The organism is Streptomyces sp. NBC_01571 (assembly GCF_026339875.1).
In the GTDB taxonomy this organism is placed as follows: Bacteria; Actinomycetota; Actinomycetes; order Streptomycetales; family Streptomycetaceae; genus Streptomyces.
Window position 1 is genome coordinate 1,195,454 of sequence record NZ_JAPEPZ010000001.1, and the last position, 57,671, is coordinate 1,253,124.

A 57,671-nucleotide genomic window follows, 5' to 3' on the forward strand; every position below is an offset into this window, starting at 1 on the left:
CCGAGGGGAAACTGCGCGACCTCTTGGTCGACCTCGTGGCGCGCAAGCGCAGCACGCCCGGCGACGACCTGATGAGCGCGCTCATCGCGGCCCAGGACCAGGACGGCGCTCTGACGGACCATGAGCTGGTCTCAACGGCGTGGGTGCTGTTCTTCGCGGGTCACAAGACCTCCGCGTACCTCATCGGCAACGCCGTGTTCCACCTGCTCTCGAAGCCGGACCAGCACCGCGCGGCCCTCGCGAGCCCCGAGGCCCTGAAGCAGGCCGTCGAAGAACTGCTGCGGTACGAAGGGTCGGTGGAGAGCTCCACCTTCCGCCACGCCACCGAGGACATCCCGATGCGCGGTGTGGTGATCCCCAAGGGCGCACTCGTCCAGATCGCCATCACCTCCGCCAACCGCGACCCGGAGGCGTACGCCGAACCCGAACGGCTCGACGTGTCACGCACGGGAGGTCAGCCCCACCTGGCCTTCGGGCACGGCCCCCACTACTGCGTCGGGGCGCCGCTGGCCCGCCTGGAGATGCACATCGCGCTCACCACGCTGTTCCGCCGGTATCCCGAGATCACGCTGGCCGTGCCCCCGCACGAGGCGCGTTGGCTGACCGTGCCCTTCCCGGCGTTCCGCGGACTCGTCGAACTGCCCGTGGTCCTCGATCCGGAGCGGATCGCCGGCTGAACACATCGCCGAACAGTACGCCCACCTGCCGCGGTCCGGCTCGTGGTCGGGTGCGACCACCGGGCCGACCACGCATCGCACGCAGCGCTGGGCGACGGCGAACAACGCATGCGGCACTCCATTCCGTGCGCGGCCAACGCGCCACTCGATCAACCGGTCGTCGTCCAGGATGCTGTCGGGCTCCTGGACGCCGAGGCGGAACCGCTGCCCGGACACGTTCGGTCCACGAGGAATCCGACGGCACACACGGCGTCTTCAGAGTCAGGATCGGCCCGTGCTCCCGGCCCGACCGTCGTCGGGGAACCGCAACCCCGGGCTCGCGGACCTGGTCGGCGGAGACTAGTGCCGCGGCAGGCAACGTTCGCCCCGTCGCGACGCCCGGCACGCACTCTCGCCGCACCGGCCGAAAGCCCAAGTACGTCCGGTACGAGGACTTCCGGCCGGCACGCCGAGAGCACGCACCGGACGCCGCTCCTCGAAGGGCGAACGTTGCCTGCCGCGGCACTAGGTACGCGTACGCCTGCCGGCTCTACGGGATTGCCGTATCCGCCGGTGGCCGAGCCGGCGTCATGGGAGACGTCGGGCCCGACGCGGCACGCCGGGCCCGGTACTGGGTGCTGAGCCGTCAGCGCTGATAGATGGTGTGCACGCCCTTGGCCATCTTCGTGCAACGGCCTCCGGTGCCGAGACCCTCGCGGACCCAGATCGTCCGTACACTCGACGCGAAGGTGTAGCCGCCCCCGGGACCGATACTTTTCCCGTTCTTGCTGCTCGTGTACACCCACTCGTCGCGCGTACCGCCGTCCGCGTACTTGGCGTGGATCTGGACGCAGGCCGCCTTGTGGTCGTACTTGGTGTCATACAGGGTCCCGTCCACCATGATCCGGCCATTGTCGAGGGGACCCCTGTGGCCGTGCGCCCATGCCCCCGGGATGTCTGACGCGTGGTGCGAGGCGGTCCACGCCTTGAACGGCCCGCTGAACGGAACGGCGTGCGGGTTCATGCCGCCCGTCGAGGCGCTCGCCGAGGGCGCGAGGACCAGGCCCGCGCCGAGCGCGGTGACAGCCGCGGCGAGGACAACCCTCTTTCGTGCGGAGTTCTTTCGTGCGGAGTTCTTTCGTGCGTACATGATGGTGATGACCTCCACGTGTTGAAGCCGTGCCGGGCGTGCGCTGTGCGGGATGTGCGCCCTGCCGCCCTACCGCCTGGCTGGTGTTCTCGCGCCATCGACCCTGCGGGACCGGCCCCCGAGCTCGCAAGAAAGGTCCGGCAGCAGGAAAAAAGCCGGGACGCCTCACGTGCTGACCTGTGAAAAGACGGTGCGGTCTGGCACCGTGCCGGGACAGTGCGGGACGCGCGGTGGGACATTGGTGGGGTACGCGAGACTAGGCCCGGGCGAGGGATGCTGATGAGCCGATGGCAGCCGCTGCCGGATGAACTCCCTCCCCAGGCTTCCCGGTTGATCGAAGAGCTGCGGCTGTACAAGGACCGTGCGGGGCTGAGCCTGGCCTCGCTCGCCGCCAAGACCGCGTACAGCACCACCTCTTGGCACCGCTACCTCAACGGACACAAGCTGCCCCCGTGGCGGGCGGTCAAGCTTCTCGGCCGGCTGGCCGACGCGGACCAGGGGCGATTACGTGTCCTCTGGGAGTCGGCTGCGGTGGCCTGGCAGGACAAGACCACCGAACTCGGCGGCACCACCGACGGGGACGCGGCTCCTCCCGGGGCGTCGAAGAGCGAGCAGGCACCGCCTGACCCGCCTGGATCCACCCCTGCCCCCGGGAGTCCTGGGACAACGGTCGCCGCTGTCGTGGGCCGAAGGGTCATGGCCGCCGGTGCCGTCATCGGAGCCGGCGCCCTGTTCACCGTTCTGGCTCTCCTTCACCCCTGGACCGGCGGCCCCGGCAGACCGCCCGCGCCGCGTGGGGCACCGCCGGGCGCACCGACGTGGCCGTGGCCGCTGCGGTCGTCGGACGCGGGGGCTGCGGGAGTAGGGTGCCGCGGTCACGCCTGCCAGGGACAGGACCCCTACCGGGAGAGGTGTGACCGCTTCAGCACGGTCGTGCACGCGCTGCGCACCTACGGGACCGTCCTCACCCTCCGGTACAGCCCGGCCTGCCATACGGTGTGGGCCGAGGCGGGACCGGCTCGGGGAACGGAGCGACTGCTCGTCGCCGCCCAGGGCTCCGCCACCCAGCATGCGCTCCCCGGCGCCTCGCGCACCGCCATGACGGTCGCGACTCCGCGCGGAGCGCTGGCCTGTCTCGTCATCTCGACTCGAGGAGATCACCCGGACGGCTCGGACAGCGCGGACGGCGGGGCGGATCAGGCGGTCGACCACCAGCTCTGTGTGACGGAGCACGACAGCTGGGCGGACCCGGTCAGCGGCGACAGCTCGCCAGGGTGACCTCGTTCGTCCGCAGCCCGTGGAAACGGCCCGCGTCGTACACCTCGTACACCCCACCGCGACCACGGAGCAACGGCAGGGTGTACCTCTCACCGCGGTACGCCGTCCACGGCGGCACCGAGACAAGCCTTCGGGCCGCGAAGCCGAACGTTACCGCGCCGACGATTCCGTCGACGCCGAGGCCGTGGTTCGTCTGCCACGTCTGGGTCGCCCTGCTCGTGGCGGCGTCGAACGAGCAGGTGATGCCGGAGCCGGGCAGGTAGCCGTCCGCCCACAGGATTGCCTGCCACAGCCCGACCAGATCGCTGCGCGGCACCCGGCCCACCTCCAAGAGCGGTTCCTCGCTCCAGTCGTCGGAAAAGGCGCCGGACCCGATCACATACGTCGCGTGATCGGTGGGTGGCGCGCTCGCGGCACACGTCGCAGCGAAGACGACCGAGCAGACGGCGGCCGACACCGCCGCCCGTCGGCCGACACCGCCGGACAGGTTCATCCACCTGTCATACCGCGCTCGCTGACGCTCCGTCATCACCTTGGCGCGATCCATCCCCAGGGGTTTGCTCGGGACCGCGCTTCCAGCAGGGTGGGAGCCATAAGGGGTGAGAACGACCGAGGGGGAACATGGCCGACTGGAAACCGCTTCCCGACACACTCGAACCCGACGTGCGGGCCCTCGTCGAGCAGTTGCGCCGGCTCAAGGACCGCAGCGGTCTGAGCCTGGCCGCACTGGCAGAGCGCACACTGCACAGCAAGTCGTCATGGGAGCGGTATCTCAACGGCAGGTCACTGCCTCCCCCGCAGGCCGCGGAAGCGTTGGCGCGGATGGTCGGCGCGGACCCGGCGCGGCTTGCCGCGCTGTGGGAGCTGGCGGCACGGGCCTGGAGCCGACAGCGCTCGCCCGAGCGGCGGGAACACTCGGGGCCCGCCACATCTCCCAAGTCCGCGAAGGCCCCCGAGCACGTCGAATCCCCTGAGCCCGTTGAGCCGGGTACGTCCTCTGACATCCCGCCGGAGACCGATGCTGCCCGGTTCTCGGCCGACGCGGCCGCGGGACCAACGTCTCGTGTACTCCCACGGAAGCCGTGGACCAGCCGCACCCGCCGCTGGATCGTGCCGGCCGCCGCCATGGTTCTCATCATCGGCGGAGTCACCGTCGCGCTGCGGGTGACGCACCCTGCCGGGGATCCGACCGAAACCCATCGGTCTTCCGCCACGGGTGGCTCCGGAACGAACGAGCTCGACATCACTTGCTTCGAGCAGAGCTGTACGGGCAAGGACCCGAAAACGGAGGGATGCGGCGACCCCTGGACCTCCGCCCTCACCAAGGTCCAAGGCGTCTACGTCGAGTTGCGCTACAGCGACTCCTGCAAGGCCGCCTGGACACGCATCAGTTGGGGAGACGTCGGCGACATCGCGCGTGTCGTGTCCGCGAAAGGCACGATCCGCCAGAGGCGGGTGCACTACGACACCGACGTCTACAGTCCGATGGTCGCGGCCGACACGCCGTCCGACGCCAGGGCCTGCACCATCCTCACCTCCGGTGCGCACGGCTGCACCGAGCCAGGCGGCACGGTACGGCTCACCCCACCTCCCGATCCGCCGCCGCCCAACTCGCCCTCCGCAACGCGCCATTGAGGACCCATCTCGCTCGAACAGGCGTCGCGGGCCCGTCAGGTCACGTCAGGAACTCCCGGTCCGGACCTTGTGAAGCATCCCGTTGATCACCTCAAGGCATCTTTCGACTGCGTCCCACCTGGACATCTCCCCCGGACCATCAAGATCTATGGTCAGAGTGTCCACTCCAAAGGAACAGCGTCCTGACTGCCGTGGTGCCTGCCGCAGTTCGCTGCGGCAGGCACCACCATGTTCTGGACGTGAACACCGCCGGCAGCCTTGCCGTGATGTCACCGGGCGAGCGTCGCCCGAGGCGTCAACTAGCGCGAGGTGACCTCGTAGCTTCTGTACTGCTTCACCTTCAGGTGGACGTAGCCGGATTCAAGGTGCCCAGCGGTGACTCCCGGCGCCGAGGTGAAGGCCCCGTGGCGCCACACCACCTTGCCGTTGACGGCGACGGTCTGGGCCCGCCCGGAGACCGGGATGGCGATGGTGCCGCTGGTGCCCTTGGGGGCGTCGACGGTCAGGGTGAACCGGCCTTCGCCAGTCCTTGCGGCCCAGCGGACGCCGATGTCTCCGTGCGGAGTAGGAACACTTCCGCGCGCCCAGGTGAGGTCTCCGGGGCTGGGTTGGACCGTCCAACTGGTGTATCCCGCGGTATCCGGACGAACGCCCAGGACGTAGCTGGACAGTGCGGAGGTCGGGGCTGTGGACCATCCGTGGGACAGGCTCGCTCCCGACCCGAGGCCGGGTGTGCCGTCGCGGCCGGAGATGTTCTCCCACATGGTCCCGGTCTGGTTCGGTCCGGGAGCGATCATGTGACCCCACACATCGTGCAGGAGCTCTTGTGCGTTCGCGGTGTCGCCCGCCGCCAGGCGTGCCTGGAGTTCGAACCCGCTGACGAAGGGGCTGACCAAGTCCCTGTTGCCGGCGTCGGAGGAGAAGGGAAGCGGTCCGTAAGGCGTGGTCCACAGGGCGGACTTGAGCCTGGCGAGGATCTCCGCCTGCTTCGAGGACGGCGCGACTCCGTACAGGACTGCCAGGGCGTTGGCGTCCTGGGCGACTCCGGACTGAGTGTCGCTGATTTTGTAGAGGCCACTCTTCGGGTCGTAGAGGCGTTCGTTGATCCGCGTCCGCAACGCCTCGGCGTCGGCCTTGTAGGCAGCGGCTTGTGAGGCGTCTCCTGCCGCGGTGGCCAGTGCCGCACCGTCCAGCAGCGTCTTGTAGTAGAGGATGTTGTAGGCGGAGACCTCGCCACCCTTGTCGCTGTCGTAGAAGTCCCAGTCTGCGCCGTCGACTCCGGCTCTGGTCGAGAACAGGCCGTTCCCGTCCAACCGTGTGGCGTTCCAAGCGAGTTCACGCTTGACGATGGGCCATTCCTTGGCGACGAAATCCTTGTCGCCGGTGTGGAGGTAGTAACTTGCCAGGCCTGCAACGAAGTACATGGAGTACGTGGCCGAGTAGGTGGTCGTGTCGCCCGGGGTGAGCGGTCCGAGGTGCGGCACGCTTGCCGGGTGGAGGGCGCCGGGAACGAATCCGCTGGAAAGCTGCCGGCTGCCCAGCAGGTTCAGGGACTGCTTGATGTACTCCGGATTGTTCACGGAGTAGTAGTCGGTGAGGCCCTCCACCAGGATGTCGCCGCTCCAGATTGCACGGTCACGCCTGGCTCCGTCGAGGACCGACGCGAGCGCGTTGGACCCCGGAGGAGTGAAGTCAGCGAGCGCGGCAGGCGTGGACAGAGGACTGCTGTAGAGCGTCTTGCCTGTACCGCTGACGACAGTGAGGTCCTTGAAGGCCGCCTCCTCGTCGCCGAACTCACGAAACCCTATGGTCCCGGTCGGATAGGCAACGGCGCCGGAGGGCAGAGCCGATATGTCGGCGCGGTCGACCTGCCTGCCGTCCAGCAAGATCGTCATGCTGGTTCCGGACACCGTGGTGGCCACCGTGTGCCAGGTGCCCTCGTTCACGGACGACGGCAGAGTCACAGAGCCGAGGCTCGTGTAGGCCCCGTCATGGACATTGAACTTCTGCAGCGTATTCGGAGCGCCGCCGGTGTCGGTGCTGTCGTCAAGGATGAACAGGTAGCCGTTCTGCGAGTTCTGCGCGCGAACCATCCATCCGGCCTGGTTGTGAACGATCTTGGTCTGGAAGGTCGTCGTGTAGTCGCTCCAGTCGGACCCGCGGTTCAGGACCCCGGCACCGTCATTGATCTTCGACCCGCCGGCATCCATGGCACCGTCCCGGACGGACCAGGTCCCGGGAAGGGAGTTGGTCGGAACGAGATTGGTCTGCAAGGTGTAGGCACCGGCATACCAGATCTTGTTCAACTCGTCCGAACTCGAGAGGAAGTGACCCCCGTACCCGTCGGCTTGGGTGCGGTCGGCGATGTACTTGATTCCGACCTTGCTCAGCGTGAGGCGACCCGGCGTGGAGAGCGTGATCTGCTCGTACCGCTCGCCTCCCTGCGCGGAGCGGTTGGTGATCGTGCCCGGCCCGGACACCTGGTAGGTGTTGAACCGGGAGCCGTCGCCGTCGGCCCAGGGCGGCGACCCGTCACCGGACGGACTCATGTACTGCAGGCCCTCGCTGTACGCCGCTTTCAGGGTCGGAGACCCGGACTTGGCGGAGACGGTGAAGTAGGGCAGACCGCCTACCTCTTGGCCGTAGTCGAGAAGGACGGTAGGTGCTTCTCCGCCGCCGTCGTAGGTCAGCGTCGCTCCGCCGGAACCACCGCACAGAAGGTTTCGGGCGCCTTCGACGGCGCCTGTTGTGCTGACCACGGACACCGGGCACACGTCGGCACGCTTCGGTGTCCGGACGTACTCCCGCCAGTCACTCGTGGCCCGGGGCGACTTGGACCGGGCCGCGTGTTCCGCGGAGACGGGAGCCGACGTCGCCGCTGCGGCGGACATTGCCATCGGCTGGGCGAGCAGGGCGACGACGAGGGCAAGGCCCAGCGAGAACGCCGCACCAGCCAAACCGCGTCTGCGGGGCAGACGCCTTCTACCGGAAATGATCACGCGGACTCCGAGGTTGCGATGCTGCCTTGATGGCCCGGACGCGACGGCGCTTACCGAAGAACGCGCAGGCCAGAGTGGGTTCGTGACGGTCCGAAAGTTTTTGAAACGATTCATTTCGATTCTGCAAGACGCAACGTATGCAGAAGCCGTAAGCGCGTCAACCCATAGCGCAGGACTCGTCGCGTCAACCAGGCCCAGCGGCGGGCCGGGGATCCAGAGGCAGATCGATGAGGCCCGGAGATGACGTCATGACCGTCCAGCGTGCCGTGCGGACGCCGGGGAACCATGCGGGAATGGGATCCTCCCGGGCCCCGGAGCGAGGTCGCCGCACACGGAACCGGGGCCTCCCTGGAACAGATCGCTGGCACCGCTTGTGCCGGATCGGCCATCGCGCGCTGGCACTTCCCCGGCCGTCGCGCACTATCGGAGGCCGTGTTCAGCAAGCGGAGTGCGGGCGTCGCGGTGGTGATCGCTGTCCAGGCGGGCAGGGTGCCATTCGTGTCACTTTCGCGTGGGAGAGCCTTGATCATCGCGTCGGCGGCGTCGCCGGGCAGGCCGCTCGGACCGGGTCCCCAGCTCTCTACGTGAAGCGACCGAACTGGTCGGCATCGCCCTCCAGACGGCCCCCGGCGTGCGGGGGGGGAGGGCGGCCTACAACTCCTCGCCCCAAACCGGTTCGTGTGCCCCCGCGCGTGGAGGCGTGACCCGTGCGGGTCGTCGGTCTGCAAGATGCGAGGAAGCTGTCCCTGCTGGTGTGGGTCGAGTCCACCCCGGCCGTGAACAGTTCATGGCGGATCCGTGGTTCCGCCCCGTGTCAGGGGCGTTGGCGGTCTCCACCTGGTCCGCCCGCTTGCGCGGATACTCGGACGTGGTCTCCGATCCTCACACGAAGTACGCGTCGCCCCCACGCCGGCGGGGGTAGTTCCCCGCCGTCGGCTGCCGCGAGGCCTCGGCACCCTTGCCCAACAGTCACCGCGAGAAGGAGCACGACCCGTGCCCGTATACGCTTCCCCCTCCTCGCCCTCACTACTCGGCGTGTTCGCACACCCCGACGACGAAAGTCTCCTCGCTGGAGGCGTCCTCGCCCAACATGCCGCCAGAGGTGCACGCACCAGGGTCATCACCGCTACCTGGGCTCCCGGCAGCCACAGGGCAGCCGAGCTGGCTGAGGCACTGACCGTCCTCGGGGCCGGCCCACCACGCCTGCTCGGATACCGCGACGCCCACAACGACGCGTCGGCGCCTGAGAGACCCCGATTCTGCGACGCTCCCCTGGACGAGGCCATCGTCCAACTGGTCACACAGCTACGGGAGTTCCGTCCGGACATCGTGGTCACCCATGACGCCGTCGGTCAGCTGACCGGCCACCCAGACCATCGCCACACCCACCGGGTGGCCCTGCTCGCCGTCCAAGCGGCTGGGCTCGCCCACCTCTACCCGGACGCCGGCGAACCCTGGCAGATCCGCGCCCTCTACGCAGCCACCCACCCGCACTCGGGCGTCGACGCCCTGGGGCCGCTACTGACCGACGTGGGCAAGACCGTCCTCTCCGTCCCGGACGAGTACGTGACCACAACCGTCGACGTGACACCCTGGGTTGACCAGAAGTGGCGCGCAATCACCTCACACCGCGGAGAAGTCGCGCGCGAGCGCTCCCTGCCCGGAATCCTCACCCGCCTACCCGAGGACACCCGCCGCGTGATCATCTCCACCGAGCACTTCACGCGCCTCTCGCCCCTGCCTATCCCGGGAAATCCGCATCGGCTGACGGCCTGAGATTCAGAATTACTCATTACTGGCAAGGCCGCCAGGCAGTAGCCGCACAGATTCGATCTGAGAAACTCACCTTCCTACGATCCGCGCGATGACCTGCGACCACCGGTCAGAGACGACCGTGCGCCGGAACGAGGGTCTCGCACTGATCACACAGCACTAGGAGGATCCGTCGGCCCTCGCGCAGTGAGCCATCCGCACCACAACGCTCGCAGATGCCTTCACTGCGGTCAGCGAAGGCATCAGTGACAGCATGGAGGCGTGCGTACTCGGGGTGCGTCCAGTTGCCGCCAGGCTTCCACGGCCGCGGAGACGCCTGGAAGGCCAAAGACCCCAGCTTCTGCTTTATGGCCCCGAGCTCGTACTCCGGGAACTCCGCAACCACCGCCTCATGGCACTCGAGCACCAACTGCCGCCAGCCAGGTCCCACGTCGATTCCATTCGCAGGGTCCCGGAAGTGCTGCCGAACCGGGTCCAGTACGTCGCCTGAAGCCGGAGAAGTCCCCGTCATCCCGCCCCCTCACGCAGCAATCGTCCCGATCTTACGGGTCCCTGATTCGCGCGACGTGGTCCATAAGAGAAGCCCCAGCCGCCGAAGTCGTTTCGCCGCTGTCCGGCGCATGGAGGGCCTCCGGCCTTGAAGTTGGCGGATCCTCTCAACGGCGCCGAGAGCATCCGGTCCGAGCACGGCGCCGCCCGCCTGGAGAGGTGGCGGGACCTGGGCTGCCGCCTCGGCAACCGTGAACGGATGAGCGGCACCGCTGGAAGATCGAACGGTCGATCCCTTGGCTCCTCGGCTACCGCCGCCCCACCGTCCGACACGAACGAAAGGGCCCGCACTCCCTCGCCTTACTCGGCCTGCCCCCCTGGCCTGCTACAGCGGCGTGTTGTGAAAGTACTGGTCACGAGCGGCCTGGCGTACGTGGGCGGCGTCGTTGTCAGTGGTGTCGTACATGATCGGCGCGTCAGTACTTCTAGGTGATGGGCAAGCGCCATGCCGATCACGAACCAACAGGTAGCAGGGCACACGTTTCTGCGGCAGATGTATGCGGACTCGTACTTCCCCGATCATCTCGTCGACCGGGGCAGGGCGATCCTGTTGCGGCTGTGCGAGCGGATTGAGGGTGAGCAGCCGTCGGATCTGGGGGCCCTGTATGCGCTAGCCCAGGCCGCAACGGAGGAATTCAACCGTCTGGAGGCGGAGTTCGACGCAGCCGGGAGTGAGATCGAGACGGTTGCGCGCGAAGTGATCGCTGAGGACTTCTGGTTTGTCGCGTCGGCATACGGGTTCACGGACGCGGATGTAGAGGAGCTGATCGCCACCCGGGAGTGGTGAGCGACGACCGGAAGGCCGTCTGCCGGTCAGAGCCATTCGGTGAGGACTGCGATCAGAACGGTTGCCTCGTAGTGGCTGCGCGGACTTCGGCAGACAGTTCGCGACATTCCGGGCTTTGTGGACCCAACACCTTTGATGCCGTGCGGCCGGGAACACCTCGGCGAGCGCCTTCCACAGACCCATCGCTCCGTCGCCAACGACCAGCTCCCGATCGCGCATGCCTCGTCGGCGGCAGTCGCGCAGCAGGTCGGCCCATGACTCGGTGGACTCTCGCAGCTCCTCGGCCAGGGCGATCAGCTCCTTGGTGCCGTCCGAACGGACACCGAGCAGGACCAGGACACAGGAGTGGGTCTGCCCGAGCCGGACCTTCGGGTGCACTCCGTCCGCCCACACGTACACGAAGTCGCGGTCCGAGAGGTCGCGTTGCTGGAAGGCAGCGTGGTCGTCCCGCCGCTGTTTCGTCAGCCGGGTCACGGTGGCCGGCGACAGGCCGGCCGCGCCGCCAAGGAACTGCTCCAGCGCGGGCACGAAGTCGCCGCTGGACAGGCCGTGCAGGGAGAGCGGCGGCAGCACCTCGGCGATCTTCGGCGACTTGCGGCACCACGGTGCGAGGATCTTCGAGGAGAACCGCTTCCATTCGCCGGTCGCCTCGTCCGTCCGGGAGTCGTTCACCCGTGGTGCCCTGACCTCGACCGGTCCGGCGGCGGTGACCACGGTCCGGGGCTGATGGTGGCCGTTGCGGACCACCAGGTGCCGGCCGTGTTCGTCGGTTTCGGCAGCCAACTCGGCTATGTAATCGTTGACTTCCGGCCTCCAACCCGGCAGTGAGCATACGACGGGCGCCTTCCCGCACGATCTCGTCAATCAGGGAGCCGGACTGGGTCGAGCCGTCGTCGGTGACTACGCTGACCACGGGCGTGCCTTCCCGAGCCGCGCGCCAACGCGGGCCTGCTCGGAGACCATCACAGGATCATTCGGGAAGGTAGGCCTTCCGCGTCCTCCGCCGATCCACAGGTTCTGAGCATTGCTCCGGAGGAGCTTCCAGGTCTTCATTCGCGTGGGGCCATGCTCGACGCGGGCGCGGACCTGCTTGTGTGCGCGGTTGTACTCCTGCTTCCCGGTGGGCAGTTCCTCGCCCGGCCGCCGACGGTGGGGCGGATACGGGGCCTCAACCCGGGCCCGCGGTCGCGGCGCCCGGCCGGCGAGCCGGACGCCGCGACCGCTCAGGTCAGGCCGCCGCGGTGACCGCTCCGCCGAGGTGCCGGGCGAAGAACCGGACCGCGCTGTCGACCTCGAACCGAGGCAGTTCCTTGTGCTTGCCCGAGTTCACGTGCAACGACTTCTCCTTCGAGGCGAAGGCGTCGAACAGCGCGAGACCCTCCTCGCGCGAGATGTGCTCGTCGTCCCACTGCATGTCGTACTCGATCGGGATGGTGATCCGCTTCGCCTTCTCGGCCAGGACATCGGGCCAATGCTGACCGAAGACCGCGGCGGTGACCCTGGGTTCGATCGCCACGAACGGTACGCCGATGGCGGTGCCCATGTTGATGCCCCAGAAGCCGACCGGCCCGTCGGTGCCGACCTCCGGGAGTTTCTGGAGGGCATCCAGGGTCGCCTGGTACTCGGGCACGGCGAGCTCCGCCAAGTGGTCGTTGTAGCGCACGACGATCGGGCCTTCCGGCTCACCCGCCGCCCTCGCCCGGAACAACTCGGTGATTTCCGCCTCGTCGCGCGCCGTGCGCGGCCGGTCGCCGTGACCGGGCGCGTCGATGACGGCGACGTGGAAGCCGCAGCCGGTCACGAGGCGCTGTGCGCGGCCGGACATCGCCGGGTGCTTCTTGTGGTTGCCGCCGCCGTGGGCCATCAGGATCAGGGGCGCACGATCGGCCACGTCGGAGGCCGGCGACCAGAGGACGCCGGGGACGTCGCGCACGGTGAAGTCGCGTTCGAGGATGCCGTTCGACGACGACTCGGTGGTGAACTGCAGAGAGTGCACAGGTGTTGCCTTTCGGGGGGGCCTTGTTGTCGAGGCGCTCCCGGCGACACCTACGTCAGTCACCGGCCGTGACGGCAAGGGGGAGCACCCACACGGATACAGCTCTCATGGGTCTCACCTCCTCAAACGGTGTCACGGTCGGCTGGAAGCTATCAGAACGATCATCATCCCTCCAGCCCTTTTCCCCCGCCATGTGATCACGACCCCAGACAGGCGCTGCCCCGGGAACGCGCCCCGTCAGGGCGTTTCGGGCTTGCGGGCCAGGAGGCAGGCGTGGGGTCTGTTCACGCGTCCGCCGGGCTCCTGTTCCAGTCTCGCGGTGACGACGAGTCCGGCCTGGCCCAGCAGGTCGACCATGCGGTCCAGGGGCAGGAGGTACGACTCGTAGGAGACCGGACGGCCATAGCCGTGGGTCGGCTGCAGCCGCTCATTGCCGACGTAGTCTCCCCAGAGCAGGTAGCCGCCGGGCGCGAGCGTGCGGTGGAATTCGGCGAACACATCCGGCAGCCACTGTGGGGGTGTGTGATGGGTGGAGTACCAGGCCAGGATGCCGCCGAGCTCGTCGTCCCTCATCTCCAGCGCGGTCATCGAGCCCTCGGTGAACCGCAGGTTCGGATAGGCGTGCCGGGCCAGCCCGACCATCTTCGGCGACAGATCGACGCCGAAGACGGGCACCCCCAGCCCGGCCAGGTGCGCCGTCACACGTCCGGGGCCGCACCCCAGGTCCGCGACCGGCCCCAGAGCGGCCGTCCGCACCAGTTCGGCGAAACCCGCCAGCATCGCGCGTGACAGCGGGTCCATCTCGGCCGGAGGCGGGACGCGTTCGACGTAATCGGCGGCGACCGTGTCGTACGACTCACGGACGGCGGTCAGAAAGGAAGGCTCAGCCATGCGGGCGACCCTAGACCAGGCAACTGACAGACCATGGCGCGACCTTCAGCCGACTTTCAGCCGACCTGCGCGACGTCCACCGCTGCCGACACCCAGTCGTCACACCACCCCGGTGATCGTTCGCGGTGACGGCACCAGCCGAGGCGGAGTGAGCACGTGTGGACGGCGCAGCGTCCATCAGCGGACGATGGACACGATCTGGCAGGCGGCTTCGGCGATCTGGCGTTCTCCGCTGATGCGGGCCCGGGCGAGGGCCGTACCAGGATCGATGCCGCGGGTGCAGAGCCGCCAGGCGGTCTCCGCGTCCAGCCGTACTGACGCGGCCGGCCGGCCGCGGGGTGCTTCGGCCAGTGACCGGCGGTCCGCGGTGGCGGTCACGGTCCAGGTGCCGACGGCTGGCTCGACGATGACCATCTGGAGTTGTGTCCCGGCGGGTGCGGGCGTGTGACGCAGTGTGTGGGGCAAGGCCCTCATGAAGGTGTCCAGGACCGTGGAGAGAACGTCGGTCTCCGGGTCGGTGTCCCGGCCGGTGGCGTGGCGGATCTGCTGGCGGTGGGTCCAGTACTCGGTGAACTCCCGGGCGATGTCCAGCCACTTGGGCGCTGGATCAGCCCCGGCCCAGGACACTCCCAGGCCCCTGGCGTCGAGGTCGTCGCCCTCGAATTGACGGGCGACCTCGGTCCCGGCCAGTTCCAGGGCCTCGATGAGCTCGGCGGGACGGTGATCGGCGTGGAGATCGACCCATTCCTGGTTGACCCGGCGGATGAACGCCTCCATCGTCTCTCCGACCGCCTTGGCGCGCTGATGACTCTCTGTGCTCCAGCCGAGGCGGCCGTGGTAGTCGCCGAGAATGTGGGCGGCGAGATCGCGCACGGTCCAGCCCGGCACCGCGGCCCGGCTCCACTCATTGCGCCGCAGACCGCGTAACAGGTCGAGGAGCGACGCCGGCTCCGGCCCGAACAGCGGGCGAGCGTCGATCGGCTTGCCCAGCCAGGAGGGGTTGGGCATGTCGTCGGGCTGGAGACTCTGGTCAAAGCCTGTCAGGCGAGAGGCTCGGTTCTCCATCGAACACCCCTCACCTCACGAGGCGCCAGACGAGAAGGACGTCGAGCTCATCTTCCGCTGAGGCGGCGCGCGGAGAGCATCCCACTCCTGCGACGTCCGCGGACGACGTCGCAGCGGAGGCTTCGGATCGAGCAGGCAACGTCACCCGGGTGAGCTCCGTGCTTCACTTCACGTGCCGTCGACGGACGTTACCGGCGCTTCGGCTCGAGGGCGGGGCGCAGCGCGTCGACGATCAGGTCGAGGAGCTGTTCGGCCCTGTCCTGCGCGTCGATCGCCGCGGTCGAGAGGAACACGCCGAGGAGCATCATCGTGACGTCCTCGGGATCGACGTCCGAGCGCAGCGAACCTGCCTCCGCCCCGCTGCGCAGCATCATGGCGATGACGGCCGTGACGCGTTCCCGCGTCGCGGGCGTGGCGATGCTGCCCGACGCCCAGCCTGCGCGCAGCGTATCGGACATGCCGCGCTTGATCTTGAAGAACGCCGCGTACCGAGTCATCCAGGCACGCAGTGCGACCGCGGGCTCAAACTCGCCGAGGAGCACCGTCGCACTGGACACCACCTCGTCGAGCTCCGCGGCGTACACGGCTTCCACGAGTGCCTCACGAGTGGGGAAGTGCCGGTACAGCGTGCCGATCCCGACGCCGGCCGCACGGGCGATCGCGTCCAGCGGCACGGCCTCCGATGTCGCCGCGAAGGCGTCCCGGGCGGCGGCGAGGAGTCTGTCGCGGTTCCGCCGTGCGTCGGCGCGTGCCGGCCGGTCCGGGGCAGCCGCACTGCGGTCTGTGGGCGTGGTCTCACTCTCAGACAAAACGGAGGACCTCCGGTTAGTGCTACGGTGAACGAAACGGAGTTACTCCGCTTCGTCCATGGTCCCACCGAAGGAGAGCGCACATGGCCGTCCCCGCCCGATTTCCTCAGGTCACCGCGTCCGGCGCGCCGCGCGCTGGTGGCACCGCACGGTTCGCGGGCCGTACCGTGTCGCGGATCGGCTTCGGTGCGATGCAGTTGGAGCGCCTGCGGACCGACCGCGGAGCGGCGATCGCGATGCTGCGCCGTTGCGTCGAGCTGGGAGTGGACCACATCGACACCGCCCAGTTCTACGGCCACGGCTTCGCCAACGAAGCGATCCGCGAAGCCGTACGCCCCGAGGACGACGTCATGGTGGTCAGCAAAGTGGGCGCCGAGCCCGACTCCGAGGGTCCGCTCCCGCTCCGCCTCGCACAGCGCCCCGAACAGTTGCGCGCCAGCGTCGAGGACAACCTGACGACCCTTGGCCTGGACCGGATTCCCCTGGTCAACCTCCGCCGTACGGACACCGGCCCCGGCCTGCGCGCCACAGGGGATCAGCTGGTCGCCCTCGACGACCAGCTCGCCGTGATGACCGCCCTGCGAGACGAGGGCAAGATCGGTGCGATCGGCCTCAGCAGTGTCTCCCTCGACGTTCTGCGCAGCGCCCTGCCCGCGGGCATCGCGTGTGTGCAGAACGCGTACAACCTCCTGGCCCGCGACGACGAGGACATGCTCCGACTGTGCCTGGACGAGGGCATCGCCTGGGTTCCCTACTTCCCCCTCGGCAGCGCCTTCGACGGGATGCCGAAGGTGACCGACGAGCCGGCCGTCATCGCCGCCGCGCGTGAGTTGGACGTCACGCCCGCGCAGATCGGACTGGCCTGGCTGCTGCACCACGCCCCGAACGTGTTGCTGATCCCCGGCACGGCCGACCCCGAACACCTGGAGGCGAACGTGAGGGCCGGCGCGGTCACGCTCGACGAGGCGACGCTCTCCGCCCTGGACGCGGTCCGGGGCCGATCCGGAGACATCGCGCTGAACCAGTGACCGACCGTTCCGGATCGAGGCTCCCGCCGGTCGGGTCGTCGGTCTGCATGCGCCGGACGAGTTGCGCGGAGTACGCCCGCGTCGCACTGGAGGCCGTCTTCCGCGGCACCGGCTACTCCTCGCCACAGGCCTGACCCGCACCGTCCGCTACGCCGACCACACCGGTACGCGCCGCGGCCGCACTCTCCCGAAGGCACCCAGCACACCGCGCTCCCGGCCCGCTCCGCGTACGCGGTCGGGGGGCGTTTCTTTCGGATCGGTGATGAGAGTGGGGCCGCGTGGCGAGCCGACGCCCGGGTGTTCTGGAGTGAGCATGGCTGGTGGCCCCACATGTTCGAGGGAACCGTACGATGCCTGCCGTGGACACCTCACGGGACGACTTGCGATGCGGGCTCTGTGGGCAGGTCATGGATGCCCGGCACGAGCAGCACCACGAAGAATCGGTGGTCGGCGCGGGGAGGCGTGTCGAGTACGTGGTGATCGGACTGCGCGGCGCCCTTGCCCTCTGTCAAGCCGTCGATGACCCCTCTCGGACCCGCAGGACCGGTGCCGCCGATCTGGCGGGGCAATTGGGGATTGACCTGGCCGATCTTCCTGGCAGTCATTACACGTGTTGGGAGAGGCCCGGGGAGTACGGCGGCGTCTTCCGGAGCGGCTTCGAGCGGGCCTGACATGCTGCGGCGCAGGGGCGGCACCAGGGTCATCTGATCGTTGGTCGATGTGCGTCGCTGACTGACGCGCAGCGAGCGTGGAGCGGGCCGTTCCGTCCTGGTTCCTGGCCCTCGGCGGTATACGCAGCAGGATGCTCGAGCTCAACCAGCAGATCACCTGGGCGCCGGAGCGCGTCCGCGACGGGCAGTTCGGCAAGTGGCTGGAGAACGTCCACGACCGGAACATCTCCCGGAACCGGTACTGGGGCGCCCCCATACCGATCTGGGTCTCGGACGACCCCGCGTATCCGAGGACCGATGTCTACGGTTCGCTGGACGACCTCCGGCGGGACTTCGGTGTGCACCTGACCGACCAAGGTCGTGTTCGCCACCGACATCACCCCCTACGGAAAGTTCCAGCTCTCGGTGAACCCACGGGCGTGCGGCCGCCGTCTCGGCAGCCGGACCCAGGAGGTCATCGACGCCGTCGCGGCCGGCGCCTGGACCAGGGAACAGGATGGCGGCATCACCATCGCCGGGATCCCCATGCGGCCCGAAGAGACCGAGCAGCACCTGGTCGCCGACGCTCCGGGGGCCGCGGTCCTGCCCGGCGACGCCGGCCTCGTCGTGCTCGACACCCGGGTCACCGAGGAACTGGCCGCCGAGGGGATGGCCCGCGATCTGGTGAGGGTCGCGCGACAGGCCCGCGGGGCGGCGGGACTCCAACTGCTCGACCGGATCAAGCTGACGTTCGAGGTGCCGGACGACGTGGCCACCGCCGTCAGGCCCTATCAGGCGTTCATCGCACGGGAGACGGTGGCTGACACCGTTCACTACGGTCCCGCGGGCCGAGAGGTCTTCACGGGATCCCTCGGAGACGGCGCGCAGGCCAGGGCATCGGTGAGCACCGTACTCTCCGGAAGGAGCACCCCGTGACAGAGGTCGGGCAGCGCCTCGAACGACTGGTGTCCGCCCGGGCCGAACACCGCCCCGGGGACTGCGCGGTGGTGGACGATGCCGAGCGACTGAGCTTCAGCGATCTCGAGCACCGCAGCAATCGTGTGACCAACGCCCTCATCGCCGGCGGTCTGCGGCCGGGTGACCGGGTCTGCCCGCTGGTTCCGAAATCGGCCATGGCCATCGCCGGCATCAGCTCGGCAACGAGGCCTTCCTGGCGAAGGCGCCGGACCACGTGGTCGACAAGATCCGTGGGCGGCTGGCCAAGGCCGAGGCGGATGTCGCCCGCCTCACCGCGCAGTTGGACGCGCTCACGGGGTCGTAGGGGGCCTGAGCCCGAGGGGGTCCCCCACCGGCAGTTCCTCTTCAGTCCGGCGACTGCCGAAGGTGAAGCTCGGTTCCGCGTTCTCGTAGGCCGGACAGCTTCAACACGGCCCCTGGATGGAGCCGCGCCGGGTCATCGTTTCCGGCGCCTGGCGCGGCGCAGGGCTGGTCACTGTCCGAAAATGCACTGCCCGCATGCGGGCACCGACACCAAGCCCGGCGGTGCGCCGCCACGCCCGCTGACCGACAGCCCTCGAAGCGTCGGATCCTGGCACGCCTCCACGCTCCCCCGGAGAGCACCTCCATCGGCCCTCGCCGCTTCCTCCACGCGGGGTCGGCCCCATCCACCGTGTCGGACATCATGCTGTAAACAACGACAAAAGCTGTCACTCTCGAGGCCATGCAGGATTCCATTGTCTTGCCGGGGTACTCCCTGGCCAAGGAAGCGAGGTCGGCACGTCACCTCACCGACCGGTTGCGCGGCAAGCGGAGCAGCCAGGCGGTGTACGGCGTCAAGACCCTGGCGGCGACCATGCTCACCTGGGGTGCGGTAGCCCCGTGGTCCCCCGGGGGGCACCCCTACCTGGCCGTCACGACCGCCCTGCTCGCGGTGAACGCCTCCACGGTGTACCGATCCGTGACGCAGGCGGCGCAGAACATGGTCGCGAGGGTGGCCGGACTCGTCCTCGCCCTGGTGACCGCCCGGCTGCTGGGACCGACCGCGGGCGGCGTCGTGGCCATCGTGGTGGTCGCGGTCCTGGCGGGCCCTCGCCGCTCCACGGACGACCGCGTGCAGATCGCCTCCACCGCGCTCATCGCACTGGCCGCCAGTGCCGCCGACCCCGTGGGCAGCCTGGTGTCCCCTGTACTCCAAACCCTTGTCGGCGCGGCTGTGGGCGTCGCCGTGAACGCCCTCGTCCTGCCTCCGCTCTACCTGGACGAATCCGACGCCGCCGTGCGCGGCTTGGCCCATGACATGGGAACCCTGCTGCGTGACATGGGCGCCGGTCTGGCCCAGCGACACCTCACCGTCAAGGCCCATACCTGGCTGCACCAGGCGCGCCACCTGGAAGAACGCTTCACCAGCGCGCAGGAGGACGTGCAACGGGCCGACGAGAGTCTGCGCTGGAACACTCGATGCGCCGCGCATCCCCGCTGCGAGGACCTGACGTACGCCGAGGCGTTCGGCGCCCTGCGCGGAGTGTCGCTCCAGGTCCGGGGGATCGCGCGGACCCTGTCGGACAACGCCCACAACGATCACGCCGACCACCACCTGGGGCAGCAGTTCCTCGACCGGTACGCCGAGACCCTGCGGCTGGCCGGAGACGCCGTCCAGGGATTCGCCGGACCACGTGCGGCCGCCGGCCCGTCGGGCCCGGCTCCCCGCGGGCAGCTTCGCGAAGCGATCGACGAGGCCCAGGCCTGGCACGACGCCATGACCGACCTGATCGGCGGGGGCACCCTCGTCAAGCCGGGCGCGTGGTATGTCTACGGCTCGCTCATGACCGACGTGGAACGGCTGCTCGCCGACCTGGACCACGTCGGCGCGCACTGAACCCCGGACTCCCGCGCGAGGGCTCCCCGTGGAGCGGCGCCCGACATCGACGAGGGCGTCGAACGCGGTGAGCCATGCCGGAGACCGCAGACCGTAGTCGTCCGACCATCGAAGAAAGACACGCATCCGTCAAGGACGCACCGTCCTTCCGTACCGCTTCCGGGGAAGCGGGGGACGGGGTTCCCCGGCCGAGTCGGCAGGGTTGTCCGTGCCGGGGAGTCGGGTCGAGTGGCGCGGGCTGTCGAATCGGCCGAGAAATGCTTGGACCGGGCGGGCGTCCGCGCGGGACACTGCCGTCCGTGGCGGAACGTGCGAACGCGATCACCTGCAGTCATCGAGTGCGGTCCGCCGCCCGTCACGGGCGCACGGCACGCCAGGGGGCGTCGTCCCCCCGCGCACCGAAGCTCCGTACGACCGTCCGACGACGCGACAGTGCCCCGCCGCCGCGGCCCCGGCGGTCAGAGGGGATGTCGTACGACACCACGGGGGTGGCATGGGATCGCCGGCATCACCACGCAAGTCCCCGCCGGGCAAGGGCCCGGTGGTTCTCGCACTGCGCTACTACACCCGCGAACTGACCCGGCGGCGCCGGCTGACGGCGCCCGCGCTGCTGCTCCCCGCCGTCGGCAACATCGGTATCAGCTACGTCGCTCCCCTCATCGTCGCCAAACTCGTCGGCCGGATCGCCGACCACCCCGCGACCACCGTCGGCTCCACGCTTCCGTACGTCCTCGCCTTCGCCGGCGTCCTGCTGTTCTCGGAGGCGCTCTGGCGCATCGGGCTGCACTGTCTCAACCGGCTCGACGCCCGCGGCATCGAGCACCTGTACGTGATCGGCCTGGACGAACTGTTCGCCAAGGACGCCGCCTTCTTCCACGACAACTTCGCCGGATCGCTGACCAAGCGGGCCCTGAGCTTCGCCTCGCGCTTCGAGGAGTTCGTCGACACACTGACCTTCTCGGTCGTGGGACGGTTCGTCCCGCTCGCGTTCGGCGCCGTGGTGCTGTGGCGCTACGCACCCCTTCTCGTCGTGGGGCTCCTCACGATGATCGCCCTGACCGCGGTGTGCGTCGTCCCCCTGATCCGTCGCCGTCAAGCGCTCGTCCGCCGGCGCGAGGAGGCGATCGCGCGGGTGTCGGGCCACGTCTCCGACAGTCTGATGAACATGGACACGGTCAGGGCGTTCGCCGCCGAGGAGCGGGAGGCCGCCGAGCACCGGTCCCGCGTCGCGGAGTCACGGCGCCTCACCCTGAGATCGTGGGACTACGGCAACCTGCGCATCGACACCCTGGTCGCGCCGATGTCCGTGCTGACCAACGTCCTGGGCCTGCTGCTGGCCGTGGCACTGGGCGGAGGCGAACTCGGCGTGGAGGCCGTCGTGGTCGCCTTCACCTACTACAGCAACGCCACGCGGATCATGTTCGAGTTCAATCAGATCTACCGGCGCCTGGAGAGTTCGATGACCGAGGCCGCGCAGTTCACCGAACTGCTGCTCACCTCGCCGACCGTACTCGACCCGCCCTCGCCCGAACGCCTCAGCTCCCATGCCGCTGACGTCCGCTTCGAACGGGTCTGCTTCGCCCACGCGGGCGCGCGCCCCCTCTTCGAGGGACTCGATCTGGCGGTGGCCAACGGATCGAAGATCGGACTCGTCGGCCGGTCCGGCGGCGGCAAGACCACGCTCACCCGTCTGTTGCTGCGGATGACGGACGTCGACGCCGGCCGCATCCTCATCGGCGGGCAGGACATCAGCAGACTCCGCCAGGCCGACCTGCGCGGCGCCATCGCCTATGTGCCGCAGGATCCCGCCATGTTCCACCGCACACTGCGGGACAACATCGCCTTCGCCCGGCCGGACGCCACCGACACCGAGATCCGGCGCGCGGCCGAGGCGGCACACGTCACCGAGTTCAGCGACGCGCTGCCGGACGGCTTCGACACCATCGTCGGCGAGCGCGGCGTCAAGCTGTCCGGCGGACAGCGCCAGCGGGTCGCCCTCGCCCGCGCGATCCTGCGTGACGCGCCGATCCTGCTGCTCGACGAGGCGACCAGCGCCCTGGACTCGGAGAGCGAACACCTCGTCCAGGAGGCCCTGTGGCGGCTGATGGACGGCAGAACGGCGCTCGTGGTGGCGCACCGGCTGAGTACGGTCGCCAAGATGGACAGGCTCGTCGTCATCGACCGTGGACGGATCGTCGAACAGGGCACCCACCACGAACTGCTCGCCACGGACGGCGCCTACGCGAAGCTGTGGCAGCACCAGTCCGGCGGCTTCCTCGACGACAGCCCGGCCCGGAGTGCCGGGTGGTCCGGATGACCGAAAGCGCCCTCGGCTCTGTCGAGCACGAACTCGACCGGACGGCGTGACCGAGGACCACACACCGAACCACTGCTCGGCGCCCCACTCCTCGAACCGTTCCACCTCGGTGAACCCCGGCTTCGCCGCGAGGCGCATCGATCGGTCGTCGGCGGTCCGGGTGCAGAGGGTCACCGGCTCGCCGGGAAGCGCGTCGGCGAACCAGCCGAGTGCCGCCGCGCACGCCTCCGCGGCGTACCCACGTCCCCCTGCCTCCGGCAGGAACAGGTAGCCGAGCCGGGCCTCCCCGGCATCCGGACGGACTTGACTCCGATGCTCCGCGTCGCGCCGGTTGAGCTCGCCGGTGCCGATCATCGCTCGCCGGGATCGGCCCTCTGTTCCTCAGGCGCCGAAGACCTGGAACTCCGAGACCTGCCCGGCCGGCCAGCCGCTGTTGGCGGTGAAGGTGAGTCGTACGTAGCGGGTGGTGACGGTGGAGGGGAGCGTGAGGGTCGCGGTGTTGCCGGTCGCCGGGTCGAAGGTGTGGGCAGCCGAGGCGAGAAGCTGGGCGAAGGTGCCGCCGTCCGTGCTGCCCTGGACCGAGATGGTCTGGGTGCGGGTGCCCCAGGCGGTCGCCGGGGGAAGCCGAAGGACGATCCGTTTGACGCCGGTGGAGGCGCCCAGGTCGACCTGGACCCATTGCGGGAAGGCGTTGTTGACGGACTCCCAGTAGGTGTTGGCGTCGCCGTCGGTCGCGTTGCCCGAGCCGTACGTCTGGGTGTGACCGCTCTCCGTGGTGGGGCGGTGGAGGGCGAGGTCGACATCGCCGGAGGGGGCGTCGGTGATGACGGTGACCTGGTTGGAGGGCTGCGACACGTTTCCCGCCGCGTCGAGGGCGACGACGTCGAAGGTGTAGGCGGTGGCCGCGCCGAGTCCGGTCACCGTGAACGAGGTCGCGCCGGTGGTGCCCACCTGGGTGCTGGTCGAACCGGACACCTGAAGGACCCGGTAGCCGGTGACACCGACGTTGTCGGTCGAGGCGTTCCAGGTCAGCGAGACGGAGTTGCTGGTGTGCCCGCCGGCGGTCAGCCCGCTCGGCGCGGCGGGCGGTGTGGTGTCACCGCCCGTGGGGACGGTCGGCTGGGTGGGGCGGGTGGGGGTCAGCGCAATCTGGCCCTTGAGCATGCGGCCGCCGTCGCCGGTCAGGCGCAGGTAGTAGTCGGCGGAGCAGGCGGTGCCGTCCTCGTCGAGGGCGAGGAACCCGGAGTTGGTGGGCACCCAGGCTTGGGTCTCGGCGGTCTTGGCGATCTGGTTGCCCTCGTTGTACTCGTCGAACATCGAGATGTAGATGCCCTGCGCCCCGGCCCGGACCACGTTGTAGAACTGCCGCCACATGAAGTCGCCGTGCGCACGCTGGCGTCCGGACAGGTCGCCCGGCAGGACGCACGGCTGGTAGTCGATGCCGTTGGCGTTGCAGTCGGCCTGGTCGCCGACGGTGTAGGTGTTGTAGGCGTTGTCGGCCTCGTTCACATTGCCGATCGCGCCGACCATCCACGGCGAGATCATGTTGAAGGCGTGGTAGACACCCAGGTATCCGGCCCGTGAGCCCCCGGTGCCGGTCCGCCACTCGCGCGGGACGCCGCCGATGACGTAACACCCCTGGCCCTTGAACCAGTTGATGACGTCGAGGCAGGCGTCGGCGGTGAAGGGGTGGTCACCGTCGTCGAAGCCGAAGCCCCAGATGCAGACGACCGGCTTGCCGTTCTGCTTCGCGTAGGCCGAGGACGCGGTGTGCGCGGACATCTTGTTCGTCCAGTCCGTCTTGGTCTCCGACTGCATGTTCGTCCAGTCGGTGACGTCGTACATGATGTAGAACTTCCGGCCGTACGACTCGGCGGCGCTGCGCACCTTGGTCGCCATGGCGTCGCGGGTGGGGCCCTCGCCGCCGGTGGGGTTGAAGCGCTGCAGAGCCGCGGTGTCGATGCTGTTCTGCTGCATCCACAGGAAGTGCGTGTTCACCGTCTGCTGGTCGTACGAGGAGAACAGCGTGGCGGGCCGGCCGTTGCCGAAGGCGGCGTACGACGTCTGGTACGTCCTCGTGTAGTCGCGCATGTCGGGCCAGCACTTGATGCCGGTGTTGGACGGGGACGGCGACTGGCCCCAGTTCTGGGTCCAGTGCCACCAGCCGTTGATGGGTGCGCCGTCGCCGATGCACGCGAACCAGCCCTGGTAGCCGACGCTGATCTTGCCGACCACGTCGCCCGGCGAACCGGCCGCCGACGCGGGTTCGGCGAGTACGGTCTCGGCCACTCCCATCGTTCCCACCGTGGTGGCCGCGATCGCGGCCTGCAGGAAGACCCTGCGTGTGACACCCATCTGGACTCCTCAGGTCGGCTGTCGACTTCCGTCGACCACGGGCGTGCGGACTCGGGTGACCGGCGCCGGCCGTGGCCCTGTGGGGGCCGGGGCCGCCGGCTCGGGTGGGTGCCGCCGGGCGCGAGCGCGCCCGGCGGCACCCACGGTCGGATCAGGTGTTCCAGACCTGGAACTCGGAGATCTGGCCGGCCGGCCAGCCGGTGTTCGCGGTGAGGTTCACCCGGAAGTAGCGCTGGGTGGTCGCCGCGAACGTGATGGTGACCGTGTTGTTGGTGGCGGGGTCGAAGGTGTACGTGGCCGACGACTTGACGGTGGTGAAGGCGGACCCGTCGGTGCTGCCCGACAGGGACAGCGTCTGGTTACGGGCGCCCCAGCCGGCCGGGAGCTGGAGGACGACTCGGCCGGCGCTCTGCGCGGAGCCGAGATCCACCTGCACCCACTGGGGGAAGGCGTTGTTGGTGCTCTCCCAGTAGCTGCCCTGGTTGCCGTCCGTCACGTTCGACGACGCGTACACGTCGGTGTGGCCGGACTCGGTGGTGGGCTTCCCGGCCGCCAGGTTCTGGTTTGCCGCGCCGGCCCCGGTGCCGGTCAGCGCGACCGTGGTCGTGCCGTTCGACGCGTTGCTGGCGATGCCGAGGTCGCCGGTGCGGGTGCCGGACGCGGTGGGCCTGAACGTGACGGCCACCGTGCAGGAGGCGCCGGCCGCGATCGATGTCCCGCAGGTGTTCGTCTGCGAGAAGTCTCCCGTGACGGTGATGCCGGAGACGGTCGCGGCCGCGGTACCGGTGTTGGTCACCGTCACCGTCCGTGCGCTGCTGGCGGTGTTGAGGGCCTGGGTGGGGAAGGACAGCGACGTCGGGTCGGCCGAGAGGGTCGCCGGCGAGGAGCCGCCACTGCTGGGGAACACCTGGAGAGCCGACAACTGGGCCGCGTTCCAGCCCGTGTTGGCGGAGATGTTCACCCGCACGTATCTCGCGGTGGCGGAGTTGAAGGTGATCGTCGCCGTGTTGTTGTTGGTGTTCGGGTCGAAGGTGTACCCGGCCGAGGCCTTGATCGTCGAGAAGCTGGATCCGTCCGTGGATCCCTGCACCGACAGGGTCTGTGTGCGAGCCGACCATGCCGTCGCCGGCGGGAGCTTCAGCACGACCTTGCCGATGCTGAAGTTCTGGCCGAGGTCGACCTGGGCCCATTGCGGGAACGAGCCGTTCGTGCCCTCCCAGTACGTCGACGCGTCCGGGTCGGTGAGGTTCGAGGGGACGTACGGACTGCTGCTCGAACTCGCCGTCGCGGGCCGACCGGCGGCGATGTCGGTGCCGCTGTCGATGCCGCTGCCGGACAGGGAGACGGTGGTCGGGCTGTTGTTGGCGTTGCTGGTGACCGTGAGGTTGCCGGTGCGCGATCCGCCCGTGGTGGGCTTGAACCCGACGCTCACCGTGCAGGACGCGCCGACGGCGAGGGTGGAGCAGTTGTTGGTCTGGCTGAAGTCACCGGTCGCCGCGACGCCCGAGATGTTCGCCGACGCGGTGCCCGAGTTGGTCACCGTCACCTTCTGCGCGGCGGCCGACGAGCCGACCACCGTGCCGTCGAAGGACAGGCTCGCCGGGTCGGTGTTCAGAACCGGGCCCGGCGCGGTGCCGGTACCGGACAGGCTCACCGTGTTGGTGGTCCCGCCCGCGTTGACGGTCAGGGATCCGCTCCGGCTGCCGGTCGCCGTCGGCGCGAACTTCACGCTGACGGTGCACGAGCCGTTCGCCGCGATCGACGAGCCGCACGTGTTGGTCTGGGAGTAGTCGCCGCCGGCGGAGATCGACGAGACGGACGCGGCGGTGCCGGTCGGGTTGGAGACCGTCACGGTCTGCGCGGCACTCGTCGAACCGGTCGCGACCGAACCGAAGTTCAGCGCGCCGGGGGTGGCCGTCACGCCTTCGGACGGGTAGGGCGGGTAGACCGGAGCCGGCCAGCCGCCGCAGTACGGCGTGCCGCTGATGCCGGAGTTGCCGCCGCCGTCGGTGACGGCGAAGTTCCCGCCCGAGCAGTTGTACACCGGGGACGAGTAACCGACGCCGGTGGCCGTGACGTTGGTGAACTTGGCGGCGCCGCCGGTCTGCTCCTGCAGCGCGAAGGTGCCGGTTCCGGCGATGGTCACGTTGTTGAGGTTGACCCCGCTGATGGTGCCCTCGACCCACTGGACGGCTTCGTACGGGCTCTGTTGGATCAGCGCGTTGGTCACGTTGACCGGGCCGGTGATCGCGCCCTGGCTGCCGTCGAACCACAGTGCGCCCACGCCGAACTGCCAGTTCGGGTCGAGACTGCCGGCCCGGATCATGGTGTTGTCGGAGATCGTGGTGGTGCCGACCGGCGTCGAGGTGAAGCGCTGCCCCACGTGGATGCCACCACCCTGGGCGAGGCCGGTGTCCACCACCCGGTTGCCGCTGACGGTGTTGTCGTGGCCGCCGTAGATCGCGATGGCGTTGGCGAGTATCTGCAGGGACACGGTGTTGTCGGAGATCGTGTCGTGGGCGTCGGCACCGATACCGGAGTCCGCCCAGGTGGCGATGCCGTCGTCACCGGTGTTGCGGATGTCGCTGTTGGTCACCTTCGAGTTGGTGACCGCGCCGTGGAAGTTGATGCCGTCCGCGGTGGTGTCACGGATGCGCATGCCGGTGAACGTCAGCCCGTCCATCGGCCCGTCCATCCAGGCGCCGACCTTCATGTGGTCGATCCACACGCTGGAGACCGTCGAGTCGCTCATCGCGCCACCGATGCCGTTGACCTGGGCACTGTCGTCGCGTTCCTGCACATTGCCGAAGATCGCGAAGTTCTGCAGGCGCACGCCGGTGCTCGCGGAAGGCGCGGAGTTGCCGTAGAAACCGGGTGCCGTGCCGGTGACGGTCGAGTACCACATGCCGGCGCCGGCGATCGTGACGTTGTTGACGCTGATATGGCCGGGAATGTTGTAGGTGCCCGGCGGGATCCACACGGTGCCGCCGGGTCCGGCGGCACTGATCGCGGCGTTGAACGCGCTGGTCGCGTCGTTCGCACCGGTCGTGTCGGCGCCCTTGCTGGTCACCGACACCGACCCCGAGGGTGCGGTCAGGGCGGCGCCGACCTGCTCGAAGTCGGCGAAGTCGATCGTGTACGAGGAGGCGGTGTCACCCGAATCGACCTGCAGCTTGAAGGTCGTTCCCGCCGGATAGGTGGTGGAGAACAGGCGGTGGGCCTCGTCGTAGAAGTGATGCGGGTTGCTGCCCGGCGAGTTGGTGAAGGGGTAGCTGCCGTAGTACCAGCTGTAGGCGTTGGTCAGGGTGAGGTCGGGCTGCTTGACGCCGTTGACGTACAGAGACAACGAGGCGGTGTAGACCGAGCCGTTCGAGGTATCGGGGATGCTGTACCGGAAGTTGATCGAGTTGGTCGCCACCGGCGTGGTGAACGTGACGTACTTGCCGGTGCCCTGGAGCGTCGTCGCCTTGCGGTACGACGCCTCGTCGGCCAGCTGACCCTGGGTGTAACTCGGGCCGATGGGTGTGCCGTTGGTGGCGGAGTTCTCCGCCTGCACCTCGACGTACGGCAGGCTCGCGCCGCTGCCGCCCGTGGCGGCGGCCGCCGCCCAGGCAGGTTGGACAGCCAGAACCAGGACGCCGACGGCAGCCACCATCGCGGTGCTGACCGCCCAGACGAGCGCTCGTCTCAGATCTCGGATGGAATGGAACACTGGACCACTCCTTTCATCACGAAATGCCGGAACTGTTCCGCAGGCGCCGCCGGAGAGGGAGGTACGGGAAACAAGTGAGAACTCAAGCAATCGCGCAGACCGGCGCGGAGCCGGACCACCTCGCCTGACCCATGGACTGTGATCGGCGAAGCGACTCAAGGGGAGACGGGGGACGGGGGGAGCTGAGAGGGGGCGGTGACGACGCAAGGGGGACCGTAATATCCGTGACATGAACGCGCAATAACTGGACAGGACTTTGCAATATAAAAAATGCAGCCCGCAAGATCTAATGCGAGACCTCGGGGCTGCGGCAGGTACCCGGCTGCCCAGAGGGTGGCGGGGCGAGGGAACGGGCGCGCTCCAGGTCCCGCCCGGACAAGCCGTGCGGGACACCCCGGTTCGTCCGGTCCGTTCCAGTGGATCGGCGCCGGAGTGCGGAGGGTGCGGGGCTCGCGCGCGGACGCCGGCGGTGCTCTCGTGCCGTCGGCGATCATCCGGCCGGACGGGCGGTCGCGCTGCTCCGCCCTCCGGTGGCCCGAGCGGGTCGGCGGTGCCGCCGGACGGGGAAGTCCGGCGGCACCGTCGGAGGGCGGGGTCAGGAGTTCCAGATCTGGAACTCGGACACCTGGCCGGCGGGCCAGCCGCTGTTGGCGGTGACGGTGACACGGAAGTAACGCTGGGTGGCGGCGGGGAAGGTGAGCGTGACGGTGTTGCCGTTGCTCGGGTCGAAGGTGTGGGCGGCCGAGGATTTCAGGGTGGTGAAGGTGGTGCCGTCGGTGCTGCCGCCGAGGGTCAGGGTCTCGGAGCGGGCACCCCAGCCGGCGGGCAGCCGCAGGACCACGCGGGAGGCGCTCCGGGCGGAGCCCAGGTCGACCTGGACCCACTGTGGAAACGCGTTGTTGGCGCTCTCCCAGTAGGAGCCCTGGTTGCCGTCCGTCACGTTCGACGACGCGTACACGTCGGTGTGACTGGACGCGCTGGTGGGCTTGCCGGCGGCGAGGTCGGTCTGGGTGCTGCCGGTGCCCGACAGGGCCACGGTGGTGGGGTTGCCGGACTGGTTTCCGGTCAGGGTGAGGGTGCCGGTGCGGGTGCCGGAGGCGGTGGGTTCGAAGGTGACGGAGACCGTGCAGTCGGCTCCGGCGGCCAGGGAGGTGCCGCAGGTGTTGCTCTGGGCGAAGTCACCGCCGGCGGTCACCCCCGTGATCGAGGCGGTGGCGGAGCCGGTGTTGGTGACCGTGACGGTCTGTGCGGCGCTGGTCGTGTTCACCGCCTGGTCGGCGAAGGTCAGTGAGCCGGGAGACGTGGTCAGCTTGGCCGACGGCGAGCCGCTCCCCGCGGCGAAGCCGAGGTGGTTGATGTTCCAGCCTCCGCTGTCCTGGTGGAGGGTCAGGGTCTGCCGGCCTGCGGGCAGGACCACATGTGTGGTCACGGTGCCCCAGGTCTGCCAGTCGCCGGTGGCGGGCAGGTCGACGGCTCCGGTGAGGTCGGTGCCTGCGGCGTCCGACAGGTGCAGCGCGCCGGCCACCGCGGACGGAGCCGCGACCCGGAGGCCGAGGGTGTAGGTGCCGGCCGTGGCGACGTCCACGGTGTAGCGGAACCACTGTCCGCCGCTGGTCCAGCCCAGGTTGTAACCGCCGCCGGTATCCGCGGTGTTGTCCAGGTCCACCCCGTCGGCGCGGTAGGCGTTCGCGTTGCCGTTGACGGAGGTGACGTTGTAGGCCAGCCCCTGGCCGCCCGTGTCGTAGTTCTCCGCCTGCACCGTGCCGGGCACGGCGGCCGGAGTGCCGCCGTAGGGGCCTTCGGGGGCGGCCGGCGGCCAGTCGTTGTCGCTCAGCGTCGCGACGAACCCGCTGGAGTTGTTGACGAAGGCCGCGGCGCCGGACCCGAGCCCGGTGACCCTGTTGCCGGTTATCGTCGCGGAACCGGTGGGCGCGGGGTAGAACGGCGGCGAGATCGCGATGCCGTTGCGGCCGGGATTGCGGACCGTGTTGTCCCGCAGCAGGGTGTTGGTCGAGGTGGAGAAGCCGATCCCGTCGTAGAGGGAGCCGGTGACGGTGTTCCCGGTCACCGTGACCTGGTCGACGATCCCGGTGTTCTGTCCGTCGCCGCCGTTGCCGATGTGCAGGGCGGGCTGGCCCTGGCTGTAGGCGTTGCCGCCGGAACGGACCACGGTGTTGCCCGTCACGGTCGCGGACAGCAGGTCGCTGCCGTTGACACCGAAGCGCCCTGCTCCGAGACCGATGTAACGGGCCGTGTCGCTGATGTAGTTGTCCTTGACCTGGTGGCCGCTGCCCCCGTAGATCCCGACCCCCTTGCCGCCCCACGGGGCGATCGAGGTGTTGTCGCTGACGGTGACATTGGTCATCGGGTTGTAGTAGGTCTTGGAACCGTCGCTGTCGGTGTTGTAGTTCACCGAGTTGATGGCGATCGCGTCGTCCCCGGTCCCGCGGACGAAGTTGTCGGTGACCGTCAGGTTGTTCCCGGTGTCCGCGCCCAGCGACACGTTGTTTACGTTGATCCCGTCCGCCCAGATCGACGTCAGCCTGCTGTTCTGCACCTTCCCACCGGTGCCGGAGGCCCAGAAGCCCGACATGGTGTGCTGGGTCCAGATGCCGTCGGCCAGCCAGTCGGTGCCGGTGGTGTCCATCGCGCCGCCGTCCCCGCCGACGGTGCTCCGGCTGACGGCGTTGGCGTCGATGTGGAAGTTCCGCACGGTGCAGGAGGTCAGGTTGAACAGTGCGGGCAGCGGTGTGCTGTTGGGGACCGGGACGTCACGGTAGATCGTGCTGTACCACATGCCCGCACCCGCGATGGTGATCCCCTGTGCGTTCAGTCCCGCCGTGCCCTTCACGTAGAAGGTGCCCTGCGGGATCCACAGGGTCCTGCCCTGCGACCGGGCCTGGTCGATGCAGTTCTGGATGGCGGCCCGGCTGTCCACCGAGTGGCTGTCGGCCGCGCCATTGGTCGGACTGTCGTCCGCCACCGCACCGCAACTCGTGATCGAGATCGAGTCCGCCGGCTGCGTCAGCGGCGCCGGCGGGTTCTCCACGTCGACGGAATCCACGTCGTAGAAGGACGCGCTGTTGTCGGAGTCCTTCCGCAGCGAGAACGTGGCGCCCGCCGGAATCGGGGCCCCGGTGACGAAGGTGTGCGACTCGTCCCAGAAGACCCTCGGGTCGCCGTCGGACGGGTTCTGGTTGTCGCTCGTGTTGTAGTTGCCGTTTCCCTCGTACACCCAGGTCTGCCGCGAGTTGAGGTTCAGCGCCTGCCGGAACACCCCGTTGACGTACAGGTTCAGCGTTCCGGTCACTCCACCGCCGGATGCCGAATCCGGGATACTCGCGCGGACGTTGACGAAGGAGATCGGCTGCCCGGTGGTGTTCGTCCACTGCACCGACTGGCCCGTGCCGCCCAGGTGGACATAGGAATGGCCCGAAGCCTCCAAGGCGGCGCTCGAGTACTGCGTCGTCGGCGCCGAGGTCAGCGACCGCACGGCCGCGCCCCCGCCCGGCGTTCCCTCCTCGGCCTCGTAGACCGAGAACGGCGTCGTCGCACCCACCGCCGCGCCCGCTGCCGCCTGTGTCTGCCGGTGAGTGTGGGCCGTCGGCCCGGCCCGGAGCGCCTTGGACGGGGGCGCCTCCTGTGTGGCGGCGGCCGGTAAGACGGACACGCACATCGCGCCGACCGCGGCGACGGCGGCCACCGCCAGTCGGCCCCCGGCGCGGCTGATGCCGCGCCGGGGTCTGGGGATCGTCAGCATGTGATGCTCCTTCAGGAGTTCGGGAAACCGGCGCCCCGACCGTACAGAGCCCGCATCCATCCCGCTAGATTCCGACAAAGCAAAGAATGCATTCTGCAAGCCAATGCAAGTTACTTGTGAATATTCGCAAAATAGCGATGTCAGGTGACACGGACTCGGCACCTCGCAGGAACGGAAATCCCGACCACGGTCCGCACTCGCAGAAGATCGCGAACGGCCGATGCTCGCGCGGTGGCCGTGTCGGGCCGGCGGATCGTGCTGTCGCGGTTGCCCTACCTCGCCGTGTCGAGGTGCTCGCCTTCGTACTGCTGCCACCGGTGATCGACCGCCGTGAACAGCCCAGGTCGCGGCCTTGGCCGCCCAATCTCGACCGTCCGCCCGCTCACCCCAGCGTCTTCACCCTGGGCGAGGCCGTGATGTCGCTGGATCTGACCGACGGCGGCGGCGCGGCGACCTTCAACTCTCCTTGCTTCCTCGTGATCTACGCGGCCGCGGCGTTGTCCCGCTCCAGTGCCGCGCACAGCCAGTCGTCCGCGGAGCCCGGTGTCGGTTCCGGCCTGCCGCCCGGCGGCGTGAGCACCACGGCCGTCAACTCCCAGTACCGGTCCAGGCGCGGCTCAGCGGCGAGCCGGGCGGCCAGCAGCCGGCGGAACCCGCGGCTGTCGCGGCTGTCGTACGCACTCGCGTAGGCGGCCACGTAGGCGTCCAGTGCCTCACCCGGGTACGGATCCCGTGCCCGCCGCACCTGGGGGCCCGCGAGCTCGTACGCCTCGGCGAGACCCGCGTACAGCGCGGCCGCCCCGTGACCCCCGGCCACGCGGTGCACCTCCGGCTGGGGCTGTCGGCCACCCGGGCAGGGAGCCGTCGTCATCGCATGCAGCCGGGCGAAGGCGAGCACCTGCGCCGGGTCCGGCTCGTCGGGCGGCTGCGGAACGGCCAACTCCAGGAACGCCGACGTCGCCCGGGCCGGCATCCGCGGCGGCAGCCAGGCTCGCCAGAACCGGGCCAGTGGCGCCGTGCTCGGCGGGACATTCACCGCGCCGACCAGGCGCAGCCGGTCCGCCCGCTCGACGGGCGGGCACTCCCGCACCAGCCGCAACGCCGCCTCCCGCCAGCGCAACGCCCGCACCTCACTGCCCAGTTCACGCAGACGACCCGCGACGGCGTCCTCCAGCACCCGACCCGCCGCGCCGTCGTCCTCGATGACCCGGCGTACCTCTGGCAGGGGCAGACCGAGGGTCCGCAGGGAGCGGATCAGTCGCAGCCGCTCCAGCGCCGAAGGGCCGTAGCGGCGGTGCCCGCCTCCGCTACGGGAAGCCTCGGGCAGCAGACCACGGTCGGAGTAGAAGCGGACGGTCTTCACGGTGACGCCCGCACGTTCGGCGAGCTCACCGATGCTCCAGACAACCTCGTGCGACGACAGTTGAACCTCCCTCTGGGGGAGTTCCTACGGTACCGGCGTTGCGCGGCCCGGGCCTACGTCCGGGTTCGCGGACCTCGGCGTACGCGAACGGCGTGACGTCAGGTGGCGACTCAAGGAGACAGTCATGGCCGTGTTCATCATGGTGGCGGGCGTGTTCACCGGCGCCGGTGTCTGGCAGGAGACAGCCGCGCGGCTGTCGGCGGCGGGCGGCGAGGTGCACGCGGTCCCGCTCACCGGAGTCGACGCGGGCCGGCCCGCCGCGTCGGCCCGCGTCGGTCTGGAGACGCACATCGCGGACGTGATCGCGGTGATCGACGCGGTGGGCGTGGTGTCCGGACGGGAGATCGTGCTCGTCGGCCACGACTACGGCATCCATCCGGTGCTCGGTGCCGCCGACCGGCGGCCTCAGCATGTCGCCCGCGTCGTGTACCTGGACTGCGGAATGCCGCAGGACGGAGTCCCGGCCCTGGCCGCCGTACCGGACCAGATCCTCCGTGCGGAGCTGACCGACCGGGCTCAACGCGGCGAGGTCGAGGGCGAGTTGGCCCCGCCGTCGAGAGACGAGTGGCAACGCTGGGGCAGTACGGCCGGCCTCTCGGCCGCGGCACTGGAGCGGCTCACGGCCCTTGCCGCGCCGCAGCCGCTGGGCACCTTGCTCCAGCCGCTGCGACTGACGGGGGCGCTGGCCGCGGTTTCCACCACCGGGGTGCTGTGCACCCGTAACGGTGTCGGCGTCGACGTGTTGCAACAGCGCGTCGATCTCGGCGACCCGGCGATGGCGGCCCTCACCGACCCCCAGGTCACCTTCTTCGAACTGCCCACCGGCCACTGGCCGATGTTGTCCTGCCCCGCCGCACTGGCGGACGTCCTGCTGCGGGCCGCGGCCGGGGAGGGGCGCCACCTGCGACCGTTCGACGCCTCTGCAACTCCCGCCCACCTGCGGCCGTTCCCGCTGGAGATGCCCGAACTGCCCCGTGACCGCAGGGAACATGTCGACCTGTACGTCCCGGACGCCGAGGGCCCGCGACCGGCCGTCGTCTTCGTGCACGGCGGCCCTGTGCCGTCCGGGGCCACGCCGACCCCGCGCGACTGGCCGACCCTGGTGGGATACGCCCGCCTCGCGGCCGCCGAGGGCGTGATCGGCGTGACCCTCGACCACCGGCTGCACGATGTCGGCGACTTCGAACGCGCCGCCGCGGACGTCACCGCCGCCCTGGAACTGGTGCGGGCCGATCCCCGGGTGGACGCCGACCGGATCGCCCTGTGGTTCTTCTCCGGCGGCGGACCGCTCACCGCGGACTGGCTGAGGCACCCCCCTGCCTGGCTGCGCTGCCTGGCCGCCTCCTACCCGATCCTGGCGCCACCGCCCAACTGGGGGCTGACCGGCAGCCGGTTCCACCCGGTCCGGGCGGTCACGCAAGCGGGCGCCCTCCCCATCGTCCTGCTGCGCGCGGGGCGTGAGACACCCGAGATCGCCGCCACCGTGGAGGCGTTCGTGACCGCAGCCAAGAACTGCGGGGCACACCTGGAACTGGTCGACGTACCGGACGGCCACCACGGCTTCGAGACCCTCGACCCCACCGAGGAGACGCGCCTCGCCCTGCGCCACGCGATGCGCTCGGTGGTGGCCCGCCTGACCTCCTGACGCCGTACGGTGCGCATCCGCTGAATCGTCCCCGACCCGTGCGGCGGACTCCGCCGGTCGCTGCGACCGGCCGGCCCCGACCAGCCGCCGCACTTACCCCTCCCGACGTCCAGACCTCACCCCAACTGTGCGCGGTGTGAGGGAGCTTGGTGACGACGGACAGGCATGACCTGTCGATGGCGGGTAACCCGAAAGAGGCTGAAAGGGCCACAGGTAACGTACGGCGACATTTCGGGAGAAAAGTTATGACGAGCTACAGCGGAAGCGGTGCGCAGCGGACGAGCCGGACCAGCGGTCTGGCGGTCGCGGGACTGGTCTGCGGCATCGTCGGCCTGTTCATCCTGCCGATCGTCCTGGGACCGCTGGCGATCGTTTTCGGTGCCGTCGCACTGCGTCAGACCGCGAGCGCGATGCCCAAGTGGGACATCGGCCTGGGTGTGGCCGACCTCGTGCTCATGGTCGTGATGTTCGTCGTCGCCGCGAACAACGGCGGCAGTGTCTTCTGGCACGTCGGCTGACCCAGCCCGCACATCAGGCATCCACTGCCTCACGGCTCCAGGTCACCGCGCCCACGCCGCCCCGCTCGGGGGCCGCGTGGGCGCGGTGCCGAGGTCCGGCCGAATGCAGGGGTCGTCCGTGTGGAGGACGACCGGTCGGCACGATCGGAGGGCCTGCCCGCACGAGCCCGGGGTACCCGGTTCCTGCACGCATCCAAGCGGACGACGGCAAGGGAAGTGAAGACACAGTGGCAGTCAAAGCCATGGGCTGGGCGCACTCGTTCGCGGTGTCGGGAGGCGTGCGGGCCGGACGGCAGTGGACACGCAACCATCTCAGGTCCCTGCCATGGGCCGCCGAAGAACCCGACACGGCTGACGCGGTCGTCCTCTGCGTGTCCGAACTGCTCACCAACGCCCACGTTCACGCCCACAGCGACGCCCATCTCGTCCTCACCTGGGACGGTGACTGCCTGCACGTGAGCGTCCACGACGAGGACCCCACCCTGCCCCGGCAGCGCGACCCGGGGACCGGCGCGACGTCCGGACGGGGAATGGGCATCGTACGGACCCTCGCTGACGACTGGAGCATGAAGTGCCAGCGGCACGGCAAGACCGTGACCGCATGCTTCCGCCCTGCCGCCGCCCACCGGGAGACGGAGGGCCCGGCGAGCGCGCCGGCCCGCCCGGCCGAATAGGGAAGCTGGGCGAATGCCGGTTCCGCCCGGTGCGAGAGCCGGGCGGTGCGACGGTGGGTGCGGGCTTCACAGGCTGCGGTCATCCGCGATACCTGTCGACAACGAGCACGTCACTCACGGCCACTGCGTCCGAGCCTTGCCTGCGCCGGTGACCGGCCTTGGGAGACAGCCCGGGCCGCGTGGCCGACTCCCCCGGCTCGCGGGGGCCCCTCGGAGGGAGCCCCCGCTCTGCCTCGGGTCAGGGCAGGGTCCATCTCTGGTTGGCGGCGGCGTGGCAGGTCCACAGGTGGACCGCGGTACCGTCGTTCCACGTACCGCCGGACGCGTCAAGGCACTTGCCGGACTGCGGGTTGCGGACCGTGCCGTCGGACTGGGCGGCCCAGCTCTGCGCGCCCGAACCGTTGCAGGTCCACAGCTGGATCTTCGTCCCGTCGGCGGCGGCTCCCCCGGAGACATCGAGACACTTGCCCAACGCCCGCAAGGTGCCGTCGCCGGAGACCGTCCACTTCTGGGCCGCCGATCCGTTGCACGTCCAGATCTGCACCTTGGTGCCATCGGCGGTCTGGGCGTTGTCGATGTCCAGGCACTTGCCGTTCACCCCCTTCACCTCACCCGAACGGGTTCCCGGATCCTGCCCGCCGCCCCGCTTGACGCGGATGTTGCGGAACGAGACGTCGTCCCCGTCCCCGTGGTTCTGGAGACCGATGTATCCCTGTCGAAGGCTCCGTACGGGATCGGTGTTGGTGAAGTCGTTGATCTTCCGCCCGTTGAGGAAGATCTCCAACCGTTCCCCGGTGACCCGGAGTTCGTAGGTGTTCCACTCACCCGGTGGGTTCAGCGCGGAATCCCGCGCGGCCAGGTCGGCGGACTGGAAGCCGTACACGGCGCCCGTGGTGCGGTCGGCGGTGTCGGTGGAGTCGATCTGGATCTCGTAGCCGTTGTTCACCGCCGACCACGGGTCGTCGGAGGACGGGAAGCCGATGAAGACACCGGAGTTGTCGTCCCCGGCCATCCGCCAGTCGAGCTTGAGGGAGTAGTCACCGGTGAACTCCTCGGCGCTGTACCAGAACAGCCCCATCCCGCCCACGGAGCTGAGTGTGCCGTCCGCGAGGCTGAACCGCCCCGGACCGGCCTGCTTCCAGCCGCTGGTGGACGAGCCGTCGAACAGCGGCGTGTAACCGGTCTCCGGGCGGCAGTCCGCGTCGGTCATGCCGGCCGCCCAGCGGATACCGCCGAGGAGGTGCCGCCGGAAGGCCGGATCGGCGTACGACTCGTCGGTGTGGCCGCCGCCGGTGTAGAAGGCCCGCCCGCCTTGGTAGTCCTTGCACCAGGCGATCGGGTGGTCGCCGGACATGTTCCCGCCCGAGTAACTGGACTCGTCGAGCGAGGCCAGGACGTGAGCGGTGGTGCGCGGGTTGGTGCGGTAGTTGTACCACTCGTCCGTGCGCTGCCAGGAGGAACCCAGGTGCGCGGTGGCGTCGTGCGCCCGGTCCTCCACCTTCACGGTCGCGGACTGGATGGCCGGGTGCGAGTGGAACAGCGCCCCGGCCAGACCCTCGTAGAAGGGCCAGTCGTACTCGGTGTCGGCGGCGGCGTGGATGCCGACGTACCCGCCGCCACCCCTGACGTACTGCTCGAAGGCCGTCTGCTGGGCGGCGTTCAGCACGTCGCCCGTCGTCGACAGGAAGACGACGCTCTTGTACTGGGCGAGGTTGCCCGTGGTGAAGGCCTGCGCGTCCTCGGTCGCGTCCAGGGTGAAGTTGTTCGCGGTGCCCAGGGCGCGCAGGGCGGCGATGCCGTCGTCGATCGAGTCGTGGCGGAAACCCGCCGTCTTGGAGAAGACGAGAATCCTGTACGCCGGGTCGGCCGCCGCGAGCGGCCGTGCTTCAGCGGTCACGGAACCGGTGGCTGACTGGCTCACCGCGCCGGGCAGCGCCGTGGCCTGCGACGACAGGCACAGCGTGGCGCCGACGAACAGACCGAGGGCCGCCTTCAGGTAAGTACGCATGGTCGGTCTCCTCCCTCCTATGGCAGGGTCCATCTCTGGTTGGCCTCGGCGTGGCAGGTCCACAGGTGGACCGCGGTACCGTCGTTCCACGTACCGCCGGACGCGTCAAGGCACTTGCCGGACTGCGGGTTGCGGACCGTGCCGTCGGACTGGGCGGCCCAGCTCTGCGCGCCCGAACCGTTGCAGGTCCACAGCTGGATCTTCGTCCCGTCGGCGGCGGCTCCCCTGGAGACGTCGAGACACTTGCCCAACGCCCGCAAGGTGCCGTCGCCGGAGACCGTCCACTTCTGGGCCGCCGATCCGTTGCACGTCCAGATCTGCACCTTGGTGCCATCGGCGGTCTGGGCGTTGTCGATGTCCAGGCACTTGCCGTTCACCCCCTTCACCTCACCCGAACGGGCACTGCCGCCCGAGGTGGTGAAGGAGAACTCGTCCAGGTCGAAGAGCGCGCCGCTGCCGCCCTTGAAGGCGAGGTACAGGGATGTGGAGCCGGTGGGCTGGTTGCTCAGGCCGGCTGTCACGTCCTGGAAGGTCTCCCACCCGCCGGTCACCGGCACGGTCGCCGTGCCGAGCAGGGTGCCGGTCGCGGAGCCGGTGCGGACCTCGATGGTGCCGCCCGCGCCGGCGGAGGAGACCCGGGCGGTGAACCGGGTCGCGTTGCCGAGGGCATACGGCTGGAACGAAATCCAGTCGCCGTTCTCGATGTCGCCGACCGTCTTCCCGCCGTGTGCGGGACCGTGGGAGATGACATCGACGCCGGCGGAGGCTTTGTAGTGCTCGCCCTGCCGGTGGCTGGGCTGAAGGACGTGCTGGTCGTGCGAGGTCAGCGCGGGCTGGCCGCCGGCACCCCTGTCGGTGTACTCGGCGTCGATCACACCGAAGATGTTGGCGTTGGGGTCGTGCTCGCCGTCCGCCAAGGTCTGCAGGGTGCCGCTGCATCCGGTGGTCGAGGTCTGCGGGTGGCCGTGGCTGTCGTGTCCGACGATGAAGGTGACCTTCACCTTCGTGCAATCGCTGGTGCCGTCCTCGGGGTCGGTCACCGTCACCTTGAACGGGATGGCGTCGCCGAAGTCGTGGATGCTTCCGTCCAGGGGCAGGTCCAGCTTCACCGTGGGCGCGGTGTTCCCCACCGTGATCTGCACGGAGGCCGTGGCGGACTTGCCGGTGGTGTCCGTGACCTTCAGCGTGGCCGTGTACTGGCCGTTGGTCGTGTAGGTGTGGGAGGGGTTGGCGGCGGTGGAGGTGGCACCGTCGCCGAAGTTCCAGGCATGGCTGAGGGCGTCACCGTCCGGGTCGGTGCTGCCGGCGGAGGAGAACGCGACGGCCAGGGGCGTTCTGCCCGAGGTGACGTCGGCCTTCGCCTGCGCGGTCGGGGCTAGCCCGTCGGTGACGTGCTCGATCCGGTACAGGGCGGAGTTCTCGTCGCCGCTGAAGTAGCCGGTTCCGTAGTCGAGGACGTACAGGGCGCCGTCGGGGCCGAAGGCCATGTCCATCACCTGGGTGCCGGCCCAGGGGAACGGATTGATGGACTGCACGGCGCCGTCGGTACCGGCCTCGATGCGCTTGATCCAGCGGCGGCCGAACTCCCCGGCGAAGAAGTCACCGTCGAACTCCTGTGGGAACTTCACCTCGGAGGTGGAGGCGGCGTCGTACCGGTAGACCGGGCCGCCCATCGGCGACTCCGAGCCGTTGCCGAACTCCGGGACGGACGCGCCGTCGTAGGGGATCCAGGCGGGCTGGACGGGAGGCAGGTCGGTCAGTCCGGTATTGCGCGGCGAATTGTTCTTGGGCGCCGCGCAGTTGAAGGCGGACCCGGAGGTACCGGTGGCGAAGTCGTAGTCGATGTAGGCGTCGTTGTCACCGGTGCAGTACGGCCAGCCGAAGTTGCCGGCCTTGGTGATCCGGTTGAACTCCACCTGCCCGCCGGGTCCGCGCGTGGGGCTGGCGGTGCCGGCGTCGGGGCCGTAGTCGCCGAGGTAGACGGTGCCCGTGGGCTTGTCGACGCTCATACGGAAGGGATTGCGGAAGCCCATCGCGTAGATCTCGGGGCGGGTCTTCGCGGTACCGGGCGCGAAGAGGTTGCCGCTCGGGATCGCGTACGATCCGTCGGCGTTCACCTTGATCCGCAGAACCTTGCCCCGCAGGTCGTTGGTGTTGCCCGCCGAACGCTGGGCGTCGAAGGCGGGATTGCGGGTGGCACGCTCGTCGATCGGGGTGTAGCTGTCCGAGGCGAACGGGTTGGTGTCGTCGCCCGTGGACAGGTACAGGTTCCCGGCCGCGTCGAAGTCGATGTCGCCCCCCACGTGGCAGCAGATGCCGCGGGAGGCCGGCACGTCGAGGATCTTCTTCTCGCCGGCGAGGTCCAGGGTGCCGTCGGTCCTCAGGACGAACCGCGACAGCCGATTGACCCCGTCGAACGGGGTGAAGTCGGCGGCCGTGCCGTCCGCGGGGGCGTCACCGGCCGGGGTGCTGAGCTTGGGCGCGTAGTAGAGGTAGATGTACCGGTTGGTCGCGAAGCCGGGGTCCACGGCGACGCCCTGCAGCCCTTCCTCGTCATGGCTGTAGACGTCCAGCTTGCCCGCGACCGAGGTGGTCCCCACGGCGTTCGTCAGCCGGATCGTGCCGTCCCGGGCGGTGTGCAGGACCGAGCGGTCCGGCAGTACCGCGAGGGTCATCGGCTCCCCCGTCTCGGCCACGCCCTTCGCCAGCGTGACCTGCTGGTACTCGACGGGGGCCGCCTTCGGACCGTCGGCCGGATCCGCCTGCTGTGCGGCGGCCGGGGCGATCGGGAGCAGACAGCCGACGGCGCAGGCCATGGCGGTCAGTAAGTGACGGACACGTCTGTGTCCGAGCGGTTTTTTGCGCACAGAGGTCTCCCAGAGTGGGGTGGGATGACGACAGCCCTCGCCGGACTGCCAAGCGGTGCACAGGCGCGCGCCGTCGCGCCGTCCATCCCGGCCACAGCAGCGCTATGACCGGTTCATTTCAAAGAAGTTAGCGACCTTTGTAAATCTCCGTAACCCACCGAGCACAACTTCCCAAGACTTTTTCCCCATCGGAGACAAAGTCGAGTTCCTGCGGATGAGGGAGGCGTCCCGAAGGGCACGTCCGGCCAGGGGTGCGGACACCTCGTTCAGCCACCTACGGCCCGCAGGTGAGCGCGGCGGTTGCCCCGCTCCCCTGCGGGCCGCGGTCGAAGCTGCCGGCCCGGCACCGATCCGAGTTCGTTTACCATTCAAACAAGCACACGGGTGTCGTCACCCCGGTCGGCACCAATGGCTCGCGTCGTCAGGCATCGCTGCGCGATCCGTCGGCTTCCTCACGGCGTGCCGAAGAGCGTGCACTCGGAGGTTCCACTCGAGGTCCCGCACTCCGTGTCCTGCTCGCCGGTGATACGGAGAACACGGGACGCTTCGCGCGGACGCTGATCGTCATCGACGAGAACGTCCGCGCCCCCGCGAGGGACGGTCGGCCCCGCGAGGGCACGTGACAGTGGGATGCCGTAGTCCTGCTGCGCCTCACCTGGCTGTGACCCACCTCACGGGAACTGGCCCGGTACAACCGACAGGTACCTGCGTGAAGCAATCCTTGCGAGCTCGTCTGCGAGCCGGCGATCCAGAAGCCTTCCGCCAGCTGTACCAGGAACTGGGCCAGGCGATCTACGCCCACGCCTACCGGGCCACGGGTGACTGGTCGGCGGCCGAGGACGCCGTGTCGTTGACGTTCCTGGAAGTGTGGCGGCTGCGGGAGCGGCTGGAGGAGGGCGACGACAGCGTCCGCCCCTGGGTCTACGGCATCGCCACCAACGTCCTGCGCAACCGCGGCCGCGCGGCGCGCAAACACCAGCAGACCCTGGCCCGCTTCCCCACACCGGAGACGGTCCCGGACTTCGCCGACGAAGTCGCCGATCGCATCGACGACGGTGAAAGACTCGCCGCCGCCAGAGCGGCGGTGGGCAGGCTGCGCCGCGGGGACCGCGACGTGTTCATGCTGTGCGTCTGGTCCGACCTCAGCTACGCCGCGGCCGCCGAGGCCCTGGGCATCCCGGTCGGCACCGTCCGCTCCCGCCTGTCCCGCGCACGGGGGCGTCTGCTCAAACTGACCGAGCAGGAACTGAAGCGCGGGAAAAAAAGAGTGGAACCCCCCGCACCCGTCCGACAGATACAGGGCGACCGCACACCCGCGGTCCGGTCGATACAGGAGAAAGCCCGATGAACGCTCCGAAGCACGGTCACGAGGTCGAGCGCCAGGAGCTGTCCCACCTGCTGCCGCGCCCCGGCACACCAGGTCTCTCTCCCGCCCGGTCTCAACGTCTCGAGGAATATCTGATGCAGGAAGTCACCCAGACCGGCGCGCAGACGCAGCCGTCTCCCGCAGCCAAGCGCGGCATGCCGCGCTGGAGCCTGATCGCCGCCCCCGCCGCGGCACTGGCTGTCGCCGCGGCCGTCGCCGTCAGCGTCACCGGCTCCGGCACCGGACCCACTGACGACAGTGTGGCGATGTCATCGGTCATCACCGTGCAGCCCGCCTCGGCCCACGGCGCCACCGCTTTCCTCAGCCAGGTCGCGGACGCGGCCGGCAAGCAGAAGACCCCGACCGTCGGCGCCCACCAGTTCATCTACGTCAAGAGCAAGGTCGGCTTCACCCACCAGGTCAAGCAGCGCACCATCGGCGGCCCGGCCAAGCTCGACGCCGTCCACCAGCGCCAGGTGTGGCTGGCCGCCGACCCCTCCAAGAACGGCCTCATCCACGAGGGCGGCCAGAACACCACCATCCACAACAGCGGCCCCGGCATCGTCAACCCCCACGCAGCAGCGCAGCCCCCGAGGCCGGGCACCGTCCCCCAGATCGCCTCCCTGTCCACCAACCCCGACACCCTGCTGAAGCAGATCTACACCGCCACCCGCGGCCAGGCCCCCGGCAAGGACGCGGCCGCGTTCAACTGGGTCGGCGACACCGTGTCCGAGTCGATCGTCCCCGGAAACGTGGCCTCCGCGATCTGGCGGGCCGCCGCGAAGATCCCCGGCGTCGTCCTCGTCAAGGACGCCACCGACGCGGCCGGCCGCCACGGCGAAGCCATCGCCCACGTCTCCAACGGCGAACGCACCGAATACATCTTCGACCGCAACACCCACCTGTTCCTCGGCGAGCGCAGCTACCTCGTCAAGGACACCCCGGAGGGCAAGGCAGGCATGCTCACCGGCACCAGCGCGATACTCTCCCGCGCCGTCGTGAACAAGATCGGCGACCTGCCCGCAGGCGCCCGCGCCTGACCCCACGCACCATCCCAACCGCCCGGCCGCTGACCACCACTCAGCAGCCGGGCGGCCCTCATCCCCCAACCGGCGCCAACACGGCCGGGCTTGAGGAGAGGCACCGTCGTCCGACGGGCGGCAAGGGCTCGTCGGTGGCGAAGGGCCACAGCCACGCAGGTGAGGTGGTGGCACCGGTGTGCCTGAACAGGGCCGGTCCGGCGAGGCGACACGAGTTCTCCGCCCGGTTCGGTTCAATCGTCGGCCCGTTCCCGGCTCAGCCGTGCGGGGACTCGGGCACGGTGATCACCGGGCATTCCGCCCGGTGCAGCAGGCCATGCACCACCGACCCCAGTCTCATTCCGGAGTACCCCCCGCGCCCGTGCCTGCCGACGACGACCAGACGGGCGCCGACCGAAGCGAGAGCCAGTTCCTCCACCGGGTGGCCGCGAAGCACTTCACGGGTGATCTTCACATCGGGGTATTGCTCCGCCCATCCCGCCACTGTCTCGGACAGGATGCGTCGCCGCTCTCCAAGCCCCACCGCCTCGTCACCGAAGGGCACAACGGGCCGCCGCCACACCCACACCGCCCGCAGCTCAGCGCCATGCAGCGCGGCCTCTTCCACAGCGAACTCGACGGCGGCTCCGGAAGGTTCGCTGCCGTCGACTCCTACCACGAGATAAGGATGCCGCTCGCCCGCATGCTCCGGCCCCCTGACCACGACTACCGGGCAGTCCGCCTTGGCGCTGACCGGAACCGCCACCGAGTCCCCGCTGAAGAGCTCCTCCGGCCGGCTGAGCCGACGAGACCCGACGACGATGATCCGGGCCTGCGCCGCCATCTGGCAGAGCACCGCGTATGGCATGCCGTCGAGCAGTTCCGTCGCCAGAGGTACGTCCGCGTGCAGCGCCTCAACTGCGGCGGCCGCCTCGGCGAGCGCGTTTTCCCCCTGGGCCCGGAGCATCGTGCGACGCCAGGGTGTGTCGATGTGCTGTCCTCCGGGCAGGGGCGGCACCGCCACCACCAGTCGCAGGGGCAGCCGCCTACGGACAGCCTCGTCGACCGCCCAGGCGAGCACCGGATCGGGCCGCTCGCGCGGGTCGATCCCGACGATCACCTCATTGCGTACAGCGGTGTTCTTCATCGCTCCTCCTGCCGCCTCATGCCGTCATGGGGAATAAAACGCGACAAATGACCCCAGTATCGCCAAAGAACTCCTCAGCCATGGCCCTTTCGGTAATGCGTGGACCGAGCGCACATTCACGCTCCGGCCACACGAGAGCATGGGCCGGCAAACCTGTGTCCCCGATGCCGAAGGTCTTGCATGTGACCTGTCCCGTTCCATCCTTTGCCTGAACAGGCTCGCCCGCCGCCGCACGCGGGCGACCTCCCCGGCCCCCGAAACGCGGGATGGGAGTCCAAAGACGGACGACTCGTCGATGCCTTCCGCGGTCGTGGTGGGGTGCCGACACCGCCCAGTACCCGTCCGAAGCCCTGCCGGTTCTGTTCCCCACCACGGTCCACGAAGACCGGGCAAGGCGCCCGGGCGGCCACCGCAACGCTGACCGACCGCAGCAGCGACCCGCCGGTGGTGCGGTGGTGGGGACCCTGGGTCACTGAGGCTTCACGGGCATGCTGCTGCGCTCGGTCAACCAAGGTGTGCTGCACCACGCCCGCAGTTCCGTCGATTCCGGCGTGCGGAGTCCGGGGCGTGAGCGGAGGACATGGGAAGTCCACTCGGCCCCGCTTCGGACCCAGTCGGCCCATGTCATGGGGTGAGGTCGGCGCACAGGCTGGAGAAGGCGTTCCGAGCGAGAACCTCGGCCCGAAGTCCGAGTGAAGACGGGCTCCCATGGCCGAGGTCGGCACACCCAGCAGCGAAGGGAAGCCACCGTGACCACACAGCCTCTGGACAGGGACACCGTATCCGCACTCGTTGCGGCGGCCGCGGCTGCGCCCTCGCTGCACAACGCACAGCCATGGCGGTTCCGCTTCGTGCGCGCGGACGCCGACCTGCGCCTCTACTCCGACCTGGAGCGATCCCTGCCGCGCACCGACCCGGACGGGCGCGGCCTGCATCTCGGCTGCGGCGCCGCGCTCTTCAATCTGCGTGTGGCCGCCGCGGCGGCGGGGCTGGGGCCGGTCCTCCGCCTGCTGCCCGACCCGGGCCATACAGACTTGCTCGCCGAAGTGGACCTGCGCGGCTCCGCACCACCCGACGAGACGCTCATCCCACTGCACCCGGCAATTTCCCGCCGTCATTCCAGCCGTCTGCCTTTCCGTGACGAGGAAATCCCCACCGCCCTGATGGAGCGACTGTGCGAAGCGGCCCACGTCGAAGGCGCTCAGCTGCTGTTCCCCGGCGCCTGGCATGTGAGGTCCATCTTGGAACTGGTGCAGGATGCCGAGGGCCGGGAGGCTCTGGACCCAGGCGTCCGCGGTGAGACGGCCCAGTGGGCGCGAACGGAACCGCCACCCCCCGGAGGAGCACCCCAAGGCGTCCCTGTCGAGGCTTTCGGCCCCGTCCCACGCGTCACCACGGTGCCGGTACGCGACTTCGCGGCCGGCCGACCGATGCCGGGCCGCGCCTGGGTGTCATTCGAGGAGAACCCGCACATCGCTCTGCTGGGCACGGCCTGCGACAGACCCACGGACTGGCTGCGCGCGGGCCAGGCACTGGAGCGGGTTCTGCTCCAGGCCACGGCTGACGGGTTGGTCGCCTCGGTCACCTCCCAGCCTCTGGAATGGCCGGAACTCAGGTGGGCGGCTCGTGACCCTCTCTCGGCCATGGCCCATGTGCAGATGGTGGTCCGGCTCGGCTACGGCCCCGAAGGCCACGCCAGCCCGCGGAGACCGGTCGCCGAACTGCTCGACATCCTTTGAAGCGGGCGTCTGACGCACTGGAAGAGGCAGGCCGGGCGGGCCCCGCGGCCGTACCCTGCGCCGCAGCGCACGACGGGCAACCCGACGACGAGGAGGAGGGACTGTATGAAGGTCTCAGAACTCATGACCGCTCCGCCGGTCTCCGTCGCGCCTAACGTTTCCCTGCTCGAGGTGATCCAGCGGATGACAGAGTCCGCCATCGGCTCCGTCCTCGTCGTGGAGGACGGCACATTGCGTGGCATCGTCACCGACCGCGACGTCGTCGTCCGCGGAATGGGCAACGGGCTGAGCCAGGAGACACGCGTGGGCGCGGTGATGTCGTCACGAGTGCACACGGTCGACGCGTCCGACGACCTCCAAGTGGCCTACCGCGCGTTTCGCCGCACCGGCGTGCGCCGTCTCCCGGTCCTCGACGGGGGCCGGGTAGCCGGGGTACTGACGATCGACGACCTGCTTCTGGACGTCTTCCGACGACTGGCCGACCTGCTCGGGCCGATCGCCATGAGCGTGCTTCACGAACAGGCCGGACCGCCAGCGGTGGTAGGGGCCCGGGGTGAGCCCTGACGGGGTCGAACGGGAAGCCATCTCGTATCGCACGCCCGGGGCGACGCGCTGGCCCGACCCCGGCCCGCCGTCGGACGGCGCGGCTCTGGCCACCGGCCCCCCCTGCCCCCCGTCTCTCCGACCCGTCAGACCCGACCGTCCAGTCCCTGCCCGTCTCGGATGTCTTCCCCGCCCTCGACGGTTCCCCGCGTGGCCTCACGCACGGCGAGGCCACCACTCGGCCGACCCGCTACGGCCGCGACGAACTGCCTCGCGTGCGTCAGGCTCATCTTTGGCAACGGCTGATCGCACAGTTCACCGACCTCTTCGCGGTGGTACTACTCGTCTCCTCGGCGATCACCTTCTTCGCCTACGGGCTGGAGCGGCCCCGGGATCCGGCCACGATCCATCTGGTGTGCCAGAAGAAGAGGGCTGTCCCGGGCGCCCGACTCCGATCACGGTGCCTCGGGTCGCACGATCACGACCGGGCATTCCGCGTGCTGGGACACACGCTCGCTGACGGAACCGAGCAGGGCGCGGGCGAACGCGCCCCTCCCCCGGCTCCCCACCACCAGGGCGTCCGCACCCTCTGCAGCCCGCAGCAGGATCTCGGCAGGGTTGCCGTGCACCAAACGTGTCCTGACCGACCCGGCCGCATCCACGCCCAGCACGTCGGTCAGTTCCTTCTGCATCCGCTGCCTGGCATCGTCCTCGTCGACCTCCACGTCCACGGCAGGCGCCGACCAGCCGTACAGCCCCGGCAACTCCCATACGGCGACCGCGTCCACGGTTCCGCCCACAAGTCCCGCGTAGCGCACGGCCCATCGCAGGGCGGCGTACGAGGACGTCGATCCGTCGACACCGACCACCACCCTCGGCTCGGAGACATCCATATCCATGTGTCCCACCTCAGCTTTCGTAGCGCGCTGGCCAGTTGGGCCCGCCCCGTTCCCCTTCCCGGGTCCACCGGGCCACGCGGCAGCGGTCGAAGGACCGGCGGGCGGCCCGCCAAGTCCCGTACGCGACCACAACGCCACCGACTGCGATCGCGAAGCCCAGCGCAGCGGCGCCGGCGGTCGCGACGAGATCCCTGGCCGGTGGCCGCGCGGCGACGTCAGGTCGGGCGTCCCGCCACACAGTCGCCTGGGCTCCTCGGGGCAGCCAGGCCCCCACCGGCGCGGTGCCCCGGTGATCGCCCCGCTGGTCGATCCACCTCCCGAGCGCCTGAAATCCGGATCGGGCACCGGCACGGCGACCCGCCGGGCGTGCCTGCCTCGGCAGCCGGCCCGTGTCCGAAGGGTGCCCCGCCACCTGCGCCCGCCGCGCATGTGCACAGTGGCTGTACCCAGCGCCCTCGGTACCCACCGTCGCCACGTACAGCACCACGAGGGCGACTCCCTGGTTGTCGTACCGGCCGGTGGTTCGATAACCGAGGATGTGCGGTATCCGCATAGCACGGGCCTCCGCTCCGGAGTCGTCGGTTCCGATACCGTTCAACTCTCCCGCGTCACAGAGCGGCCTGGTAGGGCCCCCCGGTCCACGTGGGTGCCGTTCGGCCCCACTGCCCGGAACAGCTCGGAGGCGATGCTGGGCCTGTCAGGGCCCTGGCCTGTGGACGGAGGGGATCAATGAGCAAGCGCAAGCGAGCCGAGCGGCGGACCGGACGTACCGGCGGCAGCGCCCGAATGCCGTCGCAGGTTCCGGCCGAGCGGTCGAACGGCGGCTCGGCCCGCTGGAGTGCGCGCGGCACGGCCGGCGACTGGCTGCTGCTTCCCGGCGGTACCTGGCGGCGAGTCGAGACGATCCGGGTAGAAAGTCTCTTCGGATGAGGGACAACGGGCACGCCGCGCACAGCGCGCGTCCCTTTCGGGCGGCTCCGCCAAGGCCGGCACGTACCGCCGAAGCGGACTTCCGCCCCCGTGGACAAAGGGCCTCCCCCCGCTGTCACGGCCTCTGTGGCACGACCGCGACCGGGCACTGGGCGTGGTGCAGCAGTATGTGGTTGACACAGCCGAGCTGGAGCCCGACGTGGCCCGTCCTGTGCCGGGCCCCGACGACCAGGAGGTCCGCGGCGGCCGATCGTCGCACGAGAACCTTGCCGGCCGGCCCCTCAAGGGCCGTACGAATCGTCCGTACCCGCGGATGCTCGGCGATCGCTTCTCCGAGCGTTGCGAACAATTCCTCCCCCGGAGCATGAGCCGGTACATCGGGATGGACGGGGCTGCGCCAGGCCCGGACAACGTCGAGGACGCAACCGCGCACCTCGGCCTCGCGGAAGGCGAACCGCACAGCCTCGGTGGTCGTGTCGGTGTCCCCCAGCCCGAGCAGAATCCGCTCATGTGTCCCGACCGTGCCCGCCCGATCGCCTCGGACCACGATCACAGGGCAACGGGCCCGGCCCGCCACAGCCAGGCCGACGGACCCGAGCAGCATTCCCTTGAGCTCACCGCGACCACGCGACCCTGTCACCAGGGTGAACGCGCCGTCGCTCTCGCGTACAAGGGCGGCAGCGGCCTCCTCCTGGATGATGTCCGTCGTGACCTTCACCTCAGGGTTGCGCCGCTCCGCGCGTTCCGCTCCGGAGGCCACGATGTGCTCCGCCAGCACCTGCTCGGCGGGACGTTCCAGGCCGGTGAACGGCGGCGGCACTTCGTACCGCTGCCAGAGGGAGCCGTAGACGAGTCTGAGGGAAACGCCGTGGCGGGCAGCTTCGTCCACGGCCCAGTCGACGGCGAGCAGACTCGAGTCCGATCCGTCGACCCCTACAACCAGAGGGAGTGCCATCGTCCCCACCGCCTTTCACCGCTTGCAGCGCATGGGACCGAGTCAACCGTCGCATCTCCCCTCGCCGGAGCACGAGGGGCCCTTCGGCCTCTTTCACGGGCATACGGGCCCCCACCTGGTCCGTCCCCGCCGCGGCCGCTCACAGCAGACGCGCAGTGCCAGGCGCACGCCGCCGGCAGTTCCCCTCGCAGGCGTGCCGTACAGAGGCGGCGGCTCGCTCGATCAACTCGGGGAGAGCCGCCCGCACTGTTTCGCTCAACCCCGTGCCGAGTTCCATGCCGGCCACCTCCACGCCGTGCACGACGACCCTTCGCGGGAGCAGGTCGAGGGCTTCCGCCAAGGCAAGGCTCTCCCCCAGGCTCATGGCGTGTGTGCTCGCCGCGCCCCTCGTGCCGCGTGCCGCCTCCGTGGCCGTCAGCGTGTGCAGTGCGCCCGGCCTGGCCGGGCACACACGGAGGGCTTCGACCACCACCACGGTGTCCGCGTCACGCCACAGTTCGAGCATCCGGCCGGGCTCGCCGTCGCCGACCGCCAGTACGGTGTCGTCGGGAACACGGCCTCGCAAGGATTCCACCACCGCCGGGCCGACCCCGTCGTCACCCCGCAGGGGATTGCCCAGGCCGATCACCACGACCCGGCCGGTCATTCACGCTCCACGGTCAGGTCGAGGAAGTGGGTGGCACAGGAGATGCAGGGGTCGTGGTTGCGGATGGCCCGCTCGCACAGGCGGGTCAGTTCCTCGTCGTCGGCTGTGGGTCCGAGCCGGTCCAGCCGTGTCTGGACGGCCCGGCGTACGTCCTCCTCGATGGCCGTCTGGTTCTGTGCCGTGGGCGGGATGATGCGGGCCGCGGTCAGCGTGCCGTCCTCGGCGAGGACGTAGCGGTGGTACAGCAGTCCGCGGGGGGCCTCCGTCGCCCCGGCGCCCGTTGCCTTTCGCGGGAAGACATCAAGGGCGGGCCGCGGCGGTCGCTCGTAGCCCTGGATGATCCGCAGGGCTTCCTCGATGGCCTGCACCACCTCGACGGCGCGTACGACGATGCTGCGGAAGGGGTTGTCGCAGAAGTCCCCGGCCGCGGGATCTCCAAGCCCGGCATCCCGAGCGGCCTCGGCCGCCACCGGGTGAAGCCACCTGCCGCTGATCGCGTACCGGGCAAGTGGGCCGGTCAGATAGCGGCGGCCGTCGAGCACGGCGGTCCGTGCGGTGCTGTGCGCCACCTGGTCTTCGCGAACGTGCCGCTCAAAGTCGGACACGGGGAACTCGCCCAGCGTCGGCGTTCGGCCGCAGGAGGCGATGACCGTCGGTGTGCCGGAGTCGATGGAGTACTGGCCCGGGTCGCGCAGCGCGAGCAGGTCGTGGTCACTTGTCGCGTCGGGGAAGTCGAACGCCGCCACCCAGCGGACGGTTTCCAGCGCGTCGTCGCGGGCCTGCCGTAGCCGTTCCGCCAAGGGACGGAGTTCTTCGGGCGCCGGCGTGCGGTAGAAGCCACCGACGCGAACGTTGACCGGGTGGATGGGGCGGCCGCCGAGCTGTTCGAGGATCGCGTTGCCGGTCTGTTTGATCCGCAGGCCTCGCTCCACGGCGGGCCGCTGGTCGCGGGCGAGTTCGATGGCGTCCGCCCGGCCGAGGAAGTCGGGTGCGTGGAGCAGGTGGATGTGCAGGGAGTGGCTCTCGATCCACTCGCCGCAGTACAGCAGGCGGCGCAACGCCAGGAGCGGCCCGTCCACGGTGACACCGCAGGCGTTCTCGATCGCCTGACAGGCGCTCATCTGGTAGGCGACAGGGCAGATGCCGCAGATGCGGGCGGTGATGTCCGGCGGCTCGGTGTGGCCCCGGCCGATCAGGAATGCCTCGAAGAACCTGGGTGGTTCGTAGATGCGCAGCCGCGTTTCGGTGACCGTCTCGTGGCGAACGCGCAGGTGCAGGGCGGTCTGGCCCTCGACCCTGGCCAGGGCGTCGAGCCTCAGGACGCGGTTCCCCCGATCGCTCATGCGCGCCCCTCCGGGTCGGATTCTGTTCCCGCCGAGGGAGTGTCCTGCTCCTCGGCAGCGAGATCGGCCAAAGGTGCGTACTCCGGCGACGCGGCGTTGAAGGTGCGGAAGACACGCTCGATGTCGGTCTCACTCATTCCGTCGTGGCGCAGCTGCCCGAGCATGGAACGCAGATTGGGCCGATCGGTCGGGCCGAAACATCCGTAGCAGCCGCGTCCGTAGGCGGGGCAGATGGCACCGCACCCGGCATGGGTGACAGGGCCCAGGCAGGGAGTTCCGTGAGCCACGGTGACGCACGTGTTGCCGCGTCTCTTGCACTCGAAGCAGACGCTGTGAGCGGGGATCTGGGGCTTACGTCCTGCCAGGTGGGCGGTGATGACTTCGAGGAGCTGGCGCCGGTCGATGGGGCAGCCCCTGAGCTCGAAGTCGACCGGTACATGTGCCGAGATCGGAGTCGACGTCTCCAGCGTGGAGATGTACTCCGGGCGGGCATAGACCGCGGCTCGGAACTCGTCGACGTCCCCGAAGTTGCGCAGTGCCTGGATCCCCCCGGCGGTGGCGCAGGCCCCGATGGTCACCAGCCGCCGGGAGACACGCCGGACGTGCTGGATCCGCTCGGCGTCGTCGGCCGTGGTAATCGATCCCTCGACCAGGGAGAGGTCGTACGGTCCCCGGCCGGCCGGCCTCGCACGTCCTTCGCCGGGGCCCTCTGCGCCGGACATCTCCAGGAAGTGCTCGATGCGCACATCCTCGGTGAGGCCGAGCAGTTCGTCTTCGCAGTCGAGCAGGGTCAGCTGGCACCCGTCGCAGGAGGCGAACTTCCATACGGCCAGCGTCGGCCGCGGGTCGTCCTCCTCTCGTCGGCCGACGGCGTGTCCCGGGTCGGTGTGGACTGCGTCGGCGGACGGCTCCCGGTCGACGGCCGGTCCTCGGTCGGATCCCATCTCACAGCTCCCGTACGGCCAGCAGGCGTGCCACGCGGTCGTAGCCGACGACCGGCCCGTCCCGACACAGCAGCAGCGGCCCGAGCTGGCAGTGGCCGCAGTGCCCGGTGGCACAACGCATGTTGCGCTCCAACGACACCTGAACGCGGTGGGCGGCAAGGCCTCGCCCCATCAGGACGCGTGCGGTGTGGCGCATCATCACCTCGGGTCCGCACACCAGCGCGTGGGTCCGGTCCGGCCTGAGGGCGAACGCGTCGAGAAGGGTGGTGACGGCTCCGACGGAACCTTGCCAGTGCGGGGCGGGGCGGTCGACTGCCACGCCCACCCTGGCTCTGTCACGCCAGCGTTCGATGTCTTCTCGGTAGATCAGGTCGTCAGGGGTACGGGTCCCCACCAGGATCCCCAGCCGGCCATGGGCGGCCGGCCGGTCCAGGACCGCGTGCACCACCGGTCGCAGTGGTGCGAGGCCGATGCCGCCGGCGACCACGAGCACGTCCTGACCGGCTGCCGCGTCCAGGTCCCAGCCGCTTCCGAACGGCCCGCGCAGCCCCACGGTGTCCCCTGGACGCAGTGCGTACAAGGCGGTCGACACCGCACCCACCGCACGTACGGTATGTACAAGGCCCCCGTGTGGGCCGCACAGGGTGCTCACGGAGATCGGCACCTCACCGACCCCGAACGCGTAGATCATCGCGAACTGGCCTGGCGAGAAGGGCGGGAGTTCCCGGTCGGCCGGAACCAGTTCCACCGAACGGCTGTCGGCGGTCTCCGCCCGGGTGTCGGCCACCCGGTACGGCAGCGGCGGTGTCACGGCACTCATCGCGGGCCGCTTCCCTGGGGAGCGTACAGATCCAGCAGTCTGATACGGGTGGCTTGCAGTCGTTCGGCAACCACCCCGGTGAACTGGCGCATCAGGGCATACCCGAGTTCCGGATCGGCCGCACAGAGTGCCAAGACATCGGTGGCGGGGAACTCCAAGGCCTCCACCCCGGTGACCGCCCGCGCACCGAGGTGCCAGCGGTACGGCGGGCAGACCCACGACCAGCCCAGCAGCTGGCCCGGACCAAGCGTTTCCACCACTGCCTCCGGCTGTCTGCCGGAAAGACGGACGTCCAGGGCGACCTCTCCCCTGCGCAGCAGCCAGAAGCGGTCGGCTTCCCCGTCCTCGTCGAAAAGGCGCGCGCCGACTGGAAACGACACGTCAAGCGCGACGGACAGCAATCGCCGACGCTGTACGAGAGGGAGGAAGTCAAGGAGCGGCGGCAGGTCGGTCACGGTGCCTCCCCGGATGTATCGGACCGCGTCCAGTCATGCAGGGCGGCGGCCTCCTCGGTGATGTCGATGCCCACGGGGCACCACACGATGCAGCGGCCGCAGCCGACGCAGCCGGAGGAGCCGAACTGGTCGTACCACGTGCCGAGCTTGTGGGTCATCCACTGCCGGTACCGGCTGCGCGGGGACGTACGGACAGGGTCACCGTGCACAAGGGAGAAGTCCAGGTCGAAGCAGGAGTCCCACAACCGCCACCGCTCCGCGTGGTCACCGGAGAGATCGGTGACATCCTCCGTCGTGGTGCAGAAACAGGTGGGACACACCATGGTGCAGTTGCCACACGTCAGGCAGCGTCCGGCAACGTCGTCCCAGCGGGGCGCGTCGAGCGTCCCGCCCATCAGCTCCCGCAGGTCCGTCTCAGGCATGGCCCTCCCCATGCGGTCCGCAGCGGCGGCAACACTCGCGCGAGCCGCCGTACAGGTGACGGGGTCGGCCGGACGGACAGGCAGTTCGGCGAGGATTTCGTCGCCTTCCGGGCTGGCGCCCCGGATCCAGAAGCGGTGGCCCTCGTCATCAACCACCTCGGTCATCACCAGATCACAGCCGGGAGCGGCCGCAGGTCCCGCGCCCATGGACACGCAGAAGCAGGTGCCGCCGGGCTCCGTGCATTCGATCGCGACGAGCAGCGCTCCTGCACGCCGGCCCAGGTACCCGGAGTCACGGTGGATCCCACCGGTGAGCACCCTGTCCTGGATGGCGATGGCCCGTGCGTCACAAGGACGCACCCCGAGGAAGGCGTACCGCGGTATCGAGGGCGCCTCGTCCGAGAACACCATCTCCTCGCCCACCCGGTCGGCACGCCACTGCCGCAGCTTCGCCGGATGCAAGAACTGTTTCCACGATTGAGGGCCCGCCGCGTTCGCGAAGGCGGCACCGTCGGTCCGCTCCCGCAGTCGGTACCGGCCGGCTTCGAGTTCCACCCCCCACCCGTACGGCAGTTCGTCGGCCGACTCCAGCTCCGCCAGCACGATCGCACCGTCCCGCACGGTGGGTCCGACCACAGTGAAACCACGCCGTCTCAAGACCTGCACCAGCGCGGCCATGCCCTCTTTCCCCATCGCCGACCCCTCGGAGGCAGAAGACGACCAGGCGTTCGCATCGAGCTCCGCACTCATGTCCGTTCTCCTTCGGCACTGCGTAGGGGGACGCCGCCGCTGCCTCACACAGTCCACGAACGCAGATTTTCCGGTTCGGCACCACGCGGGTGCGGCCAAGCGGGCCACAGGCCCGGGTGCTTCTCCGGGTGCCATGTCGGCTCGGCTCATGGTCTGCGAGAGACCCTGCGACGCGTGACCTATTCGGGGCCCCAAGGGCGTACGGCCGCCAGCGCCCGGACCACCGCGGAGGCCGGCGGGCCACTGGTGTCGACCTCGACAGCCTGAGCCCACGCGGGCTCCCTGGCCGCCATAGCGGCCGCGATGTCGGGTCCGGCGTCGGACATGCCGGGGCCGCGCGTGCTCAGGCGCGCCGCTGTCACGTCTCCGGGCGCATGGCAGTGCAGGGCCACCAGGTCCGCGCTGGTGCTTTCGGCCACGCGCAGGGCGGCCGCACGGTGTTCCGCGTCGGACCATGTGGCGTCAAGGACGACGGACTCTCCGCAGGACAGCAGGGCGGCTGCGCGATCGAGCAGGGCGATGTAAGTCCTGGCCGTCCAATCGGGTGTGTACAGGCCCTCGCCGTAGCCGGCTGCCGCAGAGCGTTCCGCGGGGAGACCGGCCAGTTCCTTGCGGAGTCGGTCGCTGCTGAGCATGGTGACCCCCAGCAGGTCGGCCAATGCTCCGGAAAGGGTGGACTTCCCGCTGCCCGGCAGTCCCCCGACGAGAATGAGGCGGACGGCGGACGTGCGCAGATGGCGCAGCGCCGTCGAGGCCAGCTGCCGCGATGCCACCTTCGCGCCGGGTGCGCCTTGCACGGCCTGGATCAGGGAGACCTTGGCGCGTACGAAGGCGCGGTAGGCGACGTAGTGGTGGAACAAGGACGAGGGCGCGGGGTCGCCTGTGTACTCGCCGTACTGGGAGAGGAAGTACGCTGCGCCCTCCGGAGCGCCCAGCTGTTCCAGGTCCATGGCGAGGAAGGCCGCATCGTCGAGGCCGTCGACGTAGCGGAGATGATCGTCGAACTCCAGGCAGTCCAGGACGCGGGGTCCGTCATCGAGGCAGAAGATGTCCTGGGCGAGGAGGTCCCCGTGGCCGTCGACCATCCGCCCCTGATCGATGCGAGAGTCGAACAAATTCTCGCGGCCGGCGAGATAGCGGCGCACCAGTCTCTCGATCTCTGTCAATTCGCCGGGCACGAAGAAACCTTCGGCTGTCAGCGCTCGGACCTGCGTGAAGCCGGCCTCCCAACGTGATGACAGCGCGTCGCGTGTGCCCTGCTCGTTCACCTCGCGGCCGCGGGGCGCAACCGCGTGCCAGGCAGCGAGTTGCCGGGCGACGGTTCGCAGAACGTCGTGGACGGCCGCCCCTTGTCGTACGAGGTGGGAGAGGCGACGGCCCTCGGGCATGCGGCGCATCACCACGAGCGGCTCGGGTTCCTCGGCGTCGGGACAGCGGAACTCGCCCAGGCCCAGGTACACGTCGGGGGCGAAGCGGCGGTTGAGGGTGACCTCGCGTTCGCACGCGGACCTGCGCGCTGCCACCGTGGTGTAGTCAAGGAACCCGAGGTCGACCGGTTTCTTGAGCTTGTACGCGCAGTCGCCCACAAAGAACAGGGTCGCCGTATGTGTCTCGCAGACCGCCGACCGCGGCAGCGGCTCCCCGTCGTGCCCGGCACTGGACCGGGCAGCGGACTCATCGGCCGGCGGCACCGACCGAACCTGCGTCCCGTCCTGGCCCGCCTCAGTCCGCTCGTGGCTCCGGCGCCGCGCGGATCCTCCGAGGTCCTGCTCGTCTTCGCCCTCCACGCTAGACACGCTCCGTGAGTGCGAGGGGCGGCCGTTGCTCGCCGGGCTCCGGGCGCATCGACACCCCCGGTTGATCGGCCCCCGTCATGACGTACATGCTCGTGTTCCCCCAGGAAACGCCCGTCGACGGACTCCACACCCAGTAGCGACCTTGTGGAGCATGCCGAGTTGTGGAGCATGTCGAGGGTGAGCGCGCGCTCCTCAGGCTCGCGGGTGACCCGCGGTGGCCCACAGTGACGACTGGTTGCATGACGTCGACCTCCGTCTCGTACGAAGGTGGAAATGACGCGGAACGAGTCCGACCGCGTGGTTGGTGTCATTCGAGCATCACCCGGATCCCCTCCGCCGCGCATGTCGGCCTGGAGAAGAGGGGCCGCAGGCACGTAGTCGCGGTCAGGTATCGGGAGCGGAACGCCGGGCGTCGTCCGTCCGGCAGACGACGTCCCCGGACACCGACACCACACCGTCGACGCCGCGGCACAGCTGCTCGATGACGGGAATAAGACCCTTGTACTCCACGGAGCC

Annotated in this window: 42 protein-coding genes and 7 pseudogenes (2 of these 49 running past the window's edge); 21 read left to right on the forward strand and 28 right to left on the reverse strand. The window is 69.5% G+C overall.

Annotated elements, in window-relative coordinates; genetic code table 11:
• On the forward strand, positions 1-677 hold the 3' portion of the coding sequence (locus tag OHB41_RS05485) for a cytochrome P450 family protein (protein ID WP_266696810.1). It extends 592 nt beyond the left edge of the window; only the last 677 of its 1,269 coding nucleotides appear in the window; its start codon lies off the left edge, out of view; the stop codon is at positions 675-677.
• A gap of 625 nt (positions 678-1,302) precedes the next feature.
• Here the strand turns inward: OHB41_RS05485 and OHB41_RS05490 are convergent.
• A complete protein-coding gene (locus OHB41_RS05490; protein ID WP_266696811.1) occupies positions 1,303-1,806 on the reverse strand; it encodes a hypothetical protein in 504 nt (167 codons plus the stop codon).
• A gap of 279 nt (positions 1,807-2,085) precedes the next feature.
• Here OHB41_RS05490 and OHB41_RS05495 point away from each other — a divergent pair, with 279 nt between their 5' ends.
• Entirely contained in the window at positions 2,086-3,084 is a 999-nt protein-coding gene (locus OHB41_RS05495) for a helix-turn-helix domain-containing protein (protein ID WP_266696812.1), read from the forward strand.
• Here OHB41_RS05495 and OHB41_RS05500 read toward each other — a convergent pair.
• Positions 3,059-3,577: a peptidoglycan-binding domain-containing protein gene (locus OHB41_RS05500; protein ID WP_266696813.1), complete on the reverse strand. Its 519-nt coding sequence runs from the start codon at positions 3,575-3,577 to the stop codon at positions 3,059-3,061. The two genes, OHB41_RS05495 and OHB41_RS05500, sit on opposite strands and share 26 nt — an antisense overlap.
• Positions 3,578-3,705: 128 nt before the next feature.
• Between OHB41_RS05500 and OHB41_RS05505 the strand changes: the two genes are divergently transcribed.
• The gene (locus OHB41_RS05505) at positions 3,706-4,719 is read left to right on the forward strand and encodes a helix-turn-helix domain-containing protein (RefSeq protein WP_266696814.1); all 1,014 of its coding nucleotides are present in this window, start codon (positions 3,706-3,708) and stop codon (positions 4,717-4,719) included.
• A gap of 299 nt (positions 4,720-5,018) precedes the next feature.
• Here the strand turns inward: OHB41_RS05505 and OHB41_RS05510 are convergent, their stop codons facing one another.
• Entirely contained in the window at positions 5,019-7,676 is a 2,658-nt protein-coding gene (locus OHB41_RS05510) for an alpha-L-rhamnosidase-related protein (RefSeq protein ID WP_266696815.1), read from the reverse strand.
• Between the two features lie 1,035 nt (positions 7,677-8,711).
• Here OHB41_RS05510 and OHB41_RS05515 point away from each other — a divergent pair.
• Both OHB41_RS05515 and OHB41_RS05520 read left to right on the forward strand, forming a co-directional pair.
• Positions 8,712-9,494: a PIG-L deacetylase family protein gene (locus OHB41_RS05515; RefSeq protein ID WP_266696816.1), complete on the forward strand. Its 783-nt coding sequence runs from the start codon at positions 8,712-8,714 to the stop codon at positions 9,492-9,494.
• Positions 9,495-10,485: 991 nt separating this feature from the next.
• Positions 10,486-10,827, forward strand: coding sequence for a DUF5713 family protein (locus tag OHB41_RS05520; protein WP_266696817.1), 342 nt, complete (start codon positions 10,486-10,488; stop codon positions 10,825-10,827).
• 72 nt (positions 10,828-10,899) lie between these two features.
• On the opposite strand, the pseudogene OHB41_RS05525 reads toward OHB41_RS05520, so the two are convergent.
• The 6 genes and pseudogenes from OHB41_RS05525 to OHB41_RS05550 all read right to left on the reverse strand — a co-directional run.
• A pseudogene (locus OHB41_RS05525) lies at positions 10,900-11,740 on the reverse strand (IS256 family transposase); the annotation flags it as partial.
• Positions 11,741-11,856: 116 nt separating this feature from the next.
• Positions 11,857-11,982 (reverse strand): annotated as a pseudogene (locus OHB41_RS05530) (IS5/IS1182 family transposase); the annotation flags it as partial.
• A 73-nt stretch (positions 11,983-12,055) separates the two neighbouring features.
• Positions 12,056-12,823 carry an alpha/beta hydrolase family protein gene (locus OHB41_RS05535; protein WP_266696818.1) on the reverse strand — a complete coding sequence of 256 codons (768 nt, stop codon included), beginning with the start codon at positions 12,821-12,823 and terminating at the stop codon, positions 12,056-12,058.
• A 237-nt stretch (positions 12,824-13,060) separates the two neighbouring features.
• Positions 13,061-13,714 carry a class I SAM-dependent methyltransferase gene (locus OHB41_RS05540; RefSeq protein ID WP_266696819.1) on the reverse strand — a complete coding sequence of 218 codons (654 nt, stop codon included), beginning with the start codon at positions 13,712-13,714 and terminating at the stop codon, positions 13,061-13,063.
• A gap of 177 nt (positions 13,715-13,891) precedes the next feature.
• Positions 13,892-14,722, reverse strand: coding sequence for a maleylpyruvate isomerase family mycothiol-dependent enzyme (locus tag OHB41_RS05545; protein WP_266696820.1), 831 nt, complete (start codon positions 14,720-14,722; stop codon positions 13,892-13,894).
• Positions 14,723-14,967: 245 nt separating this feature from the next.
• Positions 14,968-15,588: a TetR/AcrR family transcriptional regulator gene (locus OHB41_RS05550; protein ID WP_266696821.1), complete on the reverse strand. Its 621-nt coding sequence runs from the start codon at positions 15,586-15,588 to the stop codon at positions 14,968-14,970.
• Between the two features lie 83 nt (positions 15,589-15,671).
• Here OHB41_RS05550 and OHB41_RS05555 point away from each other — a divergent pair, with 83 nt between their 5' ends.
• Positions 15,672-16,616, forward strand: coding sequence for an aldo/keto reductase (locus tag OHB41_RS05555; protein WP_266696822.1), 945 nt, complete (start codon positions 15,672-15,674; stop codon positions 16,614-16,616).
• A gap of 368 nt (positions 16,617-16,984) precedes the next feature.
• Here OHB41_RS05555 and OHB41_RS05560 read toward each other — a convergent pair whose 3' ends face one another.
• A complete protein-coding gene (locus OHB41_RS05560; RefSeq protein WP_266696823.1) occupies positions 16,985-17,320 on the reverse strand; it encodes a hypothetical protein in 336 nt (111 codons plus the stop codon).
• Between the two features lie 44 nt (positions 17,321-17,364).
• On the opposite strand from OHB41_RS05560, the pseudogene OHB41_RS52265 reads away from it, so the two are divergent.
• The 6 genes and pseudogenes from OHB41_RS52265 to OHB41_RS05585 all read left to right on the forward strand — a co-directional run.
• Positions 17,365-17,553 (forward strand): annotated as a pseudogene (locus tag OHB41_RS52265) (class I tRNA ligase family protein); the annotation flags it as partial.
• A gap of 94 nt (positions 17,554-17,647) precedes the next feature.
• Positions 17,648-18,202, forward strand: a complete 555-nt coding sequence (locus tag OHB41_RS05570; protein ID WP_266696824.1) for a DUF5915 domain-containing protein — start codon at positions 17,648-17,650, stop codon at positions 18,200-18,202.
• A gap of 29 nt (positions 18,203-18,231) precedes the next feature.
• Positions 18,232-18,399: pseudogene (locus OHB41_RS52270) on the forward strand (AMP-binding protein); the annotation flags it as partial.
• 17 nt (positions 18,400-18,416) lie between these two features.
• Positions 18,417-18,548 (forward strand): annotated as a pseudogene (locus tag OHB41_RS05575) (hypothetical protein); the annotation flags it as partial.
• Positions 18,549-18,947: 399 nt separating this feature from the next.
• Positions 18,948-20,102: an FUSC family protein gene (locus OHB41_RS05580; protein ID WP_266696825.1), complete on the forward strand. Its 1,155-nt coding sequence runs from the start codon at positions 18,948-18,950 to the stop codon at positions 20,100-20,102.
• 493 nt (positions 20,103-20,595) lie between these two features.
• Positions 20,596-22,419: an ABC transporter ATP-binding protein gene (locus OHB41_RS05585; protein ID WP_266696826.1), complete on the forward strand. Its 1,824-nt coding sequence runs from the start codon at positions 20,596-20,598 to the stop codon at positions 22,417-22,419.
• A 36-nt stretch (positions 22,420-22,455) separates the two neighbouring features.
• Here the strand turns inward: OHB41_RS05585 and OHB41_RS05590 are convergent.
• The 5 genes and pseudogenes from OHB41_RS05590 to OHB41_RS05610 form a co-directional block, all read right to left on the reverse strand.
• Positions 22,456-22,776 (reverse strand): annotated as a pseudogene (locus OHB41_RS05590) (GNAT family N-acetyltransferase); the annotation flags it as partial.
• Between the two features lie 24 nt (positions 22,777-22,800).
• A complete protein-coding gene (locus OHB41_RS05595; protein ID WP_266696827.1) occupies positions 22,801-24,774 on the reverse strand; it encodes a discoidin domain-containing protein in 1,974 nt (657 codons plus the stop codon).
• Between the two features lie 151 nt (positions 24,775-24,925).
• Positions 24,926-28,486, reverse strand: a complete 3,561-nt coding sequence (locus OHB41_RS05600) for a choice-of-anchor D domain-containing protein (protein WP_266696828.1) — start codon at positions 28,484-28,486, stop codon at positions 24,926-24,928.
• A 595-nt stretch (positions 28,487-29,081) separates the two neighbouring features.
• Positions 29,082-32,246 carry a discoidin domain-containing protein gene (locus OHB41_RS05605; protein ID WP_266696829.1) on the reverse strand — a complete coding sequence of 1,055 codons (3,165 nt, stop codon included), beginning with the start codon at positions 32,244-32,246 and terminating at the stop codon, positions 29,082-29,084.
• Positions 32,247-32,727: 481 nt separating this feature from the next.
• Positions 32,728-33,669: a helix-turn-helix domain-containing protein gene (locus tag OHB41_RS05610; protein ID WP_266705684.1), complete on the reverse strand. Its 942-nt coding sequence runs from the start codon at positions 33,667-33,669 to the stop codon at positions 32,728-32,730.
• A gap of 124 nt (positions 33,670-33,793) precedes the next feature.
• Between OHB41_RS05610 and OHB41_RS05615 the strand changes: the two genes are divergently transcribed.
• From OHB41_RS05615 to OHB41_RS05625, 3 genes are all read left to right on the forward strand, one after another.
• Entirely contained in the window at positions 33,794-35,314 is a 1,521-nt protein-coding gene (locus OHB41_RS05615) for an alpha/beta hydrolase (protein ID WP_266696830.1), read from the forward strand.
• A gap of 245 nt (positions 35,315-35,559) precedes the next feature.
• Entirely contained in the window at positions 35,560-35,832 is a 273-nt protein-coding gene (locus OHB41_RS05620; protein ID WP_266696831.1) for a hypothetical protein, read from the forward strand.
• A 227-nt stretch (positions 35,833-36,059) separates the two neighbouring features.
• A complete protein-coding gene (locus OHB41_RS05625; RefSeq protein WP_266696832.1) occupies positions 36,060-36,506 on the forward strand; it encodes an ATP-binding protein in 447 nt (148 codons plus the stop codon).
• A 238-nt stretch (positions 36,507-36,744) separates the two neighbouring features.
• Here OHB41_RS05625 and OHB41_RS05630 read toward each other — a convergent pair whose 3' ends face one another.
• Entirely contained in the window at positions 36,745-38,514 is a 1,770-nt protein-coding gene (locus OHB41_RS05630) for a ThuA domain-containing protein (RefSeq protein WP_266696833.1), read from the reverse strand.
• A 17-nt stretch (positions 38,515-38,531) separates the two neighbouring features.
• A complete protein-coding gene (locus OHB41_RS05635) occupies positions 38,532-41,330 on the reverse strand; it encodes a PQQ-dependent sugar dehydrogenase (RefSeq protein ID WP_266696834.1) in 2,799 nt (932 codons plus the stop codon).
• Between the two features lie 760 nt (positions 41,331-42,090).
• Here OHB41_RS05635 and OHB41_RS05640 point away from each other — a divergent pair.
• Positions 42,091-42,729 carry an RNA polymerase sigma factor gene (locus tag OHB41_RS05640; protein WP_266696835.1) on the forward strand — a complete coding sequence of 213 codons (639 nt, stop codon included), beginning with the start codon at positions 42,091-42,093 and terminating at the stop codon, positions 42,727-42,729.
• A complete protein-coding gene (locus OHB41_RS05645; protein WP_266696836.1) occupies positions 42,726-43,787 on the forward strand; it encodes a CU044_5270 family protein in 1,062 nt (353 codons plus the stop codon). The genes OHB41_RS05640 and OHB41_RS05645 overlap by 4 nt, the downstream gene beginning before the upstream one ends.
• Before the next feature lie 256 nt (positions 43,788-44,043).
• Here OHB41_RS05645 and OHB41_RS05650 read toward each other — a convergent pair whose 3' ends face one another.
• On the reverse strand, positions 44,044-44,913 hold the full coding sequence (locus tag OHB41_RS05650) for a universal stress protein (RefSeq protein ID WP_266696837.1): 870 nt from the start codon (positions 44,911-44,913) through the stop codon (positions 44,044-44,046).
• 749 nt (positions 44,914-45,662) lie between these two features.
• Between OHB41_RS05650 and OHB41_RS05660 the strand changes: the two genes are divergently transcribed.
• The 3 genes and pseudogenes from OHB41_RS05660 to OHB41_RS05670 all read left to right on the forward strand — a co-directional run.
• Positions 45,663-46,652 carry an Acg family FMN-binding oxidoreductase gene (locus tag OHB41_RS05660; protein WP_266696838.1) on the forward strand — a complete coding sequence of 330 codons (990 nt, stop codon included), beginning with the start codon at positions 45,663-45,665 and terminating at the stop codon, positions 46,650-46,652.
• A gap of 105 nt (positions 46,653-46,757) precedes the next feature.
• Positions 46,758-47,216, forward strand: a complete 459-nt coding sequence (locus tag OHB41_RS05665; protein WP_266696839.1) for a CBS domain-containing protein — start codon at positions 46,758-46,760, stop codon at positions 47,214-47,216.
• 146 nt (positions 47,217-47,362) lie between these two features.
• A pseudogene (locus OHB41_RS05670) lies at positions 47,363-47,542 on the forward strand (cation-transporting P-type ATPase); the annotation flags it as partial.
• A 108-nt stretch (positions 47,543-47,650) separates the two neighbouring features.
• On the opposite strand, the gene OHB41_RS05675 reads toward OHB41_RS05670, so the two are convergent.
• Positions 47,651-48,094: a universal stress protein gene (locus tag OHB41_RS05675; RefSeq protein WP_266696840.1), complete on the reverse strand. Its 444-nt coding sequence runs from the start codon at positions 48,092-48,094 to the stop codon at positions 47,651-47,653.
• A 729-nt stretch (positions 48,095-48,823) separates the two neighbouring features.
• Here OHB41_RS05675 and OHB41_RS05680 point away from each other — a divergent pair.
• Positions 48,824-49,024: a hypothetical protein gene (locus OHB41_RS05680; protein WP_266696841.1), complete on the forward strand. Its 201-nt coding sequence runs from the start codon at positions 48,824-48,826 to the stop codon at positions 49,022-49,024.
• Positions 49,025-49,139: 115 nt separating this feature from the next.
• Here the strand turns inward: OHB41_RS05680 and OHB41_RS05685 are convergent, their stop codons facing one another.
• From OHB41_RS05685 to OHB41_RS05725, 9 genes are all read right to left on the reverse strand, one after another.
• A complete protein-coding gene (locus tag OHB41_RS05685; protein WP_266696842.1) occupies positions 49,140-49,979 on the reverse strand; it encodes a universal stress protein in 840 nt (279 codons plus the stop codon).
• A gap of 139 nt (positions 49,980-50,118) precedes the next feature.
• Positions 50,119-50,625 (reverse strand): hydrogenase maturation protease, encoded by a 507-nt coding sequence (locus OHB41_RS05690; protein WP_266696843.1) that lies wholly within the window; start codon positions 50,623-50,625, stop codon positions 50,119-50,121.
• A complete protein-coding gene (locus OHB41_RS05695) occupies positions 50,622-51,968 on the reverse strand; it encodes a Ni/Fe hydrogenase subunit alpha (protein ID WP_266696844.1) in 1,347 nt (448 codons plus the stop codon). The genes OHB41_RS05690 and OHB41_RS05695 overlap by 4 nt, the downstream gene beginning before the upstream one ends.
• Entirely contained in the window at positions 51,965-52,912 is a 948-nt protein-coding gene (locus OHB41_RS05700; protein ID WP_266696845.1) for an NADH-quinone oxidoreductase subunit B family protein, read from the reverse strand. Before OHB41_RS05700 ends, OHB41_RS05695 begins: the two co-directional genes overlap by 4 nt.
• Position 52,913: 1 nt before the next feature.
• Complete coding sequence (locus OHB41_RS05705; protein ID WP_266696846.1) at positions 52,914-53,732, reverse strand: FAD/NAD(P)-binding protein; 819 nt, start codon at positions 53,730-53,732, stop codon at positions 52,914-52,916.
• Positions 53,729-54,187: a Crp/Fnr family transcriptional regulator gene (locus OHB41_RS05710; protein ID WP_266696847.1), complete on the reverse strand. Its 459-nt coding sequence runs from the start codon at positions 54,185-54,187 to the stop codon at positions 53,729-53,731. The genes OHB41_RS05705 and OHB41_RS05710 overlap by 4 nt, the downstream gene beginning before the upstream one ends.
• Positions 54,184-55,359: a 4Fe-4S dicluster domain-containing protein gene (locus tag OHB41_RS05715; protein ID WP_266696848.1), complete on the reverse strand. Its 1,176-nt coding sequence runs from the start codon at positions 55,357-55,359 to the stop codon at positions 54,184-54,186. The genes OHB41_RS05710 and OHB41_RS05715 overlap by 4 nt, the downstream gene beginning before the upstream one ends.
• 179 nt (positions 55,360-55,538) lie before the next feature.
• Entirely contained in the window at positions 55,539-56,945 is a 1,407-nt protein-coding gene (locus tag OHB41_RS05720; protein ID WP_266696849.1) for a bifunctional aminoglycoside phosphotransferase/ATP-binding protein, read from the reverse strand.
• A gap of 594 nt (positions 56,946-57,539) precedes the next feature.
• A protein-coding gene (locus OHB41_RS05725; protein ID WP_266696850.1) for a CBS domain-containing protein crosses the window boundary here: on the reverse strand, positions 57,540-57,671 show its end. 543 nt of this gene lie beyond the right edge of the window; the window shows 132 of its 675 coding nt (coding positions 544-675); the start codon falls outside the window, past its right edge; it ends in the stop codon at positions 57,540-57,542.

Coding starts and splice junctions, on each gene's coding strand:
- OHB41_RS05650 (WP_266696837.1), bottom strand. CDS start 44,913: ATGAAGAACACCGCTGTACGCAATGAGGTGATCGTCGGGATCGACCCG.
- OHB41_RS05495 (WP_266696812.1), top strand. CDS start 2,086: ATGAGCCGATGGCAGCCGCTGCCGGATGAACTCCCTCCCCAGGCTTCC.
- OHB41_RS05500 (WP_266696813.1), bottom strand. CDS start 3,577: ATGAACCTGTCCGGCGGTGTCGGCCGACGGGCGGCGGTGTCGGCCGCC.
- OHB41_RS05620 (WP_266696831.1), top strand. CDS start 35,560: ATGACGAGCTACAGCGGAAGCGGTGCGCAGCGGACGAGCCGGACCAGC.
- OHB41_RS05595 (WP_266696827.1), bottom strand. CDS start 24,774: ATGGGTGTCACACGCAGGGTCTTCCTGCAGGCCGCGATCGCGGCCACC.
- OHB41_RS05695 (WP_266696844.1), bottom strand. CDS start 51,968: ATGAGCGATCGGGGGAACCGCGTCCTGAGGCTCGACGCCCTGGCCAGG.
- OHB41_RS05700 (WP_266696845.1), bottom strand. CDS start 52,912: ATGGGATCCGACCGAGGACCGGCCGTCGACCGGGAGCCGTCCGCCGAC.
- OHB41_RS05545 (WP_266696820.1), bottom strand. CDS start 14,722: ATGCCCAACCCCTCCTGGCTGGGCAAGCCGATCGACGCTCGCCCGCTG.
- OHB41_RS05580 (WP_266696825.1), top strand. CDS start 18,948: ATGCAGGATTCCATTGTCTTGCCGGGGTACTCCCTGGCCAAGGAAGCG.
- OHB41_RS05490 (WP_266696811.1), bottom strand. CDS start 1,806: ATGTACGCACGAAAGAACTCCGCACGAAAGAACTCCGCACGAAAGAGG.
- OHB41_RS05505 (WP_266696814.1), top strand. CDS start 3,706: ATGGCCGACTGGAAACCGCTTCCCGACACACTCGAACCCGACGTGCGG.
- OHB41_RS05680 (WP_266696841.1), top strand. CDS start 48,824: ATGAGCAAGCGCAAGCGAGCCGAGCGGCGGACCGGACGTACCGGCGGC.
- OHB41_RS05635 (WP_266696834.1), bottom strand. CDS start 41,330: ATGGCCTGCGCCGTCGGCTGTCTGCTCCCGATCGCCCCGGCCGCCGCA.
- OHB41_RS05645 (WP_266696836.1), top strand. CDS start 42,726: ATGAACGCTCCGAAGCACGGTCACGAGGTCGAGCGCCAGGAGCTGTCC.
- OHB41_RS05690 (WP_266696843.1), bottom strand. CDS start 50,625: ATGACCGGCCGGGTCGTGGTGATCGGCCTGGGCAATCCCCTGCGGGGT.
- OHB41_RS05675 (WP_266696840.1), bottom strand. CDS start 48,094: ATGGATATGGATGTCTCCGAGCCGAGGGTGGTGGTCGGTGTCGACGGA.
- OHB41_RS05630 (WP_266696833.1), bottom strand. CDS start 38,514: ATGCGTACTTACCTGAAGGCGGCCCTCGGTCTGTTCGTCGGCGCCACG.
- OHB41_RS05605 (WP_266696829.1), bottom strand. CDS start 32,246: ATGCTGACGATCCCCAGACCCCGGCGCGGCATCAGCCGCGCCGGGGGC.
- OHB41_RS05665 (WP_266696839.1), top strand. CDS start 46,758: ATGAAGGTCTCAGAACTCATGACCGCTCCGCCGGTCTCCGTCGCGCCT.
- OHB41_RS05685 (WP_266696842.1), bottom strand. CDS start 49,979: ATGGCACTCCCTCTGGTTGTAGGGGTCGACGGATCGGACTCGAGTCTG.
- OHB41_RS05555 (WP_266696822.1), top strand. CDS start 15,672: ATGGCCGTCCCCGCCCGATTTCCTCAGGTCACCGCGTCCGGCGCGCCG.
- OHB41_RS05585 (WP_266696826.1), top strand. CDS start 20,596: ATGGGATCGCCGGCATCACCACGCAAGTCCCCGCCGGGCAAGGGCCCG.
- OHB41_RS05715 (WP_266696848.1), bottom strand. CDS start 55,359: ATGAGTGCGGAGCTCGATGCGAACGCCTGGTCGTCTTCTGCCTCCGAG.
- OHB41_RS05560 (WP_266696823.1), bottom strand. CDS start 17,320: ATGACCCTGGTGCCGCCCCTGCGCCGCAGCATGTCAGGCCCGCTCGAA.
- OHB41_RS05705 (WP_266696846.1), bottom strand. CDS start 53,732: ATGAGTGCCGTGACACCGCCGCTGCCGTACCGGGTGGCCGACACCCGG.
- OHB41_RS05520 (WP_266696817.1), top strand. CDS start 10,486: ATGCCGATCACGAACCAACAGGTAGCAGGGCACACGTTTCTGCGGCAG.
- OHB41_RS05615 (WP_266696830.1), top strand. CDS start 33,794: ATGGCCGTGTTCATCATGGTGGCGGGCGTGTTCACCGGCGCCGGTGTC.
- OHB41_RS05540 (WP_266696819.1), bottom strand. CDS start 13,714: ATGGCTGAGCCTTCCTTTCTGACCGCCGTCCGTGAGTCGTACGACACG.